The organism is Marinagarivorans algicola (genome assembly GCF_001292705.1).
GTDB lineage: Bacteria > Pseudomonadota > Gammaproteobacteria > Pseudomonadales > Cellvibrionaceae > Marinagarivorans > Marinagarivorans algicola.
Genome location: NZ_LGAK01000031.1, coordinates 1 through 57,671 on the forward strand (window position 1 = coordinate 1; position 57,671 = coordinate 57,671).

52 protein-coding genes (1 of these 52 running past the window's edge) are annotated in these 57,671 nt (G+C 45.3%); 38 read left to right on the forward strand and 14 right to left on the reverse strand.

What is annotated here, in order from left to right:
• Positions 1 to 384: 384 nt before the first annotated feature.
• From AC438_RS11165 to AC438_RS11205, 9 genes are all read left to right on the forward strand, one after another.
• Positions 385 to 939: a hypothetical protein gene (locus tag AC438_RS11165; RefSeq protein WP_053981346.1), complete on the forward strand. Its 555-nt coding sequence runs from the start codon at positions 385 to 387 to the stop codon at positions 937 to 939.
• A gap of 1,029 nt (positions 940 to 1,968) precedes the next feature.
• Positions 1,969 to 2,253 carry an STAS domain-containing protein gene (locus AC438_RS11170; RefSeq protein ID WP_053981347.1) on the forward strand — a complete coding sequence of 95 codons (285 nt, stop codon included), beginning with the start codon at positions 1,969 to 1,971 and terminating at the stop codon, positions 2,251 to 2,253.
• A gap of 117 nt (positions 2,254 to 2,370) precedes the next feature.
• The gene (locus tag AC438_RS11175) at positions 2,371 to 2,733 is read left to right on the forward strand and encodes a response regulator (protein WP_053981348.1); all 363 of its coding nucleotides are present in this window, start codon (positions 2,371 to 2,373) and stop codon (positions 2,731 to 2,733) included.
• Positions 2,734 to 2,803: 70 nt separating this feature from the next.
• Complete coding sequence (locus tag AC438_RS11180) at positions 2,804 to 5,194, forward strand: chemotaxis protein CheA (RefSeq protein WP_053981349.1); 2,391 nt, start codon at positions 2,804 to 2,806, stop codon at positions 5,192 to 5,194.
• Between the two features lie 12 nt (positions 5,195 to 5,206).
• Positions 5,207 to 5,764, forward strand: a complete 558-nt coding sequence (locus AC438_RS11185) for a chemotaxis protein CheW (protein WP_053981350.1) — start codon at positions 5,207 to 5,209, stop codon at positions 5,762 to 5,764.
• An 81-nt stretch (positions 5,765 to 5,845) separates the two neighbouring features.
• Positions 5,846 to 8,578, forward strand: a complete 2,733-nt coding sequence (locus AC438_RS11190; RefSeq protein ID WP_053981351.1) for a methyl-accepting chemotaxis protein — start codon at positions 5,846 to 5,848, stop codon at positions 8,576 to 8,578.
• A gap of 93 nt (positions 8,579 to 8,671) precedes the next feature.
• Positions 8,672 to 9,526: a CheR family methyltransferase gene (locus AC438_RS11195; protein ID WP_238376372.1), complete on the forward strand. Its 855-nt coding sequence runs from the start codon at positions 8,672 to 8,674 to the stop codon at positions 9,524 to 9,526.
• An 11-nt stretch (positions 9,527 to 9,537) separates the two neighbouring features.
• Positions 9,538 to 10,119: a hypothetical protein gene (locus AC438_RS11200; protein WP_082354117.1), complete on the forward strand. Its 582-nt coding sequence runs from the start codon at positions 9,538 to 9,540 to the stop codon at positions 10,117 to 10,119.
• Positions 10,120 to 10,269: 150 nt separating this feature from the next.
• Positions 10,270 to 11,319, forward strand: coding sequence for a protein-glutamate methylesterase/protein-glutamine glutaminase (locus AC438_RS11205; protein WP_053981352.1), 1,050 nt, complete (start codon positions 10,270 to 10,272; stop codon positions 11,317 to 11,319).
• A gap of 42 nt (positions 11,320 to 11,361) precedes the next feature.
• Here the strand turns inward: AC438_RS11205 and ampE are convergent, their stop codons facing one another.
• The 5 genes from ampE to mobA form a co-directional block, all read right to left on the reverse strand.
• On the reverse strand, positions 11,362 to 12,231 hold the full coding sequence (ampE, locus tag AC438_RS11210; protein ID WP_053981353.1) for a regulatory signaling modulator protein AmpE: 870 nt from the start codon (positions 12,229 to 12,231) through the stop codon (positions 11,362 to 11,364).
• A gap of 176 nt (positions 12,232 to 12,407) precedes the next feature.
• Positions 12,408 to 13,010 carry a 1,6-anhydro-N-acetylmuramyl-L-alanine amidase AmpD gene (ampD, locus tag AC438_RS11215; RefSeq protein ID WP_082354118.1) on the reverse strand — a complete coding sequence of 201 codons (603 nt, stop codon included), beginning with the start codon at positions 13,008 to 13,010 and terminating at the stop codon, positions 12,408 to 12,410.
• Positions 13,011 to 13,114: 104 nt separating this feature from the next.
• The gene (gene acnB, locus AC438_RS11220; protein ID WP_053981354.1) at positions 13,115 to 15,739 is read right to left on the reverse strand and encodes a bifunctional aconitate hydratase 2/2-methylisocitrate dehydratase; all 2,625 of its coding nucleotides are present in this window, start codon (positions 15,737 to 15,739) and stop codon (positions 13,115 to 13,117) included.
• 683 nt (positions 15,740 to 16,422) lie between these two features.
• Positions 16,423 to 17,238, reverse strand: a complete 816-nt coding sequence (locus AC438_RS11230; RefSeq protein WP_053981356.1) for an RICIN domain-containing protein — start codon at positions 17,236 to 17,238, stop codon at positions 16,423 to 16,425.
• Positions 17,239 to 17,416: 178 nt separating this feature from the next.
• Complete coding sequence (gene mobA, locus AC438_RS11235) at positions 17,417 to 18,124, reverse strand: molybdenum cofactor guanylyltransferase (protein WP_053981357.1); 708 nt, start codon at positions 18,122 to 18,124, stop codon at positions 17,417 to 17,419.
• Positions 18,125 to 18,160: 36 nt separating this feature from the next.
• Here mobA and pdxH point away from each other — a divergent pair, with 36 nt between their 5' ends.
• The 5 genes from pdxH (at position 18,161) to AC438_RS11260 (ending at position 24,897) form a co-directional block, all read left to right on the forward strand.
• Complete coding sequence (gene pdxH / locus AC438_RS11240) at positions 18,161 to 18,796, forward strand: pyridoxamine 5'-phosphate oxidase (RefSeq protein ID WP_053981358.1); 636 nt, start codon at positions 18,161 to 18,163, stop codon at positions 18,794 to 18,796.
• A 216-nt stretch (positions 18,797 to 19,012) separates the two neighbouring features.
• Entirely contained in the window at positions 19,013 to 20,815 is a 1,803-nt protein-coding gene (locus AC438_RS11245; protein ID WP_202904752.1) for an ABCB family ABC transporter ATP-binding protein/permease, read from the forward strand.
• Between the two features lie 78 nt (positions 20,816 to 20,893).
• The gene (gene tsaA, locus AC438_RS11250; protein ID WP_053981359.1) at positions 20,894 to 21,616 is read left to right on the forward strand and encodes a tRNA (N6-threonylcarbamoyladenosine(37)-N6)-methyltransferase TrmO; all 723 of its coding nucleotides are present in this window, start codon (positions 20,894 to 20,896) and stop codon (positions 21,614 to 21,616) included.
• A 281-nt stretch (positions 21,617 to 21,897) separates the two neighbouring features.
• A complete protein-coding gene (locus AC438_RS11255; RefSeq protein WP_053981360.1) occupies positions 21,898 to 23,964 on the forward strand; it encodes a putative bifunctional diguanylate cyclase/phosphodiesterase in 2,067 nt (688 codons plus the stop codon).
• A 90-nt stretch (positions 23,965 to 24,054) separates the two neighbouring features.
• Positions 24,055 to 24,897: a 23S rRNA (adenine(2030)-N(6))-methyltransferase RlmJ gene (locus AC438_RS11260; RefSeq protein WP_053981361.1), complete on the forward strand. Its 843-nt coding sequence runs from the start codon at positions 24,055 to 24,057 to the stop codon at positions 24,895 to 24,897.
• A gap of 17 nt (positions 24,898 to 24,914) precedes the next feature.
• Here AC438_RS11260 and AC438_RS11265 read toward each other — a convergent pair whose 3' ends face one another.
• The 3 genes from AC438_RS11265 to flgA all read right to left on the reverse strand — a co-directional run bounded on the left by AC438_RS11265 (position 24,915) and on the right by flgA (position 27,151).
• A complete protein-coding gene (locus AC438_RS11265; RefSeq protein WP_053981362.1) occupies positions 24,915 to 25,409 on the reverse strand; it encodes a flagella synthesis protein FlgN in 495 nt (164 codons plus the stop codon).
• A gap of 307 nt (positions 25,410 to 25,716) precedes the next feature.
• Positions 25,717 to 26,025: a flagellar biosynthesis anti-sigma factor FlgM gene (gene flgM, locus AC438_RS11270; RefSeq protein WP_053981363.1), complete on the reverse strand. Its 309-nt coding sequence runs from the start codon at positions 26,023 to 26,025 to the stop codon at positions 25,717 to 25,719.
• 358 nt (positions 26,026 to 26,383) lie between these two features.
• Positions 26,384 to 27,151: a flagellar basal body P-ring formation chaperone FlgA gene (gene flgA / locus AC438_RS11275; RefSeq protein WP_053981364.1), complete on the reverse strand. Its 768-nt coding sequence runs from the start codon at positions 27,149 to 27,151 to the stop codon at positions 26,384 to 26,386.
• A 397-nt stretch (positions 27,152 to 27,548) separates the two neighbouring features.
• Between flgA and AC438_RS11280 the strand changes: the two genes are divergently transcribed.
• From AC438_RS11280 to AC438_RS11295, 4 genes are all read left to right on the forward strand, one after another.
• Entirely contained in the window at positions 27,549 to 28,496 is a 948-nt protein-coding gene (locus AC438_RS11280; protein WP_053981365.1) for a chemotaxis protein CheV, read from the forward strand.
• A 29-nt stretch (positions 28,497 to 28,525) separates the two neighbouring features.
• Entirely contained in the window at positions 28,526 to 29,392 is an 867-nt protein-coding gene (locus AC438_RS11285; protein WP_053981366.1) for a CheR family methyltransferase, read from the forward strand.
• A gap of 383 nt (positions 29,393 to 29,775) precedes the next feature.
• Positions 29,776 to 30,303: a universal stress protein gene (locus tag AC438_RS11290; RefSeq protein WP_053981367.1), complete on the forward strand. Its 528-nt coding sequence runs from the start codon at positions 29,776 to 29,778 to the stop codon at positions 30,301 to 30,303.
• Positions 30,304 to 30,441: 138 nt separating this feature from the next.
• Positions 30,442 to 33,081, forward strand: coding sequence for a helicase-related protein (locus tag AC438_RS11295; RefSeq protein ID WP_053981368.1), 2,640 nt, complete (start codon positions 30,442 to 30,444; stop codon positions 33,079 to 33,081).
• Between the two features lie 98 nt (positions 33,082 to 33,179).
• Here AC438_RS11295 and AC438_RS11300 read toward each other — a convergent pair whose 3' ends face one another.
• Positions 33,180 to 33,365, reverse strand: coding sequence for a hypothetical protein (locus AC438_RS11300; protein WP_053981369.1), 186 nt, complete (start codon positions 33,363 to 33,365; stop codon positions 33,180 to 33,182).
• A gap of 50 nt (positions 33,366 to 33,415) precedes the next feature.
• A complete protein-coding gene (locus AC438_RS11305; RefSeq protein WP_053981370.1) occupies positions 33,416 to 34,945 on the reverse strand; it encodes a fumarate hydratase in 1,530 nt (509 codons plus the stop codon).
• A gap of 253 nt (positions 34,946 to 35,198) precedes the next feature.
• Between AC438_RS11305 and ruvC the strand changes: the two genes are divergently transcribed.
• The 19 genes from ruvC (at position 35,199) to AC438_RS11400 (ending at position 53,942) form a co-directional block, all read left to right on the forward strand.
• On the forward strand, positions 35,199 to 35,744 hold the full coding sequence (gene ruvC / locus AC438_RS11310) for a crossover junction endodeoxyribonuclease RuvC (RefSeq protein WP_053981371.1): 546 nt from the start codon (positions 35,199 to 35,201) through the stop codon (positions 35,742 to 35,744).
• A 73-nt stretch (positions 35,745 to 35,817) separates the two neighbouring features.
• Positions 35,818 to 36,438 carry a Holliday junction branch migration protein RuvA gene (gene ruvA, locus AC438_RS11315; protein ID WP_053981372.1) on the forward strand — a complete coding sequence of 207 codons (621 nt, stop codon included), beginning with the start codon at positions 35,818 to 35,820 and terminating at the stop codon, positions 36,436 to 36,438.
• 145 nt (positions 36,439 to 36,583) lie between these two features.
• Entirely contained in the window at positions 36,584 to 37,648 is a 1,065-nt protein-coding gene (gene ruvB / locus AC438_RS11320; protein ID WP_053981373.1) for a Holliday junction branch migration DNA helicase RuvB, read from the forward strand.
• 134 nt (positions 37,649 to 37,782) lie between these two features.
• A complete protein-coding gene (gene tolQ, locus AC438_RS11325; protein WP_053981374.1) occupies positions 37,783 to 38,454 on the forward strand; it encodes a protein TolQ in 672 nt (223 codons plus the stop codon).
• 30 nt (positions 38,455 to 38,484) lie between these two features.
• Positions 38,485 to 38,913, forward strand: a complete 429-nt coding sequence (gene tolR / locus AC438_RS11330) for a protein TolR (RefSeq protein WP_053981375.1) — start codon at positions 38,485 to 38,487, stop codon at positions 38,911 to 38,913.
• Between the two features lie 8 nt (positions 38,914 to 38,921).
• Positions 38,922 to 39,689 (forward strand): cell envelope integrity protein TolA, encoded by a 768-nt coding sequence (gene tolA / locus AC438_RS11335; RefSeq protein WP_162230729.1) that lies wholly within the window; start codon positions 38,922 to 38,924, stop codon positions 39,687 to 39,689.
• Positions 39,686 to 40,975: a Tol-Pal system beta propeller repeat protein TolB gene (gene tolB / locus AC438_RS11340; RefSeq protein ID WP_053981377.1), complete on the forward strand. Its 1,290-nt coding sequence runs from the start codon at positions 39,686 to 39,688 to the stop codon at positions 40,973 to 40,975. Before tolA ends, tolB begins: the two co-directional genes overlap by 4 nt.
• A gap of 105 nt (positions 40,976 to 41,080) precedes the next feature.
• Positions 41,081 to 41,548 carry a peptidoglycan-associated lipoprotein Pal gene (gene pal / locus AC438_RS11345; RefSeq protein WP_053981398.1) on the forward strand — a complete coding sequence of 156 codons (468 nt, stop codon included), beginning with the start codon at positions 41,081 to 41,083 and terminating at the stop codon, positions 41,546 to 41,548.
• A gap of 86 nt (positions 41,549 to 41,634) precedes the next feature.
• On the forward strand, positions 41,635 to 42,495 hold the full coding sequence (locus tag AC438_RS11350) for a YbgF trimerization domain-containing protein (RefSeq protein ID WP_082354120.1): 861 nt from the start codon (positions 41,635 to 41,637) through the stop codon (positions 42,493 to 42,495).
• A gap of 27 nt (positions 42,496 to 42,522) precedes the next feature.
• Positions 42,523 to 42,837 carry a DUF4389 domain-containing protein gene (locus AC438_RS11355; RefSeq protein ID WP_053981379.1) on the forward strand — a complete coding sequence of 105 codons (315 nt, stop codon included), beginning with the start codon at positions 42,523 to 42,525 and terminating at the stop codon, positions 42,835 to 42,837.
• Positions 42,834 to 43,349 carry a phosphohistidine phosphatase SixA gene (gene sixA, locus AC438_RS11360; protein WP_053981380.1) on the forward strand — a complete coding sequence of 172 codons (516 nt, stop codon included), beginning with the start codon at positions 42,834 to 42,836 and terminating at the stop codon, positions 43,347 to 43,349. The genes AC438_RS11355 and sixA overlap by 4 nt, the downstream gene beginning before the upstream one ends.
• A 119-nt stretch (positions 43,350 to 43,468) precedes the next feature.
• Positions 43,469 to 44,362 (forward strand): alpha/beta hydrolase, encoded by an 894-nt coding sequence (locus tag AC438_RS11365; RefSeq protein ID WP_156317067.1) that lies wholly within the window; start codon positions 43,469 to 43,471, stop codon positions 44,360 to 44,362.
• A 17-nt stretch (positions 44,363 to 44,379) separates the two neighbouring features.
• Entirely contained in the window at positions 44,380 to 45,249 is an 870-nt protein-coding gene (locus tag AC438_RS11370; protein ID WP_162230730.1) for a DUF4892 domain-containing protein, read from the forward strand.
• 660 nt (positions 45,250 to 45,909) lie between these two features.
• A complete protein-coding gene (locus tag AC438_RS11375; RefSeq protein WP_053981383.1) occupies positions 45,910 to 47,697 on the forward strand; it encodes a hypothetical protein in 1,788 nt (595 codons plus the stop codon).
• 17 nt (positions 47,698 to 47,714) lie between these two features.
• Positions 47,715 to 48,275, forward strand: coding sequence for a hypothetical protein (locus AC438_RS11380; RefSeq protein ID WP_053981384.1), 561 nt, complete (start codon positions 47,715 to 47,717; stop codon positions 48,273 to 48,275).
• A gap of 113 nt (positions 48,276 to 48,388) precedes the next feature.
• A complete protein-coding gene (uvrD, locus tag AC438_RS11385; protein ID WP_053981385.1) occupies positions 48,389 to 50,563 on the forward strand; it encodes a DNA helicase II in 2,175 nt (724 codons plus the stop codon).
• A 402-nt stretch (positions 50,564 to 50,965) separates the two neighbouring features.
• The gene (locus tag AC438_RS11390) at positions 50,966 to 51,700 is read left to right on the forward strand and encodes a DUF4197 domain-containing protein (protein WP_238376373.1); all 735 of its coding nucleotides are present in this window, start codon (positions 50,966 to 50,968) and stop codon (positions 51,698 to 51,700) included.
• A gap of 83 nt (positions 51,701 to 51,783) precedes the next feature.
• A complete protein-coding gene (locus AC438_RS11395; RefSeq protein ID WP_053981386.1) occupies positions 51,784 to 52,857 on the forward strand; it encodes a glycosyltransferase in 1,074 nt (357 codons plus the stop codon).
• A gap of 56 nt (positions 52,858 to 52,913) precedes the next feature.
• The gene (locus tag AC438_RS11400; RefSeq protein ID WP_156312506.1) at positions 52,914 to 53,942 is read left to right on the forward strand and encodes a hypothetical protein; all 1,029 of its coding nucleotides are present in this window, start codon (positions 52,914 to 52,916) and stop codon (positions 53,940 to 53,942) included.
• Positions 53,943 to 54,010: 68 nt separating this feature from the next.
• Here the strand turns inward: AC438_RS11400 and AC438_RS11405 are convergent, their stop codons facing one another.
• Together AC438_RS11405 and AC438_RS11410 are read right to left on the reverse strand one after the other, a co-directional pair.
• Entirely contained in the window at positions 54,011 to 54,505 is a 495-nt protein-coding gene (locus AC438_RS11405; RefSeq protein ID WP_053981388.1) for a YchJ family protein, read from the reverse strand.
• A 36-nt stretch (positions 54,506 to 54,541) separates the two neighbouring features.
• A complete protein-coding gene (locus AC438_RS11410; protein ID WP_053981389.1) occupies positions 54,542 to 55,870 on the reverse strand; it encodes a DNA recombination protein RmuC in 1,329 nt (442 codons plus the stop codon).
• 154 nt (positions 55,871 to 56,024) lie between these two features.
• Here AC438_RS11410 and AC438_RS11415 point away from each other — a divergent pair, with 154 nt between their 5' ends.
• The gene (locus tag AC438_RS11415; RefSeq protein WP_053981390.1) at positions 56,025 to 56,738 is read left to right on the forward strand and encodes a YceH family protein; all 714 of its coding nucleotides are present in this window, start codon (positions 56,025 to 56,027) and stop codon (positions 56,736 to 56,738) included.
• Between the two features lie 50 nt (positions 56,739 to 56,788).
• Here AC438_RS11415 and AC438_RS11420 read toward each other — a convergent pair whose 3' ends face one another.
• Both AC438_RS11420 and AC438_RS11425 read right to left on the reverse strand, forming a co-directional pair.
• Positions 56,789 to 57,511: a 3-deoxy-D-manno-octulosonic acid kinase gene (locus AC438_RS11420; protein ID WP_053981391.1), complete on the reverse strand. Its 723-nt coding sequence runs from the start codon at positions 57,509 to 57,511 to the stop codon at positions 56,789 to 56,791.
• 8 nt (positions 57,512 to 57,519) lie between these two features.
• Positions 57,520 to 57,671 carry the end of a MarC family protein gene (locus AC438_RS11425; protein ID WP_053981392.1) on the reverse strand. 460 nt of this gene lie beyond the right edge of the window, so 152 of the gene's 612 nt are visible here — the last part of the coding sequence; the start codon falls outside the window, past its right edge — the gene reads right to left on this strand; its stop codon occupies positions 57,520 to 57,522.

Consider the following 57,671-nt stretch of genomic DNA (forward strand, 5'->3'; position numbering starts at 1 on the left):
ACATAAAGAAAAGTTAAGAGTACTGCTCAGCGGTGGATTTCAGGGTTTCTGTTAAACCTAAATTCCAAACGCTTTTACTATAGATTACTTAAAATGGAATCAGGAGCTGTAGTGAAGATTTTTGGGGTCATTTTTTAAGTGTTCCAGTTTTCGATAAATAGCCGATACAACAAGAGGGCGTGTAGAGGTTCTTTGGGCGTACGATGATTTTTACATGTTAAATTAAAAAGGCCAATCAAAAATCAGAGAGATACTTGGTGAACTTAGCAGTAAACAAAAAACAGCGCAATTCTACCTTCACTGTGTTGATTGTTTTATGCTTTTCCGCTACGCTCGCTCAAAACAATCAACTCCGCTCCGGCGGCTTGGCGGGTGTTAACTGGTATGAAAAATTTAGTCATATATTTAAACATCATTGCCTTGCTCTTTGCTTTACCATTATGGGCTGATCAGCCTCGCAGTAGCGACTTGCATATCTGGGCAGAGAATGACAATGTCTATGTATTGCATTCACACAAAGCTATAGCCTGGACAGTTGAAACTTCCGAAATAAAAATTGTAACCAAGGCTACAGGTGAAGAGGTTTTTTCTGCTGATACAACGCCTTTCACAAAATTGGTTTCAGTTGAAAACGGTAGGTACTTTGCGGGGCTGTCAGATCTTCAGGCAGGCTCTCTTTCTCACGGATACAACTTTGCGCTTTTTACTCCTGATGGTGAGTTTTTGTCTAAAGTATTTGTTTCAAGAGATGCGGGTTACTGTGAAAAGGTGCGGCAGTCTGTATCGCAATATCTTGGTTGGTTCGCAAGAGAACCTCGTATCAAACTTGTTAGGTCTGAAGGGAAGGTATCTAAAATAATCGTCCAGCCATATTATCACGATTCAAAACCCTGCGAGTTACCGATTGGTGTGCATATTATACATCTAGAAAAGGAGTGAAAAACAGTTTGCAATATGGTCAAGCTGATGTCTATTTCGTCAATTGTTTAATATGGCGCCTTTGTGCTCTAGCGTTGGGAGGTGTGGTGTTTACGCCTTTAGAATTAGGCTGGTCAGAGTGAGTCTAGTATGATCGATATTCTAGCTAATAAGCTGTTAGAATATCGAATGAGCTATGAATAAATACACGGTTGACTGTGTTGATTTTTAAACAGAATTGGATTTTTGAAATGGCTATTTAGCTATTGTTGAACCTGATGTGGTTGAGTTTTTTGGTAAAAATTTAGACGCTTTCTGGAAATCTACTTAGACAGGCATGCCAAAAAGAAAATGACACTAAGTTTTATCGACTATTGTATCGCCACGCCAAAATAATCGCTAACAACGCATTAATGCAATAAAAAGCATAAAGAACCCAGGCTAATAACGTAGGGTTATGTGCTTGGGTAGGAGTGGCGGTGGGTGATGCGGTAAAAACTTATGGTGGTTGGGTATTGGGCGGCGCGCTTGGGTCTTTTGCCTGTGTTTGGCGAATAAGGCTGACGTGAAGGGATTCACTAATGCAGTGGGAGCAGGATGCTCAAGAGCTGCCCGTCCAATCGACTAAGTCAATATAATCTTCTAGACCAAAAATAATGCCTGATTGCTCAGTATTTTTAAGGCTGCCTTGACGTGCATGGATGCACTAATACTGAAATATTAGGAGAGCAATGCCAGTGCAGCCTAGGCTTTTTAACCGTTTTTTATAGATACCCCTCACGCGCAAGCCATCACGGCTTTTCGCTCAGCTTTAGAGCGCTTCTTGTCGCTTGTGCCTTGTGCAATCTCGCGTCTTTAAATAAGCAATACCAGCGCTTATTGGGTGCTATGGCGTCATTGCAGGTACGACAAAAACGATAATCAGTAAGCTCCTATTGTTTGTCTCATAAAAAGACAGGGGAGTTTGGTAGCGCAAATGGCATCGGCAGCTACAATTAATAGACGTAATGACTGAGTCCCCCGTTATTTAAAATTGACAATGAGGTTGATATGTCTCGAAAAGTGGAGTTTGAGCTACCAGAGCTGCTAACTATTACTCATATTCAAGCGCTGCATGAACAACTTGAGGCGTTACTCGGCGATCAAGATAATGAGGTTATCGTTGCTCAAGGGGCAAAAGTAGGGCGTGTGGATACTGCGGGCTTACAGTTGTTGCTGGTTGCAAAGACGGCAGCAAAAGAACGGCAAATTGATTGGGTTTGGGAGGCGCCTTCTGATGTGCTCAAAGGCGGGGCTAAGCTGTTGGGGATGACTCAGCGATTGGATATTCATTAAATTCCCATGTTGCACCTTCATTGTTTAGCCGCTAAGTCTATTAAGCAGGCTGCTTTGAGTATGCTGTCGTTGGTGCGCTAGCATAAGGTAAGGTGTACTTTAAAAGGCGAAAGATATATGGCGCGAATAATAGCCGTTGATGATTCGGCCTCGATGAGGCAGATGGTCTCTTTTACATTGCAAGGTGCTGGACACGATGTGTTTGAAGCTTCAGATGGCGTAGAGGCCTTGAAAGTAGCCAACGCAACCGATGGCGTTGATCTTGTTATTTCTGATATCAATATGCCAAATATGGATGGTATCTCATTGATTAGAGAGCTCAGGCGCTTACAGGCCTATAAATTTACTCCCATCTTAATGTTAACGACAGAGTCCAGTACCGATAAAAAAATGGAAGGCAAAGCGGCAGGGGCTACGGGTTGGATTGTTAAGCCTTTTAACCCTGACCAACTGTTAACCACAATAGGGAAGGTGCTCTAGCTTGTGAATATCAACAAAAATCGCCGTATGTGTTGATGTCTTGAGTATCCGTTTTTAAAAAGGTAGGCGCATGGCTATTGATCTCAAGCAGTTCCATCAAATTTTTATCGAGGAGTGCGCCGAAGGTTTAGATGTTATGGAGGCGTCGTTAATGGCACTGAATGCCCATAGCCTCGATAGTGATACCATTAACGCTATTTTTCGCAGTGCACACTCGATAAAAGGCGGAGCAGGAACCTTTGGTTTTACTGCTTTGGCTGACTTTACCCATGTTTTAGAGACATTACTTGATGAGGTGCGTTCTGCTGTTAGATCATTCAATCATGAACTGATTGATTTATTGTTAAAGTCAGTGGACTGTATGCGTAATATGCTTGAATTAATTCAGCAGGGGCGCAACGAATACACCGCTGCAGCGACAGACCTAAAGCGCATACTCGAGCAATTTTTAGCGCCCGTGTCGGTTGTCACTCCTGATAATGGCACGGGTTCTGGTGAGCAGACTCGCTCACACGATATTCATCATGATCAATGGTTAATTACCTTTTCCCCGCATAAACATTTTATGCAAACCGGAAACGACCCGTTACGCATCGTGCGTGAGTTGGCTGAGCTCACGGTTGATGGCAGCATCCATGTGACCCTGATTGACTGCTCAACCTCATTTATCTGTTATACCCCTGATGAATGCTATTGCACTTGGGAGATAATATTATCAGGTGCGAATATTGATGCTCTTATTATTAAAAAAGTCTTTGAGTGGGTTGTTAATGATTGTGATTTGTCTATTAAACCACATGCGCGGTTGTTACCTCAAAGTGATGCTCAGCCATCTATTTGGTGTGTAACATTCTTGCCGGATCCGCGCTTATTTCAAACAGGCAATGATCCTCTGCGAATTTTTAGTGAGCTTGATCGAGAATGCGAGTTAATATCATGCTGTATAAGTACGCAAAAATTACCATCTTTACACCTGATGGACAGTGAAAAATGCTATTTAAGTTGGCGTTTATGTCTTGCTGGTAATGTAGAAAAAAGTGTTATTGAAGAGGCTTTTGAGTGGGTGACAGATGAGGCTGATATTACCATAGAAAGGCATTTGCAAACTTCTGAGATGATATCGTCATGCAATAATCATCTATCTGAGCTAGGCACTATTGATGGTGAATCACGTCAGGAGTCCATGGTGAGTGCAGCGCCGCAGGTAGGTCGTGAGCCCTCGAAGTTATCCTCAAAAAAATCAAGGCTACCAGAAGCGTCCTCTATACGGGTAGGTACTGATAAAGTTGATAGTTTAATTGATATGGTGGGTGAGTTAGTCATTACTCAGTCGATGTTAGGGCAATTGGGTGAAAATTTTGACATGCAGCATTTGCCTAAGCTTATCGAAGGGTTAAATCAATTAGAGCAAAATACGCGAGAATTACAAGAAAGCGTCATGCGTATTCGCATGCTACCAATGAGTTTCACATTTAGTCGTTTTCCTCGTATGGTTCGCGATTTAAGTCAAGAACTCAATAAAAAAATCGATCTAGTATTATGTGGAGAAAGTACTGAGCTTGATAAAACAGTAATGGAGAAAATTGGCGATCCATTAGTTCACCTTGTCAGAAATTCTATTGATCATGGTATTGAATCTCCTGCAGAACGGCTATGTTCCGGAAAGAAAGAAGAAGGCACAGTGACACTGAATGCTTACCATCAAGGCGGCCATGTTGTTATTGAGGTCACCGATGATGGAAGAGGGCTTGATAGGGATAATATTGCTAAAAAAGGTATTGAGCGAGGCCTTTTAAGTGAGCAAGAAGCTTTAGAATGCACCGATGATAAAATATTTGATTTGATTTTTCAGCCTGGTTTCTCTACGGCTAAAGCCGTAAGTGCGCTGTCGGGGCGTGGCGTAGGTATGGATGTTGTTAAGCGTAATATTCAAGTTCTTAACGGCACGATCGAAATAAGTTCTGTGAAAAATGAAGGAACAAAAATAAAAATAAGCTTACCTTTAACGCTGGCTATTTTAGATGGTCAGCTGGTTCGAGTTGGTTCTGAAATTTATGTTTTTCCGTTAGTCTCTATTGTTGAATCTATACGTTATTGTAGTGATTTAGTAAGTGGTATTGCGGGAGGATTTCGTGTGCTTAAGTTAAGAGATGAGTACGTACCTATTGTTGAGCTAGCTGAAATCTTGGGGGGTAAAAAAATAGAAGATTATAGTGCCGCGTTAATGGTTGTGGTAGATTGTGATAGCTTTAAAGTCGCTATGGTTGTTGATGAGCTTATGGCGCAGCAGCAGGTTGTTATTAAAAGTTTAGAAAAAAACTACAAGCCTATAGAAGGTATATCCGGCGCAACTATTTTAGGTGATGGAACGGTGGCATTAATTATTGATACTGTTGGCGTTGTTAAGTTGGCAGGCGCAGAAAAACTGCATCATAAATATTCATTATGCAAAACCGGATAGGAAGAAATACTTATGCAAACAGGCAGTATCAATGCAATGACCGAAGAGAGTAGTGAGCCTTTATCACAGCAATACCTAACATTTATTATGAATGGTGAGGAGTATGGCGTTGATATTTTATGTGTGCAAGAGATACGGGGTTGGGAACCTGTGACACCACTGCCCAATGCGCCCAGTCATATTAAAGGGGTAATCAACCTAAGAGGTACAATTGTACCTATTGTGGATTTGCGTCAGTGCTTTGGCTTGAGTGCAATTACCTACAGTGCGATTACTGTGGTTATTGTTTTGAAGGTCAGTCATGAGGAGGGTTGTCGTATTATGGGTGTTGTTGTTGATGCTGTATCTGACGTATATACGCTATCAAAAAAAGAGATGAAAGCACCGCCAAATTTAGGTAGTACTATCGAAACAGAGTTTATCGAAGGGTTTGTGTCAGTCGGCCAAAAAATGATTGTTCTGCTTGATATTGATAAATTATTGATTGTCGATGAAATGCCTGAATTGGCAGGTATGAATGATCTTGCGATTGAGAAATATAATTACGACAAGGATAAAAACTTGTTATAAATTATATTCACCTTCTTTTATTAATGCTTATTCTTTAAGTGCCGCTATATTATCTTAAAAAATCGGTTTTTGGACGTTAACATGAATGCAATTAAAAAATTTTTGAACGGCAATAAGGCGTCTTCTAATATTACCTTTGCTTTACATCAATCTCAAGGTGTTATCGAACTCGATATGTCATCTGGCCGGATTAAAACTGTGAATTCTTTTTTTTGTAATCTGTTAGGTGTACCTGCAAGTCAGTTAATGGGTGTGATGCTGGATGAGTTGTGTGCTAATACCGAATTATCGGCTTATATTGCCTTGCAAAGCCGAGTTGAAACAGCATCTAATAATGCAAAAATAATGGCTTGCTTGTCCTGTGGTGAGTATAACCCCGTTTGGATTTGGTTGCATTTTGTCCTCGTTAAAAATGATTTTGGTGATGTTGAGGGTATTGTTGTTTTTGCTCATAATGCTGATTCAGATAAAAAAAATATTGATGAAAATAATAAGTACTCAACTTATGCAAGTGCTTTAAATGCATGTCAAGTTGGAATTATATTGGCAGATCATTCTTTTGATGTTGTTTATGTTAATAATTCTCTCAAGGCAATGTTTGTAGGTCATGAATATAATATAAATTCGGTTATTCCAAATTTTAATGTTGAGGAAATAATAGGTAGCAATGTCAATATTTTCTACGGGAATATTGATTTAAAGTGTACCTTATTAAAGGACTTAAAAGAGCCTAGGGTGGTTGATTTTAAACTAGGTAACCTTATTTTTAGTGTAACGGCAAGCCCGTGGATCGAAAATGATGTGTGTTTGGGTACTGTGTTTGAATTGTATAATAAAACACAACAAGTTGATGCTGAAAATAAGTTGGCTGCTATTGCTCAAGAAAATTTCCGAATTCGTCAAGCGCTAGATGTGTGCGATACAAGTGTTATGTTGGCCGATCAAGATTTAAAAATTATCTATCTCAATAAAGCCGTTAGCCAAATGTTACATGCTAGACAGCAGCAAATACAAGCAGTAATTCCCTGTTTTAATTCAAATGATTTACTGGGTGTATGCGTAGATGAGTTTCATCAATCGCCCGATCATCAGCGGCAATTTTTAGCGACGTTAACAGTACCCTATAAAACAGATCTATCGCTTGGTGAGCTAGTTTTTGGTTTGGCTGTAACCCCTCTATTTGATAGCGATGGATTACGAATAGGTACAGTCGTTGAGTGGAAAGATAAAACACAAGAAATTGCTGATAGAAAAAAAGAGCAAAATACCGCACAAGAAAACACTCGTGTCAAACAAGCCTTAGATACTGTATCGGCAAGTGTTATGATTGCCGATGGCGATGCTAATATTATTTATATGAATGATTCATCTGTGGCAATGATGAAAAACGCTGAAGCCGATTTAGCTCGAGTTTTAAAGGGGTTTAATGCAAGCGAGCTGCTGGGTAAAAATATTGATATGTTTCATCAAAGACCTGAGCATCAGCGTCACTTAATTGCAAACATAACATCTACCTACAAAGGTAAAGCGGAGGTGGCAGGGCGTTCTTTTTCGGTTATTGCTAATCCAATTTTAGTCAATGGTGAGCGTTTAGGGACTGTGGTTGAGTGGGAAGATAAAACAGCAGAAAAGAATATTGAAAAAGAAATTGATACTATGCTAGAAGCTGCTTTAGAGGGAGATTTCACTAAGCAATTAACACTAGCAGACAAAGAAGGTTTTTTAGCTGATGTAAGTAAAGGGTTGAATACACTGGTCTCAACTATCGAAATTTCACTGAATGATGTATTAAGAATGTTAGGGGCAATGGCAAAAGGTGATTTGTCCGAGCGCGTCACGCGAAATTATCAAGGCGCTTTTGGGCAGTTGAAGGATAATGCCAATACAACAGCCGATAAATTGAGTGAAATTATTGGGGATATAAGAATGTCTTCCAGTGAGATCACGCGTGCAGCGAATGAAATATCAGTCGGTAATGCTGATTTAAGTCAGCGCACCGAAGAGCAAGCCTCTTCATTAGAAGAGACCGCATCGAGTATGGAAGAGATGACATCAACGCTTCGCCAGAGCTCGATACATACTCAGGCGGTTAGTCGCTTTTCTGGAGAGGTCAAAGAAAAGGCCGCCGCAGGGGGTGCTGTTGTCTCTAAGGCAGTAAAAGCGATGGAGGCTATTAATACGTCCAGCAAAAAAATTAGTGATATTATCAGTGTTATTGATGAGATTGCTTTTCAAACCAATTTATTGGCATTAAATGCAGCTGTAGAGGCGGCGAGAGCCGGTGAGCAAGGACGTGGATTTGCGGTGGTTGCCGGGGAGGTTCGAAACTTAGCGCAGCGTTCAGCTGGAGCGGCAAAAGAAATAAAAGCTCTGATTCGTGACAGTGTTGTCAAAGTAGAAGATGGTCGAGCGTTGGTTCATGCATCTGGTGATACGCTTTCGGAAATTGTCGAGTCTGTAGAAAAAGTGAGTCATATGATGGGTGAAATGGCCGATGCTGCCGTTGAACAGGCAAGCGGTATTGAGCAGGTCAACACCGCCATATCACAAATGGATGAGATGACGCAGCAAAATGCTGCCTTGGTCGAAGAGGCATCAGCTGCTGCTCAAGCAATGGCTGATCAGGCGCGTGCAATGAATACCGTGGTTGATTTTTTTAGTGAGGATGGGGGTTCTGGTTTGCGGCCAGATGATACGATCCCTTTAATGGGGCAATCTGTATATCAGCATAATTCGGCGGCCACTCTAGGACGCGATGCTGCTGGGCTTAACACTTTTACATCAATCAATGATGATGATTGGGAAGAATTTTAGGTGTTGGAGCTATTAAAATTGATTAATGGTGTCATTCATAGAGGGTGGACTCAAAGCGGTTGTCATATCATTTCGCATTGTAGGTGCTAGTACATGAATAGCGATCTTCAGAAATATAATCAAATGAAGTGCTACGCTAGTCGTGAATTTGAAATGACGTATAGTAGCTTTACAATAATGCGTGATATTGCCTATCAATTAACGGGTATAGTATTGTCTGATCATAAACAGAATATGATCTATGCACGCTTGTCTCGTCGGCTTCGGGTATTGGGCGTGAATACATTTGATGAATATTGCCGCTTGTTAACGGTGGGGTCGACAGAGCTCAATGAATTTGTTAACGCGATCACAACAAATTTGACAGCTTTTTTTAGAGAAGAGCATCATTTTAAATATCTTAAAGCACATATCTTGCCTGTGTTACATAAAAAAAATAAACACTCATCTCGATTGCGTATTTGGTCGGCTGGGTGCTCAACCGGGGAAGAGCCTTATAGTATAGCGATGGTGTTATCATCTCAAACCATGTTTGAAAGTTGGGATGCGAAAATTTTAGCGACCGACCTAGATTCGAGTGTTGTCGCTAAAGGGCGTGAGGGAGTCTATAGTGAAGAGCGTTGTGCCAGTATCCCCTTGCAATACACGCAATATTTACAGCCACATCTTGCGCCGGGTCAGAGGAGTGTGTGTGATGACATCCGGAGAAAAATCGTTTTTAAAGAATTAAATTTATTAGAGGCTTGGCCGATGAAGGGGCCGTTCGATATTATTTTTTGCCGTAATGTAGTGATTTACTTTGATAAAGAAACGCAGAAAAAATTATTTTCTCGTTATGCTAGCTTATTAAGTGATGGGGGGTACTTGTTTATTGGCCACTCTGAGAACATTCATCAGGTATCACAAGATTTTAAACCACTAGGGCAAACGATTTATCAAAAGATATAGGCTTTTTATTCATGGCTGATTTAAAGCCTATCACTGTGCCTGCTGCGGCCGAAGGGTTTGAGTATATTCGGCGCTTTTGGGATGAAAGCGCTCAAGTCGTTACCGCTAAAATACTCCCTGGGCAGTGCTATGTTACTCAGCAGCAAGAAGTCATGACGACGGTTTTGGGCTCTTGTGTTACAGCATGCATTCGGGACCCAGAGGCCCAAGTCGGGGGGATGAATCATTTCATGCTGCCGTTACAATATGGGTCGGTAGGGATTTCGCGTGCCGATACAATAGGTTCCGCATTGTGTTATGGCAATTGGGCTATGGAGTACCTTTTAAAGTCAATACTTAAGCTCGGTGGTCGAAAAGAGCGTTTAGAAATAAAGCTGTTTGGCGGTGGGCGAGTATTGACCGGTATAACGTACATTGATATTGGGCAGCAAAATATCCAATTTGTTTTAGAATATTTAATGGAGGAGGGCTTAAAGGTAGTTGCGCAAGATATGGGCGGTATTTACCCTCGAAAGATATTGTATTGCCCATTATCAGGACATGTCAAAATGAAAAAGCTGAAAGTTGTTGGTGCGAGGGAGCTCGTGAAATAAGAGCAGGTATATACAAAGCGTGTTACCTTTCGTCGCGACGCATCGAAGTAGGGTTGTATTGCAGTGCTTCAACAGACGGTGACTAATAAAACGGGTTGAGTTGTTAGTGACTCGCCGCGCGCGCTATCAATGAGCCTTGTGGACGTGAGTATGGAGCAAAAAAAAGTTAAAGTCCTTATTGTCGATGACTCTGCATTGATTCGATCTTTGTTGAGTGCAGTGATTAATGAAGACCCCCGCCTAGAAGTGGTTGCAACAGCTAATGACCCTTTTGACGCACGCGAGAAGATAAAGCATTGGATGCCTGATGTGATTACGCTCGATATTGAAATGCCAAAAATGAATGGCATTGCTTTTTTGAAAAACTTAATGCGTTTACGGCCAATGCCTGTTGTGATGATTTCTACGTTAACACAAGCCGGCGCGCCAGCAACGCTTGAGGCCTTAGCGCTTGGTGCAGTTGATTACGTTGCAAAACCCCATAGCGATGACCCGCAAGCCTTAGCTCATTACGGTCAATCGGTGTGTGAAAAAATATATTGGGCCTCTCAAGCAAATATCGCAAACTTGGTATCTACTGATTTTACCGCGCTAAAGATGCCACCAAAAGCTGCACGGGGCACGCTGAAGGCGGGGTTTTTGTGTGCTATTGGTGCCTCAACAGGGGGAACCGAGGCGATAAAAGCTATTGTCTCGCAATTGCCTGATGATGCACCTCCTATTGTGATTGCTCAGCATATCCCAGCGGCTTTTAGTCAATCTTTTGCAAGGCGGATGAATGCCTGCTCAGCGATGACGGTTCATGAGGCTGAGCATCAACAGCCTATTGAGCGAGGCCATGCTTACCTTGCGCCAGGTAGTGCGCATTTACTGGTGAAGCGTATAGGGGCAGGATATTGGTGTCATCTCGATACTGGGCCTGAAGTCAATCGCCACAAACCTTCGGTCGAACCCTTATTTGATTCTGCTAGCGAAGCGGCGGGTAAACGTCTTATGGCCTTGATACTCACAGGTATGGGAGCCGATGGCGCCGCAGCGATGCGGCGAGTTAAGGAGCGTGGCGCCTATACTGTCGTGCAAGACGAGCAATCCTCTGTGGTCTGGGGAATGCCGGGAGCCGCATTTAAATTAGGTGCAGCCTGCGAAGTCTTGGCGTTAGAGAAAATGAGCTTGGCTATTATGCGGCAAAGTCGACGATAGTTCATTTTTATGTCAAGAGACTAACCTCAATATAGCGCCTCATTACAGAATAAACACAATAGCTATACAGCCAACCCAAAACCAGAGTGTACGCGTTTGTAGTTGCTGTAGGGCTTCGAGTTCTCGGCGTGTAATTTCTTGTGTTTGAGGTATGTCATGATCAACGGCTAGGGCGCCTTCAAGGCTTTGGAGTAGGACATCTTGATTGCTGATATTTTTAGTGTTGGATTGCTTCCAGGCATGCATACAGCTTGTAAAGTTACCAGTTACCGCATATGTAAGCCCTAAGACTCGCACCGCAGGCCACTCAATAATAGCGATCAAGCGGGTAAACTCACGATGTGTTTTGGTGTTTGTATGAGCTGAGCGAGGAACCACTTGCTGTAGCCAAAGGTGACACAGGCGATAACAGATAGCGCCTACAGGCCCAAATAAGGCAAACCAAAAGACCACAGCAAAAAAACGCTCAAAACCTTGATAGTTGGCTTGCGATAAAAAACTTTTGTTGAGCTTAGCCCAGTGATTGGACTCTATGCTGCTAACAGGGGTCTGAATCGCTTGTGCGGCCAAACAGGCTTGGTGCCAATCGCCTTTGGCTTCTGCGACAATAAAATCGGTAATGTGACGTGTTAACTCCCCTCGGCCAAAGCTGTACAGTAAAACCGCACATGAAAAAACAATATATAAAAAATGATTGTATTGATGCAATGTGCTCGATACCGCAAAAGTAGCAATAGAGACCAAGCTGATGACAATAGAGAAGTTAATGGTTGTATCGTTAATATCTATTTTGTGTAGCCAATGGCTAAGTTGAGTGTCGAGGGTGATAAGCCATGCATCATATTGCAGCGGGTTACTGGATTTCCAAAGCTGCTTTAATGTAATGGCAATGAGTAAGCTGAATAGAAGCAAGGTCTTATCCTTAGGTTAAAGTCAAAGGGGTTAAAGTCAAAGGGGTTAAAGTCAAAGGGGTTAAAGTCAAAGGGGTTAAATCAAAAAAAGAGTAAAAGCCAAAGGTTAATCTTATCACCTTTGCTGTTATAGCATTACATAGGCACGTTTTTTTACCGAGTGCAGACCGTGTATGTTTATGCCAAGGCCGATTTATAGCGTTGCCAGTCGAAGCTTGGACCTGGGTCTGTTTTTCGGTTAGGGGCAATATCTTGATGGCCAGTAATTCGATGAGGTGTGATAAGAGGGTAGAGCTGTTGCAATACTTTAGTGAGGCGGATGAGCGAGTGGTATTGGGCATCGGTATAAGGGATATCATCGGTGCCTTCTAACTCTATGCCAATACTGTAATCATTGCAGTTATCCTGGCCCTCAAAAAGCGACTGCCCAGCATGCCATGCACGCGCTTCAAAGCTGACAAACTGTATGACTTTGCCTGTCCGCTCGATGAGGCAATGCGCAGAGACTTGCAGTTCACCAATGGTTTTGAAGTAAGGGTGTTTGTCGATGTTGAGGGTATTGCAAAAAAATGCCGGTATGTCATTAGTGCCAAACTGTCCCGGCGGTAAGCTGATGTTATGAATCACTAGCAAACTCACAGGGCATCCTGATGGCCGTTGGTTAAAGTTAGGGCTGGGGCAGTGTTGTGTGTCGCAGAGCCAACCGGTTTGGCCGCTGTTGAGTAACGAGGGGGGGAGATGTGATGAGCGGTGTTGTGAGTGCTGTGTTTTTTTCTTCATGACAGATCTGTCGAGTGAAGGTTGAAGGTGCCAAAGCCTTACACCGGAGTTTCTGTGTGTAGAGGCTTTGGCACTTTTAAAAAAAGAATGAAGAGGTGAAAGCGTTAAACTTTAACCTCGACAATCTCGGTGGCTGCAATGCGCTTGCCTTCTTCGGCGCCTTTTTGGAAGCTTTCGATTTGATCAAAGTTCATATACTTAAAGATTTCATCGCTCATGCTATCGAGCTGAGAGGCGTATTCCATATACTCAGCTGGGGTAGGTAGTTTACCTAAAATGCCACCAACAGCCGCTAGCTCGGCGGAAGTTAGATAGACATTAGCGCCATTACCTAAGCGGTTGGGAAAGTTACGTGTCGATGTTGAAAGCACTGTTGCGCCATCAGCAACGCGCGCTTGGTTACCCATACACAACGAGCAGCCGGGCATCTCCATGCGAGCGCCTTTTGCCCCAAATATGTTGTAATAACCCTCTTCCATTAAGGTGTGCGCATCCATTTTGGTGGGCGGTGAGATCCAGAAACGTGATTTAAGTGGGCCTTTAGTGGTCTCAAAGAGCTTACCTGCTGCGCGGAAATGGCCAATATTGGTCATACACGAGCCAATAAAGACTTCATCAACCGTATCGCCCGCTACTTCAGACAGTAAGCGTGCATCATCGGGGTCGTTAGGGCAGCATACAACCGGTTCGGTAACTTCGGCTAAATCGATCTCAATAACGGCGGCATATTCAGCGTCAGCATCGCCAGCCATTAAGGTTGGGTTGGCAATCCACTCTTCCATTTTGCTGGCGCGGCGCTCAAGTGTACGCGGGTCACCGTAACCTTCGGCCACCATCCAGCGCAGTAAGGTAATGTTGGAGCGTAAATATTCGGTGATGCTGGCTTCAGATTGCTTAATGGTGCAACCGGCAGCTGAGCGCTCAGCAGAGGCATCGGATAATTCAAAGGCTTGCTCAACAGTGAGATCTTCTAAGCCTTCAATTTCAAGGATACGGCCCGAGAAGATATTCTTTTTGCCTTTTTTCTCGACGGTTAATAAGCCTTGCTTGATAGCGTAAAGGGGGATGGCATGTACGAGGTCACGCAAGGTGATGCCCGGTTGCATTTTGCCTTTAAAGCGCACTAGGACTGACTCGGGCATATCTAAAGGCATAACACCTGTGGCGGCAGCAAAGGCAACTAAGCCGGAGCCGGCAGGGAACGAGATGCCCATAGGGAAGCGGGTATGCGAATCGCCGCCTGTACCCACGGTATCGGGTAATAACATGCGGTTGAGCCAGCTATGAATAATGCCGTCGCCGGGGCGTAATGACACGCCGCCACGGGTCATGATAAAGTCGGGTAAGGTGTGCTGGGTGCTAATATCAACCGGCTTGGGGTAGGCTGCTGTATGGCAAAATGATTGCATAGTCAGGTCAGCAGAGAAGCCTAGGCAAGCGAGGTCTTTGAGTTCATCGCGGGTCATTGGGCCGGTTGTGTCTTGCGAGCCTACGGTGGTCATTTTGGGTTCGCAGTAGGTGCCTGGGCGCACACCTTGGCCTTCAGGTAAACCGCATGCGCGACCAACCATTTTTTGAGCTAATGTGAAACCTTTGGTACTTTCGGCTGGCGAGGAGGGTACGCGGAACAAGGTCGACGCAGGCAAGCCAAGAGACTCACGTGCTTTGGCGGTTAAGCCACGGCCAATAATTAAATTAATACGACCACCAGCGCGCACTTCATCCAATAATACATCAGACTTCAAGGCAAACTCGCTCAAAACTTCACCCGACTCAGACAGTATCTTACCGTCATAGGGGCGTACTTCGATGATGTCACCCATGCCGATTTTTTCGACAGGTGCTTCAAAAACTAAAGCGCCTGCATCTTCCATGGTGTTGTAAAAAATAGGGGCTACTTTGCCACCAATACAAATGCCACCGCCATGCTTATTAGGAACACCGGGAATTTCATTGCCAAAAAACCATAAAACTGAATTGGTGGCTGATTTGCGTGATGAGCCTGTACCCACGACATCGCCAACAAAGGCAACGGGAAGGCCTTGGTCTTGTACTGCTTTTACTTGTGCGATAGGGCCTGTAACGCCTGGTTCGTCAGGGGTTAAGCCGTCGCGTTCCATTTTGTACATGGCCAGTGCGTGAAGCGGAATATCAGGGCGGCTCCAAGCATCCGGTGCCGGTGATAAATCATCCGTATTGGTTTCACCTGTGACTTTAAATACCGCCACTTTAATGCTTTCGGCAACTGCATCACGGTTGGTAAACCATTCGGCATCGGCCCAACTTTGAATGACTTCTTTGGCAACGGCGTTACCCGCTTTGGCTTTTTCTTCAACATCGTGGAAGGCGTCAAACATGAGTAGCGTGTGCTTAAGCTCTGTTGCGGCAGCCTGAGCTAATTCTTCTGAATCGAGTAGCGCGACCAATGTTTCAATGTTATAACCGCCATGCATATTGCCTAGCAATTTCACTGCATCTATTTTGGTTATGATGGGCGATGCCGTATCGCCTTTAGCGACAGCTGACAAAAAGCCTGCCTTAACGTATGCGGCCTCGTCAACACCCGGCGGTACGCGTGTGCTTAGCAGCTCGATAAGGGTATCCTCTTCACCGGCCGGTGGGCTTTTTAATAGCTCAACGAGGTCTGCCACTTGTTCTGGCGAAAGTGGCTTGGGTGGTATGCCTTGCGCTGCGCGCTCGGCAACATGTTCACGGTAAGCTTCTAACACGAAGTAATCCTCTTTTGTAATGAAACGCTGGCCCTTTGCGGGCACAAGCAGTAATAACAGTGTTGTGCTGTTATCAGTATGGACTGGGTGGCCAGTTTATTATGCAACGACATCCTGCTTAGTTAAACTCGCATGGTATGGCGTGGAAAGGCATAGTGTCAGCGATGTTAGTGCCAGCGATATTAGTGTAGGCGAATATCCGTGCAAAAAACATGAACCTTTTAAGCACCTCTAAAGACCTGTCATCGATAGCACCCACCTCTTATTTGGAGTGCAGATACTACCGCAAAAGACTGAAAGTGTCTAAATCGACGGGAAACAACAGCCTATATTGTACTAAATTGGCGTCTTTTGTACGTTTTGTTGGCGGCTGTTAAGGGTTTTTTGACCAAGCCCAGTCAAGCAGCTACACGCTAAGCGAACCGAAGGGAGTATTGGGCCGTGCAAGTGATACATTGAGGGAGCGTTTATTACTGAGCGCGTTAGGTTTATGGTTGCACATTAAGAGGAAACAAGGAGGTGAGCGTTTCAGTTATAGTAACAGCGCGCTTGATGAGGTGTGCCCATTCGTGTCTAAAAAGGTATTCTAGAAGTCCCTATGTATCCTAAGGTTTATGCACTATAAACTTATGTACTCTAGAGTACATAAGTTTATAGAAGGTCTAGATCGCAGTGCCGAGCGATCAAAAATTTACTGCTTGACTAGATGATGATTGTGTGACGGTGTTGACAGGCACGAGCTGCCATTGCTGATTATTTCCACCCCAATAGGTCCACAGCCGCACTTGCGCGCTGTTATGGGTATTTAAACCAAATAGGTCGAGTGATTTGCCGTTAAAACGTGATGCGATAGAAACATAATTAGGTTCAGAATCACTAATAAGCCAGTGTTGATTCCAGCTGTCAGCGACCGTACCTGCGGTTACTTGCGCGCCATCGCTAGTTTGCCAGTCTTTAATTTCGAGTGCGCTGTTGTGATGGCTTGTGATAGAAAAATAACCGTCTTTGCGCTTAGTAATCGTAAAATGTTGCTCGGCGCTGCCAGTATAAGGCGCTTGCTGTAACATGCCTTGGGCATTGAGAAATAAGGCCTTGGCGCTGTGACGAGATATAATAGCGTAGGTGCCATCACTCAGCTCGGCAGCTGATTGAATAAACGTATGTGCTTTCTGGGTCTTTTTGACTGCGACAGAACATGTTGCGTTTTCTGTATCGCTCGCGACACGGTTAAACGCTCGCTCACTGCACGTAAATGCGCCGTTGAGAATTTTGTAGGCATATTGCCCTTGGCTACCGAAGGCGACCAAACTTGATTTAGCAACAGCACAGGTCTGACCATAAGAGCAAATAGCCACATAGCCCTCAGGGGCTGTGCCGTTATTGGCTGCGTGCGCTTGACCACTCAGGCTTGCGACGACAGCGCCCAAGGTACTGCATGTGAGCCATATATGAGTGCGTAAGGTTTTTTTTATCACATCACTATATCTGCGTGTTTTCAAAATCAGTCTTCTCCGCTTCCTATGCGGGCGCTTTCGCCCTGCATAATTCCATTAATCATATACAACAATCGTAGAGCGCTAAAAGCATCTTGCTCTCAGATTGGGAAATTGAGCACCTTTTTATAACTAAGTGCGTCAGTTTGTGTGTTAATCGTGCTTTTTTGGCCGTTATGTCGAGTCAGACCTTATTTTTATAGCATGCCTTTAAAGTATCAAGAGTATTGATGTTGGTAAAGCTATCTTTCGGGTAATGATCGGTTAAGTCTATAGCTTGCGTATTAAGCTTTTGTAACACCTGTTTTAAAGCCCGTTGCCTACTCTGCAGTGCTTGTTGTACGGTATGCAGGCTATTTTTGTGCCATAAGCTGTGTGCATAATGATGGCGATTGTGATGAACAACATACAATGCCTGCGTGGCGTAGGAGCTAGCATTGGGCCTGTCGGGATTTACACTGATTCTACCTGCATTTAAGAGTTGGCCAGCCCAATCGCTTGGGACCCAAGGCGTATCACAAGGTATGACTGCGAGCCACTCTAAGTGGAGCTGTTCGGCTAACCAGAGTAACCCTTGATGTATTCCTGCTAAGGGTCCTTGTGTGCCGTTGTCTGGTAGGTGGACGTACGAGGCTAAAAAGGGGTGTTTATAGATGTGCGGACCAGTGCTGATTAGTGTCGTGCTGGCGCAGGCCAAGCCTTTTTGGAGGCTGTACTGGAGCAGTGGCTGTCCATCATATTCAACCAAGGCTTTATTTTGTAAGCCCATACGTGTACTTTGCCCACCGGCAAGCACCAGACCAGCAAAAGGCACCGCTGCGGGTTGCTGGCGGTTAATGGATGCCTGTTGAGTGGTCGTGTGACTTTCAGTGTGTGGGGTATTTCGGCTCATCAATCGCTTTATTCTTATTGTTAATGTGAGGTGGATATGGACTTAGAGTCTATACGGCGTGAATATTTAAAAGGTGGGTTACGTCGTGAAAGTTTACACGATGACCCTAGGATTCAGTTTGAGCGCTGGATGGATAATGCTATTCATTCCGAAGTGCCAGACCCTACCGCTATGACACTCGCTACGGTGAGCGCAAGTGGAGAGCCTACGCAGCGCATTGTGCTGCTTAAGCATACCGATGACAAAGGCTTTGTTTTTTATACGAATTATTCTAGTCGTAAAGCCTTGGATATTGCAGCGAATAATCAAGTGAGCTTGCATTTTCCTTGGCATTTTATGGAGCGTCAGGTCAAAATTAATGGTTTTGCCCATAAAGTGCCTGTGGCGGAGTCACTCGCGTATTTTTTGTCACGTCCGCATGATAGTCAAGTTGCGGCATGGTCGAGTGAGCAAAGCCATGCCGTGAGTTCAAGGCAGTTACTTGAAACCCAGTTTGCACGAATGAAAGCTAAATTTAAGCAAGGCCAGGTGCCCTTACCTGACTTTTGGGGTGGTTTTAGAATAGAGCCTTATCGGTATGAATTTTGGCAAGGTGGGGCAATGCGTTTGCACGATCGTTTTGAGTATGTCAAAGAAAAAACGAGTTGGCGCATCCAACGCTTGGCTCCTTGACGACCTGTGTTAGGGCTTTGCCCGCTATCCCACAATGATAGCGGTTAACCCATTGTATTGGTGTAATTCATTGTATTGGTGGGTGTTGAGTACACTCATGTGTATTAGGATTGATAGAATCTACTGCGGTGTCACCTGTTGCGTGATTTTATTGTAACGTTCTATTGTTATGCCATCGCTCGATGGTGATTTTTATTTTATTAGGTAAAACCCTGTATGCGTCATATGCGCACTATGCCAGAGGATGATAATGTGCAGCCAAAGTGGCGTATTATGTCACGGATTATTCCTTATTTGGCAGAGTATCAATATCGAGTATTGGCCGCGGTCATATTTTTAATCGCCGCTAAAATAGTTAATGTTGCTGTGCCTGTTGCATTAAAGCATGTCGTAGATGCGCTTGATGCCGCTCAAGAAATACTGTTGTTAACCGTGCCCTTATGGTTGTTGCTTGGCTACGGCGCGTTGCGCTTTTTAACCACTTTTTTAGGTGAGTTACGAGATGCTATTTTCGCACGAGTTGCTGAGCGTGCTATGCGGCGGGCGTCACTCGAGGTGTTTGAGCATTTACACACGCTGGATTTAAATTTTCACTTGTCGCGCAGAACTGGTGCATTGGCACGGGATATTGAGCGCGGTACGACAGGTATGAGTTTTTTACTGCGCTTTTTAGTGTTTAATATTGTGCCTACACTATTTGAAATTACCTTAGTCGCGGCGGTTTTGTGGCAACAATTCAGTGTGCACTATGTGCTGGCAGTCATTGTCGCTATTACAGTTTATGTCGTTTTTTCGGTGTGGATGACTGAGTGGCGCACGCGCTTTGTGCGTGAGGCGAATGAGCAGGATAACCTCTCAAACAGTCGTGCCATGGATAGCCTGTTGAACTTCGAAACGGTTAAGTATTTTACTGCTGAGCGTAAAGAAGCAGCAGAATATGACTCGCACTTAGCGGCATGGGAGCGCTCACGACTTAAAAATCGCTTATCTCTGGCGGGCTTAAATAGCGGTCAAGCGCTGATTATTGCGGTAGCGGTAACAAGCGTCATGATTATGGCGGCTAAGGAGGTTGTTGCTGGCACTATGACATTGGGCGACTTCGTCATGGTGAATGCTTTTATGGTTCAGCTGTTTATACCGTTGAATTTTTTGGGTTTTGTGTACCGAGAAATACGCCAAGCTTTGATCAATATTGAAAAAATGTTGGATTTATTAAGTCAAAAAAAAGGTATTGAGGATGCCCCAGATGCGACGCCACTCAAAGTAGATAAAGGATGTATTCGCTTTGATAATGTGCACTTCCACTATCACCCTAAAAGGCCTCTCTTAAAGGGTGCGAGCTTTGCGGTGAACGCAGGTCAAAAAATAGCGGTTGTGGGGAGTAGTGGTGCGGGTAAGTCCACACTGGCAAAGTTGCTATTTCGTTTTTATGATGTTAAAGCGGGTCTCATTAGTATCGATGGGCAGGATATTCGCATGGTCACGCAAAACAGTTTGCGCCAAGCCATAGGTGTAGTACCGCAAGATACGGTGTTGTTTAATGAAACACTACATTACAATATTGCCTATGGTAACGCAGACGCTACCCAAGCCGATATTGACGAGGCTATTGAACTGGCGAATTTAACACATTTTATTGCTCGTTTGCCCGAAGGATTGAATACCCAAGTGGGTGAGCGTGGCCTTAAAGTGAGCGGCGGTGAAAAGCAGCGCATTGCTATTGCCCGAGTGCTACTGAAAAAACCGCATGTTCTCATTTTTGATGAAGCCACGAGTGCACTCGATTCTCACAGTGAAAACGCCATTATGGAGGCGATTAATCGGGTTGCACAAGAGCGGACGACACTCATTATTGCCCATCGCTTATCAACTATTCGTGATGCTGATTGCATTGTAGTATTGGATGATGGTCAAGTTGTGGAGCAAGGTGATCATAATTCGTTAATATCCAAAAATAAATATTATGCCGCCCTGTGGCGTGCTCAACAGTCTGCGAGCCCGCGCGACACTTTTACCTAAAGTATTCTTATTTGGGTGTGCTCGCCTGAAAAGTGTACGGTACCGGTATGAAATGTATACAAAAAAGGAAGTAGTTTAATGCGTGAGACATTTACAGTAAGCCCAGTAGCCGTTGTGCATTCTTGCTTCAAAGAAAAATTTGGCATTCCACGTCAGCCGGGTTTAGCGCCAGAGGCAAAAGCGATCATTGAATTACTCCCCCCTTTTAATGTGCCTGACGCAGTCGATGGCTTAGCATTGTGCAGTCACATCTGGGTGCATTTTTTATTCCACGGCAATCATCGTCAAAACTGGAAGCCTAAGGTCAAGCCTCCGCGTTTAGGTGGCAACAAGTCGATGGGGGTGTTTGCCACACGTTCACCGGTGCGTCCGAATCCAATAGGTTTATCGGTCGTAGCGCTAGAAAGAGTGCTGCTTGAATACCGTGGTCGTGATGGTGTGTTTTTAGCGATAGCGGCGCATGACTTATTGGATGGGACGCCGGTGATTGACATTAAGCCCTACCTACCTTATGCCGATGCTTTAGCGGATGCGCGTAATGATTTTGCACTAGCATCGCCTGAGTTACTCAATGTTAGTTTTGTGGATGAGGTTGAGCAGATACTGACCTCTTGGCCAGAGTTCAAGCGGCTTATCGGTCAGGTACTGAGTCAAGATCCGCGGCCTGCCTATCAAAAAGGCCGCAGCGAAGAGCGGGTGTATGGTATGCAACTTAGCCATTGGGATGTGAGATGGCGCTATTTACCTCATCGTAATGGTTTGCAGCGCATTTTAGTCACTGAGCTGATTGAGCGGGCTTGAGTGCTTTGTGTCGAAAGTGATGGTGGCTGTGCCATTATTTTGCGTGTTTAGCTTGCGCTCATAACGCGGACTAAATAAGATGCTGTAGTGATTATTCAATGGACGCATATGCGGTTTAAGTCGCTTATTTTTTCTTGTCTTCTTTGTGTGATACACTCGGTGATGCCGAGTTTTATTGTTAACGAGTTATTCGTGTGGATATTTAAATAACAGTTACAAATATCGTCACTATTTTATATGTTGCGGGCCGATGACGGCTTGGCCATCAACTTTGGTTATTCATGTTAAAAATTGAGACAAACACAAAAATTGTGTTGGTGTTATTGTGCGTATCAGCATTGAGCATTGTATTGCATCGTGCGGGCGCTTTTAAAACATATTTTGATTTGTTAGATGCCCGCCATGGTTTTAATCCTGTGCCTAATAGTTTGACGCAAATAGATGCATTACCAAATGCTCGTGTTGATTACTCTGACGGCTTATTGCACATGGAGTGTACAGTAGTTGACTTGGAATTTTACCGTTACTGCGGCGTTTCAATAAAACTAAACGAAGATCCAACGCAGGGTTTCGATTTTAGTCAGTATCGTAATATTTTATTGGATGTCGAGTATAGACATCCTGATTCAGGCAAGCCGTCATTATATCGCCCAATCCAAATGCTATTTCGCAATTATAATGTACGCTATGCGACGGTTGATAATAATGCATCGCTAAAATACAACTCCATACAACTAGTACCTACACCTCAATTGTTGCAAAAACCTATTCCTATTGAATCCTTTCAAGTATCTACATGGTGGATCAATGAATATGAAATTCCTTACGTTGATGCGCAGCCTGATTTAACAAATGTCTCGTTAGTTGAAATTGAGACTTCGGGTGTTACCAAGGTGGGACGCTATCAAATCACTGTTAAAAAAATGGTCTTACAAGGCAATTTGTTTTCTGAATATAACCTTATTAAAGCATTGCTTTTGATGTGGTTGCTGGCAACGTTGTTTATGGTTAATCGTCAGCATCAAATTTTAAAAATCATGTCCAATCGCGATCCATTAACGAAGGTAATGAATCGACGTGGGTTATCTCAGTGGCTAGGCAGGCATTTTGAAGGCGGCCCTAGGTTGTGTAATATTGTGATGTATTACATTGATATTGATGACTTTAAAAAAATTAATGATAGCTATGGTCACGTAGTGGGTGATCGCTTGCTGTGTGAATTTTGCTCGGTTATCGAAACTGAGCTGCATAAGTTGAATATCAATGAAGTAGCTGGTGACTATTTACTGGCGAGGTTATCGGGCGATGAATTCTCATTGGTGTTTGAGGGTTTAGGTGATGAGTATATCGAGCTGATTGCTAATAAATTATTAGAGCGTTTTACCGATGTCATACTTGTTGGTGGGCTTGAAATTAAAATTAATGCCAGCGTGGGAATTGCTAAGGCGTCGGATGAAACAAATAGCTCTGCGGTATTAATGGGGAATGCCGATGCCGCCATGTACCATTCTAAAAAAAGCGGTAAAAATCAATACAAAGTCTTTGATAAAGATGTTTTTGAGGATATTGTATTTAGAAAGAATATCGCCAGTGCATTGCGTGAATCTATTAGTCGCGACCTATTTTCTATCGTTTTGATGCCGATATACAGTAGCGAGGGTTTGACTATACGCGGTGGAGAGGTTCTTATTCGTTGTCAAGAGCCTTCGCTCAAGCGTGTAGGGCCGGATGTTTTTATTCCTATTGCCGAAGAGTATGGCTTGATTCGCGATATTGATGCTTGGGTGATTGAGGCAACCTTTCAAAAAATTGATACTCATCGTGAATTATACGGCACGCGACAGTTACTTTTTTGCATTAATATCTCTGCTTTGGAGTTGGTGAATAGGGGTTTCCCGCAGCACTTGAAGCGCTTGTTGTACAAATATAAAATTAACCCGCACTGGATTGAGCTTGAATTAACAGAAACTAGTTTGATTGATGTTGATGAGCAAAGTATTCAATTACTGCATGAAATTAGAGAGTTAGGTGTGCGCTTATCACTCGATGATTTCGGTACTGGCTATACAGCGTTTAATCAATTATTAAATTACCCTGTCAGTTGTCTGAAAATCGACCGATCTTTTGTGGCGAGCTTATCGGATTTACCCTGCTCGGATTCGACAATGGTTGATGTTATATTGGGCATTGCTGAATCCTATGAGCTAAATGTGATTGCCGAGGGCGTGGAAAGTCAAGCGCAACTTGAATATTTGCAAAGTAGACAGTGCGAATATGTGCAAGGGTACTTTTTATCTAAGCCCATTGACTGGGAGAGCTTTGATGCTCTTTTGCTGGGCAACCAGTAGAGACTCATGAGTGCTAGTAGAAACTAACACTGATTCGTGCGCCCATTGCGGTGTCTTGAAAGTAGTATTTGAATAACATTGAGTAGATTTATGTTGAGTTACCGGCACGCTTACCATGCAGGCAATAGTGCAGATGTGCTAAAACATTTTGTTATAGAGCGCATCTTGGATTATTTGGTAAAAAAGCCTAAGCCTTGTTTATATATCGATACACATGCTGGGGCTGGGCGGTATGCGCTGGGTGCTGCCATTGCGAATAAAACAGCGGAATACCAAAGCGGCATTGCCCAGCTATTAAGAGCAGATAGCCCTCCTGAAGTCATGCAGCAATATCTACAGGTCGTCAAAGCCTGCACTGCGCAAACCGGTGAGTGGGTATACCCCGGATCGCCGTGGGTGGCGGCCCATTGCCTGCGTGCCAATGATCGCCTAGCCTTGTGTGAGCTGCATCCGCAAGATGCCCCCCTATTGATTGAAAATTTTAAGCGTGATCGCCGAGTTAAGGTGTATTGCGAAGATGGCTTTACGAAAAGTTTGGCTTTGCTGCCACCGGCACAGCGGCGCGGTTTAACGGTGATTGACCCATCTTACGAGATAAAGGCCGATTATGATAATGTTGTGGAGCACATTAAAGCACTGCATAGGCGTTTTGCCACGGGCGTGTATGCGTTGTGGTATCCCGTGGTCGAAGCGGCGCGGATCACTCGGTTAGAGTCGCGCTTTAAACAAGCAGGGTTTCAAAATACGCAGCTCTTTGAGTTGCAAACTTATGCAGGCGATAAGCCAGGCATGTACGCCTCAGGCATGATTGTGGTTAATGCACCTTGGACCTTGAAAGCTGATGTCACGTTAGCACTGCCGTGGTTGACTCAAGTGCTGGGACAAGATAGTCATGCAACTTACCGCGCTGTGACCTTATGTGGCGAGTCTTGAAGGCGCGAGCATGTACGCTAAGCCTGCCCGAGCGTATTACCCTGTGTTCGATGGCCCTTAGTACCTTTGCCGTCGTAAAGGTGAGAGGTATTGTGTTGCCCCCTGAGGATATTGAGCAATCGCTCATTCGTAACTTGGCTGCGAGCCATTGTTTTACCGTTAATATCATTAGCCGCTTTACACTGCTGAAACAGCGATTGTAGATGTTCCCACTGTACTTGCAGGCCCGCTTCGCTTGCAAGCTCGCTAAAGGAGTTGATCATCGCTTCTTGTGAGTCTTGCGCACTATTTTTGTAGTGATTGATCCATTGAGTACGAATGATCGCACTTTGGTTAAGTTGGCTCAAAAGTGCCGACTTTTCATTGATGATGCGCTCGAGCGAGTCTGTATCCCTTGCGAGCAGCGCAGTATGCTCATGCTCCAGCAGTGAAATGAGTTGATTGCAAGCGTTAATATCGCGGTTAATACTTTTGAGTAAGCGCTCAGCATTTAAAGGGTTTGAAGCGTTCATGGCTTGTCTCGTCAATGGTGTGTCCCGTCAATTTATAGTGATTAAGGGCTGCAACATACGAATAACAAGCAAAAAAAATGCCGCTATTTTGTGTCTTTGAATACCTATAAGTTAACGGTGGCGGTTAGCTGCGTGAAAACCGGTTGTATACGATGCAGTGATAGCCTGCTTAATGACGCCGAATACACATGTAGGGTTATACCATGTGCAGCTGTATGTTGTGTCTGGGGTATGCGATGGATGCTAGTGACGTGATAATAGCATGTGTTTTTCTTTGAGGTAACACAGCCTGAGCGTCGCAAGGCCGCTAAAAGTCGCTCAACATTTTATCGGCAATATGATGAGGGTTGGGCTGGTAGTCGCCACTGTTAATAGCGTGCTTGATGGCATCAACCTTTGAACGGTCAATGTCGGGGGCCTGCGCAATATTATTTTCTAATTGGCTCATGGCTTTTGCTGCACCACTGAGCGATACACTGTCACTGGGGGTTATATTACGGCCTGGTGCAGTGCTATTGTGTGCGTCTTGTGACGGTGAGATGCCTTTGCCGCTAGCGTGTGTTGATACGTTCAAGCGGTTTTTGCCGACGCCACCGGCGTTGGTATCAATAACCATGATATTCCTGCCTCTAATGCGTGATACTGTGAGTTGTTAGTCTGCTTAAACCGTTTAACGCCCGGTGCGCTAAAAACTTTAGCTTTTTTATTCGTCACTATTCAGAGATACCGAAATTGAGCACTGGTGACGCATTGTCTGGGCCGTTCAAGCCATCCATGGGCGCTATATAAGCGCTTCCGGCACTTAAATGCGCAGAACATAATCCATCAGAATCTTATTAGCTGACCAATATTTCTGGGTTAGGTACTCATGGAGTGTTTTTTGGGTACTTAAGCGTGTATTTCTTGCCCTCACTCTATGGGCTTCCGTTAGGCGATGTGTTTCAGTATGAATCACCGAGGTTACTCTTGCTATTTTATAAGCGGGAGGTTACTCGACCAGGTGCAATAACAAAAGCGTCAATAATACGTTTTGATTGGGTATTTTTGACGCGTATTTGCTCGCCTTCTTTGCCCTTCGATAGGGCGATCACCGTTGCCGCCACCGCCAAGCCTTGTGTACCGGACTCTAGTGTGAGCTTATCACCACGCTTAATTACAATGGGCTTGCTGATATGTGAAAGCCGGATGACACTACCAGCGGCAATATTGCGTGTTACGGTGTTGCCGATTAAGGGGGCTGCTGTTTTTGCGAGTCCAAATCCGAAGTTGCCGGTATTACGCTCTTGCGTGGCGATATCGTTAACGCTGAGTATCTCGCCTTTATAAATATCACGGGTTGTTGTTGCGACTGTTTGATAAATATCAATTTTGGCAGGGACAAAAATACTCCAAGGCGATTGGCCGTTGCAGCTGATTCTTACAGTCATGTTACGCGTTCGCTTTTTGCTGCCATTAATTTTCATGGTCGATGGGATGTCGCATTTTGCTAGTTTTAGGCGCGGGTCTAATTTTGCAACGGACACTTCAATGCGCGCCTGTTTGATGGTGTCGTGCAAGTGTTGTTTCAGCATGTGTGCGACTTTATTTCTGATTTGCTCGATATTCTCGAGTGATGACTCTGTGCTGTCGGCATAAGCGGCTGGCATCAGCAAGAAGAAGTGGGTGAATAATATGCCCGCAATATAGCGCACGAGCGTTTTTTGCAGTGAATCAATGGTAAGAGTCAATATCAAGTGTGGCATAGCGTCACTCCGTTAAGTAATGGCTGTCAATAGTCTGACGATATAGCGGGGTTGTGGGTAGTTATCAGCTTTATTGCAATAGTTAAGCCTATGCTGTGGCGTATGAGTGCGATGTATTTTTAGGTTTTCTTTTTAATAGTGTAGTCATTGCTATTCACGTCGTTATTAATGAAAAATACTAACGTTTTTTTATGACACTCGATCTTTGCAAGGTATTATTTTTTAATAAATGGTCGTGACTTTGACGTCGTTCATGTTTTTGGTCGTGCAGTAGTGCGTAATAAGAAATTTAAGGCTTTTTGCGGCATGTTTTTTAACCAAAAGTATTCAGTAGTGACTAAAGTTAATAAAGGTATGAGCGCTTTAGATCGCTGTTGAGGCAAAGTAGGAGAAGTGTGTGGCAGGTGTATTAGATAGTGTCAATCAGCGAACGCAGCTGGTGGGCCAAAACCGTCTAGAGTTATTATTATTTAGTCTTGGTGGGGCACAGCAATACGGCATTAATGTCTTTAAGGTCAAGGAGGTTTTGCAGTGCCCAGCATTAAATGAAATTCCTAAACGCAATCCTGTAGTGCGCGGAGTGGCGCACATACGAGGCGGTACCATTCCTATTATGGATATGCGTCAAGCGATAGGCAGTATGCCGCTGGATAATATTTCAGAGTGTTTTGTGATTATTACAGAATATAACGGTTCAACTCAGGGCTTTTTAGTGAAGTCGGTTGAGCGCATTGTTAATATGAACTGGGGTGCGATTCATCCACCGCCCAAAGGTGCAGGGCGAGATAATTATTTAACGGCAGTGACGGAGGTGGATAATAAGCTAGTAGAAATTATTGATGTCGAAAAAATTCTAGCCGAGGTGTCGCCGCTAGCTGAAGATGTTAGTCCAGAAATTCTCAATAGTTCGGGGGGAGCTAATCATGTTAATAAACATGTTTTGATTGTTGATGACTCGACTATTGCGCGTAAACAAGTCCAAAAAGTTGTTCAATCTTTGGGTATGTCCACAACGGTCAAAAAAGATGGTAGAGAGGCCTTAGAATATTTAGAATCACTATTAGCTGAAGGTAAAGATCCTGAGCATGAGCTATTAATGATTATCTCCGACATTGAAATGCCTGAAATGGATGGCTATACCTTTACGGCAGAGGTGAGGGCTAATCCTCAGCTATGCAACATGCATATTATTTTGCACACCTCGTTAAGCGGTGTTTTTAATGAGGCGATGGTAAAAAAAGTAGGTGCGGATGACTTTTTGGCTAAATTTCACCCTGATGAGCTGGCTAAGCGCGTTAATCAGAGAGTCGATCAAGTGTGTGATGGCGGTGAAGAGGTTATATAAAATGAGAGCGTTTAGACTAGGGGCAGTGCGTGACTGAGCGTTCAAGACCGTTATTAAATGCGGGGGTAAGTTTTACCGATGCTGAGTATCAAGCGTTTAGGTTGTTCTTACAGCAATCGTGCGGAATTGATTTAGGTGTAGGTAAAGAATACCTAGTGGCGACACGCGTACGTCGCATTTTAGCTCAAGAGCATATTAGTTCTTTGACAGGGTTGTTGGCATTATTGCGTTCACCCGCTCAAAGAGCGCTGCGCCAAGAAGTGGTGGATGCGATGACCACGAATGAGACTTTATGGTTTAGGGATGCCTATCCTTTTGAGTATTTGAAACAGCACATATTGCCTGCGTGGGGGGGGCAGAATAAGGCTGCACGTGGGTTCAATGTTTGGTCAGCTGCCTGCTCTTCAGGGCAAGAGCCTTATTCAATCAATATTATTATTGATGAGTACAATCGGCAATGCTTAGCGCGCAACCGTATTGATGTGCGTATTAGCGCGACTGATATATCGAGCGAAATATTGGCCACAGCCAAGCAGGGTATTTATGATCGTTTATCGATTGCAAGAGGGTTGAGTCAAGAGCGTTTACAAACCTATTTTAAGCCTACCCCCGATGCCCATTGGCAGGTTAAGCCCTCATTGCAGTCGGCCATCCATTTTAAACCTCTGAACTTACAAAGCGATCATTTTGGCTATGAACTCTTTGATTTAATTTGTTGCCGCAACGTACTTATCTATTTTAATGCTGAGCTTAAAAAGCGTATTTTGCATAAAATTCATGCGGTTTTAGCGCCTGGCGCGTTACTCTTTTTGGGCGCCTCCGAAAGTGTCAGTGGCGCTGAAGAACTGTTTGATGTCGTTAATTGCCGCCCAGGTATCGCTTATCGCAAACGTTAAGATTGGCCTGTGGCTAAGGCGAGCCTTTTCTCTCTCAATATTTTCCCCGTTAACCTCGAACCATAGTGTCTAGTCAAGGCGTTAAGGCTTACGCCCCATGCTTTAATCAATCTACATGACTACCCGTTATAATGTTATCACGCTATGCGCGTACACACATGCTAGTGATTTCGCGCGATGAGGTATTTGGAATAACAACAAAGCTTACTTATGGCAAATGCTGCTCGTCGGCAAGGGGTAATAAAGTCTTCGGTGCCAAGCTATGCCTGCTAGGCTTTATTTAGAGCTGAGCCAGTAGCTCGGATATTTGTCAATCGCAATACTTGCATATGTGCTGTGCGGGGTATTGGCAAATTTTGCATGGCTATTAGGGTGTAAGGTGTATGATTCAATCGATATTATTTGCTAGCGATTTGGGTGTGCTTAGCGCCTATTCGTTGGCGTATGTTGAACAGTTGGCCAAGCCGTTCAATTCAAAAATCACCTTATTGCATGTCGTGCCCCCTGTCGATGCCTTGGCGGCGGCTGTGGTACAAAGCCGGTGTTCAGACCAAGCAAAAGTAGAGGTATTGCAAGCTAGTCACATTGTAGGGCTGTTAGACAATATTCGTGAGCAAACGTTTGAGCGTTTGGCCGCTGACGATTTTGGCCTTGAGTTTACACAATTACTCGATGATATTGTGATTGTAGCGGGTCCGCCGGCTAAAACGATTATTGAACAGGCGGCTGAGCGTGAAGCCGACGTCATTGTGATGGGTAATTGTTCTGACGCTGACCCGGCAACAACGGCATTGGGCTCGGTGACAAATAAAGTCTTGCAGCTGGCTCGTATTCCTGTCTTTGTTGTACCGTTGCATTTTACATCACCTTGGTTGTCGTCAGGCGCCTTTGCCCCTGTCGATAACCCCTGACGGGTACATTTCTTTTACCAGTTTCTGGGTTCGTCGAGTTGTACCTTGTCGTCTTAAAACTTACAATTACAACCTTTGTGATGAGCCTGCTTTTATTGGGGCGCTCATTGACGTTTTTTTATCAAGTAAAGCGAAAATATGTCTGAATTTGTACAAGGGCAACGTTGGGTTGTCGATTCTGAGCCGGAACTGGGCTTGGGAATTGTCGTTTCGGTAGAAGTGCGGTCTGTTTCTATCTTTTTTCCACTCGCCAATTGCGAGCGTATGTACGCCTCGGGCCAAGCGCCTTTGACTCGTATTATTTTTGCTGTTGATGACACCATTAATGTGCAAGATGGTGAGAGCTATACGGTAGTTGATGTGAAAGATCATCAAGGTTTACTGTTATATGATGTGGGTAGTGAAGGTTTTATCCCCGAAACCCAGCTCAGCGCTGAAATCCAACTCAACCAGCCCTTTATGCGTTTAATGACTGGGCAGATCGATAAATCCAAATGGTTTTACTTTAGGCGCGAACTCGATGCAGCAATGGCGAAGGTTTGGGGTTCTCGCTTAAATGGTTTGCTTGGTGTGCGCGCGAGTCTTATTCCACATCAGCTCTATGTCGCCTATACCGCATGTGACCGCGATCGTGTGCGCGTACTATTGGCTGATGAAGTGGGTTTAGGAAAGACGCTTGAAGCGGGTATGATTCTGGGTCGTCTGCTCAAGCTCGAGCGCGCTAAGCGCGCCTTGATTGTTGTGCCAGATGCTTTGCAGGTACAGTGGTTGGTTGAGTTAATTCGCCGATTTGGCTTGAGCCCAGGGGTTTATGACGAAGCGGGATATGATTTTGAGCAAGGCCAAATTCATATCCTTAAGCATTCAGCCCTGGTCGAGGAAACTGCGTCTTTACTCACTTCTGAGTTTGATGTGGTGATTGTGGATGAGGCGCACCATATTCAACCTGATACCGACGGGTTTGATGTATTGCGCAGCTTGTCTGAATTGTGCGCACACATGGTGCTGGTGACCGCTACGCCAGAGCAACTGGGTTTTGAGAGCCATTTTGCCCGCTTGCAGTTGTTGGATCCCGATAAGTATACAAATACTGAAACGCTGATGCATGAAGAGACAGGCTACGCGGAGCTGAATGCGTTGATTCGCGATTTGCCGGCATCACGCAATCTCTTGATTGAGCGGTTTGATTTGGATCCCAAGTTAGAAGGCGATGAGCTGATTAGTCAAGTGTTGGATTGCCATGGTGTGGGTCGCGTGATGTTTCGCAATGTACGCGCATCGGTGAAGGGGTTTCCTGCACGCGAGCCGCGCGCCCATGACTTAACAACCGGTGACTGGCATGAGCGTTATGAGTGGTTGGCGCAATTTTTAAAGGCTCACCCGCATGAAAAAGTTCTCGTGATTTGCCATGAAAAAGAGCGAGTGGTCGATTGTGAAAACTATATTTGGCAAAAGCACGGCATAGATCCCGCCTTGTTCCACGAAGATATGGACCTGATCGAGCGCGATCGTGCAGCGGCTTATTTTGCTGATTTTGAAAAAGGTGCCCAAGTTTTACTGTGCTCTGAAATTGGTAGTGAAGGACGTAATTTTCAGTTTAGTCATCATTTACTCTGCTTAGACTTGCCTGATCACCCCGACATGCTCGAGCAGCGCATCGGGCGTTTAGATCGTATTGGTCAAACCAAAAATGTGAATGTGCATGCATTGATTGGCCCCAAAGCGACCGATGAAAATGCTCAGCGCTGGCACTGGTATCACAATGTCTTAGATTGCGTAGGGCGTCAAAATGCGGCGGCTGGTACGGTGCATGATCAGCTGTTCCCTGGCAGTTTTGCCGAGGTGAGCCCCGAGCTCGAAGTGCAGGCGAAGCAAGCGGTTGCCGAGCTTGAAGCTAAAATTCGACAAGGCCGAGACGCTTTACTCGAGATGAACAGTTGTCGGCAGCCGTTAGCGGGTGAGCTTGTCGAGCGTATTGACGATTTTGAATGGAATACGCCGATTGAATTGGTAGATATGGCGAGTCAGCTATTGAATTTCCATTTTGAAGATTTAGGCAAGGGCATTTATTCTTTAATGCCCGCTGATAATATGCTGATCGCGGCACTGCCAGGCATTCCACCTGAAGGTATCGAAATTAGCTTTGAGCGCGATGTGGCGTGTGCGCGTGAAGATGTTGTCTTCATGACGTGGGACTCTACGTTCATCACAGGGCTGTGGGAGCTTTTACATCACAGTGAAATTGGCTCGGCAGGGGTTGCGTTATTGCCTAGTAAGCAGCTACCGGCGGGGCAGTGTTTGTTGGAGGCTTGTTTTGGCGTTGTTGTGCAATCGCAATTTGCGAGTGAATGTTTACCGTTTTTAGAGAGCTACTCGGTGAGAACCTTAGCGCTTGATATTAGCGATAAAGATTTATCGGCCGTTTTGGGTGAGTCGCAATTACAGCAATCAATCACCCATGTCGATAAAAAGCTAGCGCGCAAAATTATTCAAAGTAAAAAGCTCGAAATGCCTGCCTGGTATGCCAAGGCAGAGGCGTTTTCGTTAGTGCATAAAGAGGCGCTATTGAATAAAGCTTGTGAAAAAGTCGTGGCCTTTTTTGGTCAAGAAAAAAACCGTTTAACGCAATTATCTAAAAAGAACCCAGCAATCAATGCAGCCGATATAGAGGCTCTAGCGCTTAAAGAGCAAAATTTACTGCATGCACTTAAGGCTCAAACGCACCTGCAGTTGTCGGCTGTACGGCTTATTGTAACTACCGAGGCAAAAAGCGTGTAGTTTTTAGTTTTAGCTTTTAGTATCAACTGTGAAAACTGGCGCTAGGCGCCAGTTTTTGCCTGTCGTAACAGCGGATAGAATATGCCGATCGGGCAGGGTTATAGTGCGCTATTTTTGATTTTGCCGCAGCGCGAACACTGAAAGACGGTGATAAGCTTGCCCTCTTTGACGTCAAATTTCTTATCGTTCAGAATTATCCATTGATGAAAGCCTGTTTTGCACAGGGTTTTGCCTTTGTGTTTTTCACTCGCTTTTGGGCGTTTGAAAGGGATGATATTGGTCATTGTCAGGCCCGTATCAGTTAGGGCTTGGGTCGCCAAGCCCTTTTTTAAGACTAATCTTTAAGTGTCAGTACTTGCTCGGTTTCGGCGATTTTGGCCTGCCATACCTGCGGGCCTGTTTTGTGGGCGCTATCGCCTGTGCTATCGACTGCGACGGTGACGGGCATATCTTTTACCTCAAATTCGTAGATGGCTTCCATGCCTAAGTCTGCAAAGCCTACCACTTTGGCGGCAGTAATCGCTTTAGAGACTAAATAAGCAGCGCCGCCCACAGCCATTAAGTACACCGCTTTATTATCTTTGATCGCTTCTATGGCAGCATCACCACGCTCGGCTTTACCCACCATGCCCAATAGCCCTGTTTTTTCAATCACAGTGCGCGTGAACTTATCCATACGGGTTGCTGTTGTAGGGCCGGCGGGGCCAACTACCTCAGTGCGAACAGGGTCTACTGGGCCAACGTAGTAGATAAAGCGGCCTTGTAAGTCAACCGGCAGAGGCTCGCCTTTGTTGATCATATCGACCATGCGTTTATGTGCAGCATCGCGGCCAGTTAATAATTTACCGCTTAAAAGCACGGTTTCACCGCTTTTCCATGTTTGGACGTCTTCGGGTTTTACCGTATCTAAATTCACTCGGCGTACACTCTCGCCGACTTCCCAGCTAATATCTGGCCAGTCTTCTAAATTGGGCGGAGTCTGTAGTGCGGGTCCGCTACCCTTTAAGGTGAAGTGGGCGTGGCGAGTAGCGGCGCAATTGGGAATGATCGCCACAGCTTTGTTGGCGGCATGTGTGGGGTAGTCGTGCACTTTGACATCGAGTACGGTGGTGAGACCACCTAAGCCTTGGGCGCCAATACCGAGTTTATTGACTTTATCAAAAAGCTCTAAACGCAATTCTTCGGCGCGATTACTGGCGCCTCGTTTGATAAGGTCGTGAATATCCACAGGCTCTAAGAGTGATTCTTTAGCGATGAGCATGGCTTTTTCGGCAGTCCCGCCGATGCCAATGCCTAACATGCCAGGTGGGCACCAGCCTGCGCCCATTTGCGGCACCATCTTGAGCACCCAATCAACCACCGAGTCGGAGGGGTTAAGCATAGCAAATTTCGACTTAGCTTCAGAGCCACCGCCTTTCGCTGCAACATGAACATCGATGGTATCGCCGGGTACTATTTTATAGTGAATAATAGCCGGTGTGTTATCGCCGGTATTTTTGCGAGCGCCATCGGGGTCGCTGAGAATACTGGCGCGCAGCACATTATCGGGGTGTTTATAAGCTTGGCGCACACCTTCATTAAGCATGTCCTCTAAAGGGAGGTCGCCTTCAATTTTTACATTCATACCAACGTGAATAAAAATCGTCACAATGCCGGTATCTTGACAAATGGGGCGGTGACCTTGGGCGCACATGCGAGAGTTAATTAAAATTTGTGCGATGGCATCTTTTGCCGCTTGGCTGCGCTCTTTGAGGTACGCCTGATGCATTGCATCAATAAAATCTTTAGGGTGATAGTAAGAAATATACTGCAACGCATCAGCTACGCTCGCAATGATGTCGTCTTGTTGAATAATGGTAGTCATAGAGATCCTTTGGCAGTTTGTCTTGTAAAGTTCGGTGCGGTGAGCCATTGATGGCTCGACTGTATTTGGGTGTGATTCTACACTTTGTGACTGCGTGACAAAAGAAGCAGTCGAGTGTTAAGGCTGCAGGGTGATATGCGCTTAGCCCGCTGTACCGAGTAATGGCAGTCGCATTAAAATCAAGTATACTGTGCTTTTATACAGGGCAGGCCTTGGCTGGTCTGCATGCTATAGGCATAATAAAGTATCTATCATGGCGCTTATTTTAGGGGTGGACCCAGGCTCTCGTAAAACGGGTTACGGGATTATTGATGATGTGAAGGGCAAGCCTTGTTACGTGAGTAGCGGCGTGATTCGTATGGGGGCAGAGCTGGCATTGCCCGAGCGCTTAAAGGTTATCTTTGATAGTCTTTGTGAGATTATTAGTCATTATCAGCCTCAGCAGTTTGCCATAGAGCAGGTCTTTATGGCTAAAAATGCGGGCTCTGCCTTAAAGTTGGGGCAAGCCCGCGGTGCTGCGATTGTTGCAGCATGCCATTTTAATATTCCTGTTTTTGAGTATGAAGCTCGCAAGGTTAAGCAGGCTGTGGTGGGTACCGGTGCGGCCGATAAAGCGCAAGTGCAGCACATGGTGAAATCGCTGTTGAGTTTATCGGGCACGCCGCAAGAGGATGCCGCCGATGCGCTGGCTATTGCTGTGTGTCACAGTAATACGCAGCAATACATGGTGCGTACCGCGAGGTCGTTGCCGGGCACTTCATCCAACCATAAGCGCTTTAGACGAGGTCGCTTGATGTAAAGAATTCGAATAGCACAAGCGGCTCTAAGCGATAAACGGTTGCGACTAACATATTACAAATAAGGCGAAGATTATGATAGGACGCTTAAAAGGGCAGGTGCTGGAAAAGCAACCTCCAATGTTATTAATTGATGTGGGTGGCGTGGGTTATGAGGTGCTTGCACCGATGAGTACGTTTTATGCCTTGCCCGAGTCGGGTACGGTAATATTGCATACGCACTTTTCAGTGAGTGAGAATGCACAGCAATTATTTGGCTTTGCCGACCTCCAAGAGCGTGTTTTATTTAGACATCTGATTAAAGTGAGTGGTGTTGGCCCTAAAATGGCTTTGGCTGTTCTGTCGGGTATGGAGCCCGATACCGTGGTGGCGGCTATTCGAGAGGATAATATTAGCGCATTGACACGCGTGCCTGGCGTGGGTAAAAAAACCGCTGAGCGGCTTGTTATTGAAATGCGTGATAGAGTGAAAGACTGGCAGTTACCGGCGGTCATGGCTGGTGATGGAGCGCAAGCGATACCCGCTGGGGCTCAATTACAAAGCACTGTGATTGCCGAAGCCGAGAGTGCAATGGTGGCGCTGGGCTATAAACCCACAGAAGCAAGTAAAGCGATTGCCAGTATTATCAAGGTGCATGACGTAACGCGTAGTGAAGAGCTTATTCGTTTGGCGTTACGCAGTATGTTGCCCGGGTAGTACGGGAGAGGCTGTGAGTAATATAGAGCGCATTTGAACAACAACGTTTTGAACAACAACGTATAGGCGGGTTATTGTATTGCCAGCCTGTGCAGACCTTTAGCCTATGCTGAGGCACGACTAACCCGCAAGCGACAAAAATCTTATGATAGAGCCAGACCAGTTAAGCGTTGGTACAACCCCAGAGCGGGTAATCCAAGCGCAGCCACAGGGTAAAGAAGAACAGATTGATCGCGCTATTCGCCCCAAAATGCTGGCTGATTATGTGGGGCAGCCACGGGTTTGTGAGCAAATGGAGATCTTTATTGGAGCGGCTAAAGCGCGTGACGAAGCGCTGGATCACAGTCTGATTTTTGGTCCGCCAGGACTGGGCAAGACAACGCTGGCCAATATTATTGCCAATGAAATGGGGGTTGCCCTGAAAAGCACTTCGGGACCTGTTATTGAAAAGGCCGGTGATTTAGCCGCTATAATGACGAATCTTGATGCGGGTGATGTGCTGTTCATCGATGAAATACATCGCTTGAGCCCTATGGTTGAAGAGGTTTTATACCCCGCGATGGAGGATTACCAGCTTGATATTATGATAGGGGAGGGACCTGCTGCGCGTTCAATTAAAATCGATTTGCCCCCCTTTACATTGATTGGAGCCACTACGCGGGCAGGTTTGTTGACCTCTCCTCTGCGGGATCGCTTTGGAATAGTGCAGCGGCTTGAATTTTACAATCTTCAAGATCTGACCTACATTGTGACGCGCTCAGCAGGGTTGATGGGGGTAGGTATTGAGCCGTTAGGTGCCGAAGAAATAGCGCGGCGCGCGCGCGGCACACCGCGTATTGCTAACCGTCTATTGCGCCGCGTGAGAGATTACGCACAGGTTAAAGCCGACGGTTTGGTCACGCAGGCGGTTGCCGATGCGGCGCTAAATATGTTGAATGTTGACGCACAAGGCTTTGATCATATGGACCGCCGTTTGTTGTTAGCGCTGGTGGATAAGTTTGGTGGCGGGCCTGTCGGTGTTGATAGCTTGGCGGCAGCGATTAGCGAGGAGCGTGATACCATCGAAGACGTACTGGAGCCTTACCTTATACAGCAAGGTTATATGATGCGTACACCGAGAGGCCGAGTGGCCACTCAAAAGGTTTACGATCATTTTGCCTTGGCAGCACCGAGCCATATGCTGCAAAATAGCTTACTTGGCTTAACATGATTGTTAGGCGCAATATGATAAAAAGCGTAAAATTAGTTGAATAACTGAAATTATTCTGTAAAAGGTAGTCCTACAGCGCACGATATAAACAGTTGTTTAAATAAACTGCCCCTATATAAAGAAATTAGACCGTTATGAATCCAACAGAAACACTTTCTATTTTTGATTTAATTGCCGATGCTGGTCCCGTGGTAATGCTAGTGATGCTAGCGCTACTGAGCGCTTCAGTGGTGTCTTGGTTCATGATTGTGCAGCGCTTTATCTTTCATAGCCGTGCTGCGCGAAATTTTAACCGCTTTGAGCGGGCATTTTGGTCAGGTGGCGATTTGGCGCAACTGTACCGTCAGGGCAATAGCCACAATGCTGAGGGTATTGAGGCGGTATTTCGCGCCGGCTTTAAAGAGTTTTCACGGCTCAGCCAGCAAAAAAACAATGCTGCTGTTATGGAAGGCGCTCAGCGCGCGATGCGCGTCGCGTTAATGCGTGAACAAGAAAAGCTTGAAGCACACCTTCCGTTTTTGGCGAGTGTTGCATCGGTGAGCCCATATGTTGGCCTCTTCGGTACCGTTTGGGGTATTCTTAACTCGTTCAGAGGATTGGCCAACCAGCATCAAGCAACATTAGCGACAGTGGCACCGGGTATCTCTGAGGCTTTAGTGGCAACCGCTATGGGCTTATTTGCAGCGATTCCTGCGGTATTGGCCTATAACCGCTTCGTGGCTAAAGCTGAAACATTGACTGCAAAATATCAAACATTCACCGAAGAATTCTCGTCGATACTGCATCGACAAATCCATGCTGAATAATCCGATTCATTCTTAATTAGCGTTAATATCATGCTGCCTGTTAAAAAGCGTAAGCCTCTCGCAGAGATCAATGTTGTACCTTACATTGATGTTATGCTTGTGTTGTTAATTATTTTTATGGTGACGGCTCCATTGCTGATGCAAGGGGTTAAGGTTGATTTGCCTCAAGCACCCTCAAGCCCTTTAGATCATACGGATGAAGAGCCTTTAGTGGTATCAATAAAAGCCGATGGTAGTTATTACATTAACTTAGGGCAAAAGGGCGATGAGCAAAAGTCGTTAGAGAGTATTATTGATCAAGTAGGCAAAATTTTACGACAAAAGCCACAAACACCGGTACTGGTATGGGGCGATAAAACTATTCAATACGGCCTCGTTGTTAACCTAATGAGTTTGTTACAAGGTGCTGGAGCGCCTAGTGTGGGTTTAGTCACTGAGCCTGGTACTGGTAAACAATGATTGACCGCGTGAGTTTGTTTAGTTTACCCCTATTGGTTACGTTGTTATTACATGGTGTATTGATTTGGGCGGTTGTACACGTCTGGCAAGTACCGGAGCCGCCGCCAAATTTTAAAAAACCTGAGTTTGTAAAAGCTACATTAGTTGAGCTAAAGACCAAGGCTCCCGAGAAAAAATCAGCAGGCTCAAAGATTAAAAAGATTGATTTAACAGCCAACAAAAAAGATAACACCGCCGAACTTAAACGGCGTCAACAGAAAGAAGCTGCGGCTCAAAAAGCGCGCCAAATTAAAGCGCAGAAGGCGAAAGACGCTAAGGAGAAGGCTGCGCAGCAAAAAGCAGCTAAAGAAAAGGCCCAGCGTGAAAAAGCAGCCGCTCAAAAGCGAGCCTTAGAAGAGGCAAGAAAGCGACAGCAGGAAGCTTTAGATAAAGCATTGCTTCAAGAAGAGATGATGCTGGCCGAGCAGGCCGAAACTGAGGTGGTTAACTCTTATAAAGCGATTATTACTGAGCGCATTATTAGTAAATGGAGCCGCCCACCTTCTGCGCGACGAGGAATGATTTGTGAATTGGTGATACAGTTAGTGCCAACAGGTAAAATTATTACGGTAAATATCACAAAAAGTAGTGGGAATCAGGCCTTTGACCGCTCGGCTGAGCAGGCTGTGCGAGCGGTAGATCAAATTCCTGAATTGCAGAATATGGATATCAATACTTTTGAGCGTAATTTCCGCACCATTCATTTACAGTTTAACCCCGAGGATCGTCGATTGTGATTTCCCGTTTTTTTAAAATTCAGCTGGCAATACTGTTAGTGGCTGTTTCCGCCGTTAATGTGCAGGCCAATTTGTTTATTGAAATTAACCGAGGTAACGATAACCCGTCCCCCGTTGCTATTGTGCCCTTTGCCGGTGCTCAGGGCTTGCCCGAAGATATTCAAGCGATTATCACTGCTGACTTAGAGCGCAGCGGTTTTTTTAGGCCTATCCCTAAGACAGATATGCTGTCTATGCCTACCGATAAGTCTGAAGTGGTCTTTAGAGACTGGCGAGTTCTTGGGGCTAATTTTTTAGTTATTGGTCAAATGACCCCCGAAGCGGATCAATACATTGTGCGTTATGAGCTGTACGACGTACTCGCGCAAAAAAACATTCTCACCGCGCAAGTAAAGGGCGGGCGTGATGGCTTGCGCGATATTGCCCATGCGGTCAGTGATGCTGTCTACGAGAAAGTCACCGGTATTCGTGGAATATTCTCAACGAAAATGCTGTACGTTCAAGATTTACGCAAGCCCAGTGCTGGTCGTTATCGTCTGATGTATGCAGACGTTGACGGTGCTCGTGCGCAAGTATTACTGGCGAGTTCTGAACCAATTTTGTCGCCAACGTGGTCGGCTGATGGTAAGCGTATTGCTTATGTGTCTTTTGAGACGTCTCGACCTGCTATCTATATTATGGATATGGCGACAGGCCGTAAAACACAAATGACTCATTTTAGAGGATTAAACGGCGCGCCTTCGTTCTCACCGGATGGCACGCAGTTAGCTATGGTTTTGTCAAAAGATGGCATGCCTGACATCTATGTGATGACAATTGCCAATAAGCGCCTGCGTCGAATTACAAATGATCACTATATTGATACCGAGCCAAATTGGAATGCGGATGGTTCTGGCGTTATTTTTACCTCTAATCGGGGAGGTAGCCCACAAATTTATCAAATAAATTTAAGTAATGGCCGGCCAGAGCGTTTAACATTCGAGGGCGATTACAATGCCCGACCACGTGTAAGCCCTGATGGTAAAAGCCTTGTAATGGTGCACAGGCAAAGTGGGGTGTACCATATTGCAACACAAGACATTGCAACGGGGAATATGCGGATATTAACCGAAACTTGGTTGGATGAATCGCCAAGTATTGCACCCAACGGCGCAATGTTGTTGTATGCTACGCAACACAATAAAAAAGGAGTCCTTGGCGCAGTTTCTATGGATGCTGGTGTCAAATTCCGTTTGCCCGCTAAAGAAGGTGATGTCCGTGAACCTGCATGGGCGCCTTATTTATAGGGATACAATTTTAAGCTTCGTATCAGAGTTTAAAAGCTGGGCGTAATGCTTGTGTTTTGTGCGTTATGCTTGATAAACAATTACAAATTATTTGGGAGTAAATCCATGAAAAAATTATACTCAGCTGTTGCTTTTGCTGCTGCCTTTGGCCTTATGACAGGTTGTTCTTCTAACAAGCCTGTTGAGACGGTTGAAGAAGTTGTAGAGCCTGTTGTTGTTGAAACTGTTGAAGATACTGTTGAAGAAGCTGTCGTGATTGACACCACTTTCTACTTCGAGTTTGACTCAGCTGACTTAACAATGGCTGCACGCGCAGCATTAATGCTTCACGCTGAGCAATTAGCGGCTAGCCCACGCGCGGTCCGTTTAGAAGGTCATGGTGATGAGCGCGGTAGCCGCGAGTACAATATGGCACTGGGTGAGCGTCGCGCTAATGCCGTACGTGACTTCTTGGTTATCCAAGGTGTTAATGCTGGTTCTCTTGAGACCGTTAGTTACGGTGAAGAGCGTCCTGCAGAAATGGGTTCTGGTGAAATGGTTTGGTCTAAAAACCGTCGCGTAGAACTTAAGTAAATCTTGTTGTTATTGTGCAAATACTCAGAATAGAGTATTTGCATAGACATAATTTTCAGTTTAATTTTAAGTAAGTCTTTAGATTTATGATGAAATATAAAACATTCACTGCCGCTACTTTAGCGGCAGTTTTTTTTCCGTTATCACTATCATTGACCTCGCCAGCGGTATTGGCTCAGGTAGAGGTGGTTGCCTTAGATATTCCTTCAACGCGTTCACCGGCAACAAGTGATCGCGAAGGGCTCGACGAGCGGCAAGACGCGGGCCATAGCCCACGTGAGCCGAAACCTTCGCCGGCCAGCATGACTGAGTTTTACTTTCAAATACAAACATTGCAGCAAGAAGTGCAAGTATTGCGAGGGTTGGTTGAAGAGCAGGGTTTTCAGCTCAAAAAACTCAAACAGCAGCGTTTAGATGACTACTTAGATCTAGATCGTCGCCTGAGTGGGTTGGCTCAAAGTGGCGCCAGCACAGCGCGTCGTATACCTTCAAGCGATACAGCACAGGTAGCACGTCCCACTGTGAGTCGAGCAACTGATACGCCTGATGCGCCTGATACGGCACTTGATGATCCTCAGGCTGAGTTGGCGCTTTATCGCTCGGGCATTGATGCAGTCCTCAAAATGCGTGACTACGATACTGGATTACAGCAATTTGAAGCGTATTTACAAGCCTATCCTGCAGGTATTTACGCCGCAAATGCAAAGTATTGGCTAGGTCAGGTATATTTGCAGCGCGAGGACTTGAGCAATTCAGCTCTTTGGTTTAATGACTTAATTAAAAATCACCCCAATCACCAAAAAACACCAGAAGCGCAATTTAAATTAGGTAAAGTGCTGCACTTACAAGGCGATGTACTCAATGCTGAAAAGCAACTGAAAAAAGTAGTGGTTTCTGGTTCGTCAGCGGCAAAGCTGGCTCAAGATTACTTAACAAAACACTTTTAATTTTAGCCTGCGCTAAAGGAGAGCACAATGAACCCTGAGCTTAAAAATAATTTATCCAATAGTCATTATTGGTTTAGAGCTTTGTATGTCTTTATTTTTGTATTTACTTCTGAAGTTGCGGCAATGCTTTTGCTATTTGTCGCTATTGGGCAGATTGTTTTCACATTAATTAGTGGAGAACCTAATAGGCGTTTAACCGCTTTTGGTAGTTCGTTGGCGGCCTACTTGTTTGCCATATTTAATTTTGTGTGTTGCAAGACAGAGTCTAAGCCGTTTCCTTTTGCTGACTGGCCAGAAGCGGATACAAACGATAATGTGACTGTAATAAAAGACGCGCAATGAAACGCTTATTTTTGTTGCGTCACGGACAGGCACAAGCGTATGCCAGTACGGATGCACAAAGAAACCTTACCGACCATGGTCGCTTAGAGGTTAATTCAACAATAGAGCAAGTACTCGAGACTTTGCCGTTGCTTGATGAGGTCTGGGTAAGCCCCTACTGCCGTGCTCAACAAACTTGGGAGCAAGCTAGCAGCGTGATGACAGGCCAGTCGTTAAAGGCACCCTCAGTGGTGGTTAGTCAGCCTGCGATCACACCGGCAGGCGACATAGGTGCCATCATGGCTTTGTTAGAGATATCCTTTAATCAAGTGGGCCTGAATAATATTTTATTGGTCACTCATCAGCCTTTTGTGGGTGAGTTATTAGAGCATGTATGCGGCTTAGAGGCAGGCCGTTATTTTTTGGGTACAGCGCATCTGGCGGCTATTGATATTCCTGTTACAGAGCAACATGTGGCGATGGTCGCTGCTGGCATGGGCTCGTTGCGATGGCTTAAACAACCTTTAATATAATGTTGTCACTTTTACCGACCTCATTGATGAAAACTTTGAGCGACACAATTGATCCACGCTGTGTTCTGTGTCATTAGGTTGTCGGTACGTCAATAGTGACGTTATTTTGAGTATTTTCTTTGATTCAGTCTGATAACTTAAAGACAATGCCTCGGCATTGTACCGAATGCACGTTTAAGGTAGCCAACTTAACCTTTGCGGCCAAGCGTTGGCAGCCGCAGCAGGCTACTGCTACTGATAGTGCGCCTAAAATATTAGCCTTGCATGGTTGGCTCGATAATTGTGCCAGTTTTGACTTTATTGCACCTCAACTAAATGCTGATGTGGTGTGTGTTGATTTAGCGGGGCATGGTCGCTCATCGCCGCGTAACCATTTAGGTGCGTATAATATTTGGCTAGATGTTCCTGAACTGCTGGAAATTGCCGATCAATTAGGCTGGGGTGAGTTTTCTATTTTAGGGCATTCACGCGGTGCAGCGGTTGGTTTTATCTTGGCTGGTACGGTCCCCCAGCGCGTTCAGCAGATTGTCTGTCTTGATGGCATATTTCCTCTTATTAATACTGGTCAGAGTGCGCCAGAGCAGCTGCTGTCTTCGATTAATGCGGTAAAAAAACAACGTGCACGAGCGCCAAGTATTTACGCTCATTTTGAACAAGCGGTTAAAGCTCGCCAGCAGAGCGCTTTCCCTGTGACTTATGAGGCGGCTGTCGCATTTGCACAATGGGGTGTTGAGCCTAATGAAGGAGGCTTTAGTTGGCGCTACGACCCTAAGTTACATGCTCCCTCAGAACTCAAGCTTACGCGTGGTCAGGTTGAGGCCTTTGCGAGTAATATTACTGCCCCTATGCATGTGCTCTTGGCTAATGATGGATTGATTACCGCGCATGAAGAGTCAATGGCACTATTGAGCCAATTTAATACTTGGACCGTAAAATATTTTGCAGGTGGCCATCATTTCCACATGGCGCAGGCGAGTGAATCGATAGTTAATTATATTAATGAATTATACTGAGTAATACGATGTTGGGTGTGACGTTAAAGTGGGTTTTATGGTTGTTCTTATTTGGGGTTGCACATGCTAGCGTAGCGGCTACCGATAGCACCTCTTTTCATTCGGGCATCTTAGAGTTGCTGCCGAATCATCGAAGTGTGTTTAATGACATTCAAACTGCCCAAACTCATACCTTTGTGCAGTCCCCTTTGCAAAAAGTGAATGGCCAGTGGCGTTACTCCGAAGGTAACCCCTTAAAAGGGCGTGTGCAAAGCACAACCTATACCTTTGATACTGTAGATATTCATCTATTGGCATCGCGTATTCAACAGGTGGCGAGTCAGTACGGTCTAATTGATCAATTTAGCTGCGAGACTCTCGCCTGTGGCCGCAGCTATGCATGGGCGACTGAAATTTATCGTAATAAACTATTGCACGGCAAAGATACGCACCAGTTTTATTGGTTGTGGCAAAAAGAAGGGCGCTGGTTTTCGGTTTACGTCACCGAGCGGAGTAACCATCGCCTTTACTTGCACTTTGTTGAACTCACCGAGGTACACTCTCGTGATATAGCCGGTCTGAGTCATTCTGCTACTCTATGGAACCAACAAGGGTATGCCGTAATTAAAATACCTCGATTACAAGAGGATAACGTCTTAAATGAATTAAGCCACTGGTTGTCTTCAAAAGGTGTTAAAGCCGTTGCTGTCGTAGGTCACAACCATTCAGAGCAATTAACCGCAGATCAAAAGCGTCGTCAGTCCTTAATTGATGCTGAGCAGGTTGTTGCTAAGCTCCCCGCGTCTGTGACGGGGAAGGCTTATGGTCTGGGTGCATTAGTAATAAGAAAGGAGCTGATAGACAAAGGTTGGCGCAGTTGGGTTGAGGTTGTTACTGAGCCGTTGTAAGTTTTTGATAGTATTGTCGCAAACGTCTATTGTTACCCCCTCTCTATCAAAAGGCGCTTTTTAAAGTCTTCACGTCGATTTGTTCGGGGTAAGGTACTCGAGCTCAATGTTTTACCCTGTACTTTGGTCGCCTTAGTCGGCCTTAGAGAGTATTTTTTAAGTGCTATTATGTCTAAGCACTTCTCTATTAAGCGTTTTAGTTTTTATATATACGTTTTTATATTTGATCATTAAACGCTTATTCCTTCCCCTAGCGCAGAGCCGCCATTAGCCCAGATAAAAAACTATATATTTCAATATTGTATTAGCTTTTTATTGTTATTTTTATTGTTTGATATTTATTTGGCGTTTTTTAGCGCGATTGATGCAGTGCGACGCACATTATTTTGCTTAACAATGTAACTTTTTCAGCTGGGCTAAAATAGTTGTTAGCAAGCACGGTGTTAGTAAGTACAAGGTGTTTGCTAAGCATGGGCTTGTGGTGTTGAGGTGTTGCGACTTTAGTCTGTAATACAACTCGTTTTTGGGGGTGTTTTTAAGGGCTCAGTGCCAAAAAATGACACCCAGACAATGTGCCTGATCACAACAACATTAATAAATAAAATTGATAGGGCCTACAAGTTGTATATCGCAGCGCTGATGTAGGTTAGGTTGAAATGCATGGCAATCCTTGTTTGGATAAATCGAGAGTCTTTTTTCGCAAGTTTGCGACTGGTAGGGTTGGGGCTAGTGGTTGCCTTATGTTTAATAGCATGTGGCGGCGGTGGTGGAGCCATTGATCAGCAAGAAACTTCGTTTGAGTCACTATCGAGTGCCAGTCTATCTGCATCACCTGATGTAGGTAATGACAGTGCTGAGGCTTCTAGTGAGTCAGTAGAGGATACGACGAGTAGCCCATCCAGTGAAGGTGGTCTTGACCTGGTGGTGCTGAAAGGCACATTAACCTATGGTTGGGTAGCGCCAGTGGCAGCGCAAGCGACGCAAAATCACGGCACAGTATTTTTAGATTACGATAATGTTCAAGCGCGACCCATGCGTAGAGTTACGGTGCAGTTACTCGATAGCCTGAATCAGGTAGTGGCTGAGACACGCTCTGATGAGCAAGGTGGATATCGCTTTACGATCGATGCTGATCGGGCCATGAAGGTGCGAGTTAAAGCCGAGTTAGAGAGTGATGATTATTTGGTGAGCGTAAAAGATAATACCCAAGGTAATGCGCAGTACGTCTTAGACGGATCGCTTGCAAGCACGGGTAATAATGCCGTGCAAACCAGAGATATTCATGCGCCATTAGGCTGGGATGCTGGAGCTCAGCAATACACAAGCGATAGGGTGTCGGCACCTTTCACGTTACTTGATACACTACTCGAGAGCATTGATATGGTACTTGATGCTGGGCCAGAGCTTGTACTGCCTCCGTTAACAGTGTATTGGAGCGTCAAAAATATTGCTACTGGGGGGGATTTTGAACAAGGCCATATTGGCAGCTCTCTATACAGTACAGGTCGTACGGCGATGTATATTTTAGGGCATGCAGATAACGACACCGATGAGTTTGATCGTGCGGTGATTCAACATGAGTTTGGTCATTACATTGAAGATAAGTTGTCACGCAGTGAAAGTATTGGCGGGGCACATTTTTTAGGTGTACCTATTGATATGAGAGTGGCTTTTGGCGAAGGCTTTGGCAATGCATTTGCGGCCATGAGTAGCGGTGACCCACTCTACCTCGATACCTCGACAACTGCGCAGCAAAATGGCTTTGGGTTTTCGGTAGAAACTAATCGCTTTGGGGGTGGCTATTACAGCGAATCAGCCGTGCAGGCGGTATTGTTTGATATTTTTGATGATACGACTGAAGCGGGCGACAACCTACACTTAGGTTTTGCCCCAATATTAGAAGCCCTTAGACATCCTGATTACATTAGCTTTGATGGCTTTACCTCCATTTACGCTTTTGCGACGGTATTAAAGAGCCTGACACCCACTCATACTGAGGAAATAGCTAGCTTATTAAGTGGCCAAGATATTGTTGGTGTAGGCTTTTACGGTGAGGGCGAAAGGTACGATGGTGGCTCGCCGATCAGTCTGCCGGTCTACCAAACGGTATCAGTTAATGAAACAGTTGAAGTGTGCAGTGATAACCAGGTTCAGGAATACAACGGGCATGACGTTAATCGCTATGTATTGGTCAGCATTCCCAGTGCGGGCATGTATACATTAACTGCGCAGCGAAGTCGCGGAATACCAGCCAGTGACCCCGATTTCCAATTGTACCGCAATGGTATTTGGGCGGGGCGCAGTGAGAGTAGTGATCTCGATAGAGAAACATGGAGCAAACTATTTCAGGCGGGGGTCTATGCATTGGTTGTGCAAGAAGCGGGAAATACTGACGAGTCTGACGCAACGGGTGGGCTTGTTTGTTTTGATGTGTCTTTAACTCAATAAAATGTTCGGTATTGTCTATGAAAAATTTTACACCTCTATGTTTGCGCTGTTTAAGATTAGGTTTTATCTATGGTATAGCATCCTCGTTGACTGGACTATCGACACCGGCACTCAGTGCTGATAGTCAATATTCAGGCATGCACAATGGGCATATGCATGTCTCGCAAACTTCACCGGCACGGCCGTACCTTAAGCCAGGTGCGCCGGTCCATATGCAAAGTCCAAGTGAATATATACTCGCTGCTGGCGATCGTGTACCGCTAGAGCTCGCTTTAGGTGTGCTTGCAGATGGCGAGGTTAATGTCACGTTAAAAGCCGATGAGAACCTAATACTACAGGGCGATCACAGCATGACAGTTACCGGTCAAAAACAAGTGGTTTTACCGCTTATTGTGGTCGCTGAGCAAGCGGCATTAAGCTATGTCCATGTGTTTGTGACTTTTGAGGGGGCATTTGGGCAGGTGAGTCGCCGTAGTTTTGCTGTTGCCTTCGATAGTCGAACGGACCAGCTCTTACTCTCAAAAGCGACACAGCCAAAGCAGTTTGTTGAGTTGCACGCGCGCGAAGCCATATATTGAGGCTTTTTATAGGTACTGATTATAGGTGCTGGCCGTAATTTTTTACTGTTGTAGTATTTTAGGGTGCGGGTTAAGTTGGTAGGCGCATAGAAAAGCCTATAGAATGCCGCACTATGAATACTTCCACTCTTATACATAATCTTAATCTTCCTCAACGTGAAGCCGTTACGGCTGAGCCTTGTCACCAACTTATTCTTGCCGGCGCTGGCAGTGGCAAAACACGGGTGCTAGTGCATCGCATTGCTTACCTTATCAAAGAGCTCGGTAGTGCACCGCATCAAATTATGGCGGTGACGTTTACCAATAAAGCCGCCCGTGAAATGCGCGAGCGATTACAATCTTTATTGGGTGAAGGCGCCGGCAGCCGTTTTGGTGGTTTATGGGTCGGTACCTTTCATGGTATTGCACATAAATTATTAAAAATGCATTGGCGTGAAGCCAAGCTCCCCGAAAACTTTCAAATTCTCGATAGTGACGACCAATTGCGTGTCATTAAGCGAATTTACCAAGCGTTACAAATTGATGAAAAACGCTGGCCACAACGACAAGCGCAATACTTTATTAATGGTTGCAAAGACGAAGGGCAGCGAGCCAATCATTTACCTGACAGTCACGATCCTTATAGCGCGACCATGAAAATGGTGTATAGCGCCTATGAAGAGACTTGTCAGCAAGGCGGTTTGGTCGATTTTGCTGAGTTACTGTTGCGCTCGCATGAGCTGTGGCTCAATAGCCCAGAGTTGCTCAAGCACTATCAAGAGCGTTTCGTGCATTTATTGGTCGATGAATTTCAAGATACCAATACGGTGCAATATGCATGGCTTCGCGTGTTGGCGGGTAATGCATGCTGGGTGACGGGGGTTGGTGATGATGATCAGTCTATTTATGGCTGGCGCGGTGCCAAAATCGAAAACATTCAACAATTCGAAAAAGATTTTAGCGATACCGTTGTGACTCGGCTAGAGCAAAATTACCGATCGACCAACACCATTTTAAGTGCCGCCAATGCCGTTATCGCCAATAATACGAGCCGTTTGGGCAAAAAACTATGGACCGATGGTGAAGATGGCGTTCCTATTGATTTATACAGTGCCTTTAATGAGCAGGATGAGGCGCGATACATTGTTGAAACTATTAGTCAGTGGCAAAAGCAAGGCAACGATCTAGCGAGCGCGGCCATATTGTACCGCTCTAATGCACAGTCTCGTGTTTTAGAAGAGGCCTTTTTACGCGAAGGCATGCCTTATCGCATTTATGGCGGCCAGCGTTTTTATGAACGCATGGAAATCAAAAACGCTTTGGCGTACGCCCGGCTCTTATTAAATCGCAATGATGATCCTGCTTTTGAGCGTGTCATCAATACACCCACACGTGGCATTGGCGAAAAATCGATCAATACATTAAGGCTTACCGCGCGAGAACAAGGCTGCAGTTTATTTGATGCCGCTAAATGGCTCGTTAATAATAATGCATTGCCCGCACGTGCCATGGCGTGTGTTAAAGGCTTTATCCAGTTATTGGTTGAGCTTGAAGGCGGTATCGATAGCTTAGGTCTTGCCGAGCAAATTGAGCATATTATTAACGCGAGTGGTCTGTTTGAATTTCACGAGAAAGAAAAAGGCGAAAGAGGCCAAGCACGCATCGAAAACTTACAAGAACTTGTCGCAGCATGTAAGGCGTTCAAACGAGAAGAAAGTGACCGTACGGCATTAGCTGAATTTATTGACAGTGCTGCGCTTGATGCCGGCGACCAGCAAGCCGAAGAGTACCAAGATGCTGTGCAAATGATGACTTTGCATAGCGCAAAAGGTTTGGAGTTTCCGCTGGTTTTTATTGCTGGCACCGAAGAGGGTTTATTTCCCCATAAAATGTCAGCCGATAGTCCCGAAGGCTTGGAAGAAGAGCGACGGTTGTGCTATGTCGGTATTACCCGAGCGATGAAAAAGCTTGTACTGACACATGCCGAAAGCCGTCGTTTATACGGCTCAGAAACCTATAACCCCTTGTCGCGATTTATACGTGAGATTCCTAGTGACTTTATTCAAGAGGTCAGATTAAAGTCTGTAGTTAAAAGGCCAGCCAATGTCAGCACGCATACTTCGAATGCAAAAAAAGCCGCATTAAGTGACGCGGGTGATGGTCAGTTTAAGTTGGGTCAGCGTGTGAAGCATAATAAGTTTGGTGAAGGTGTTATTTTACAATTTGAGGGCGCGCGGGTGCATATTGTTTTTGAAACCGCAGGCGTTAAAGTCTTATCACTGGCTGTGGCAAAGTTAGCGCCTCTATGAGCAAGCAAAACGGCCGCTACTTATCCAGTGTTATCACCGTGTTACCTTTATTAGTGGTATTACTGGCTGGCTTGTTGATGCGTGAGAATCATTTTGCGCTTTATTAGAGGTTCAGGGGCGCTCATCAAGGGCGCTCTGACGAGGTCATAGGCCATGTGTATGCGCTCAATCGTGACGCGGTTATGATGTTCTTAAACGCTTTGCGGGTATGAGTGCGCAGCTTTATGCGCGGTACAGCGAGCGTGACCCTGTCAAAAAAAATATACACTCACTATAATGCGTATTTAGAGGCGCGTAGCCAAGTGGCGACGGAGCTTGATGATGTACGATTGGGTCACTCTAAATAACACGGCTTCAATCACTGAATAATTTTTAGCAGTACTCCAATAAACCGAGGGTTTTATGTACAAAGTGATGTCACCTTATAAATTATTATATCTCACAGCCGCCTTGTCGATGCCTGTGGGCTTAACTGCGTGTGGTAATTTAGCGCAAATAGCCGATACCGGTGCACAAGTCTCACAAGCGATGGGTTATAACCCATCGCAGCTAGCCGGCGGTGTTAAAGAAGTACTATCGCTGAGCTCGACGCGTGCCGCTGATGCTTTGGGTATGGCTGGCGGTTATAGCAATAGCGAGCAATACCGCATAAAACTGCCACCAGCGGTGCAAGACATTGCCGATTCATTAAGGCGCTTTGGTCTGGGTGGGTATATTGACTCTGTCGAACAGCTGATGAATGACGGCGCCGAAAAAGCCGCCGGCGAAGCCAAAAACTTGTTGATTGCTGCGGTAAAAGACATGAGTGTCGATGACGCTATCGGTATTGTGCGCGGCGGCGATAATGCCGCAACACGTTATTTTAGAAGTCAAACCGAAGCGCAATTAAGAGCTAAATACCAACCTATTATGCAATCGCAATTAAAGCAGTTAGGCTTTTATGGCGATTATCAGCAGTTGTTAAATGCCTACAAGCTCGTTTCGCTGCCTAATAAACCTAGCCTAGATCTAGAAGAGCATGCTATTCAATTGGGGATGGATGCTTTATTTGAGCAAGTTGCACGAGAAGAGCAAAAAATTCGCGCTAACCCTATGGAGCAAGGCAGTGCGTTAATCAGTAGTGTATTAAGCCGCTAGTGCTGCAATACTGCTAATAGAGCGTATCAATCAGCGCATTGCGATGTAATGCGCTCTCTTTTATTTTTTAGGTTAGTATTAACGTGTTAATAGTGCATGTTGTAGTTGTGATAGATAGCTTAGCGGGCGGTGGTGCCGAAAAAGTCATGTTAACGCTCTTGCAAACGCTGCAGCAGCAAGGACAAGTATGCACACTGATATTATTGGATAATGCACGTGACTACACGATACCCGATAACTTGGATGTACGGTGCTTTAACGCCAAAAAATATTGGACACTGAAACAAAAAGCAAAAGCCTTTAAGCCCTTTGTTGAAGCGATAAGCCAAGAAAAAGGCGAAATAGGTTTGCTGTTATCAAACTTAGATAAATCCAATCGGCTTGTTTCAACCATTAATCACCCTAAAAGTTATTATGTTGTTCATAACTCGGTGACAGATGCCCTTAAAACACGACGTAAGCACCCAGTGGCATGGCTAAGAATGCGCCGCGCTATTCAGTCATTAACCGCTAAACGTATTATTGCAGTATCTCATGGTGTTAAAGAGGGTTTAGCGGCCTCGACACTGGCTTACCCAGCGTCTGTGACGACTATTTACAATCCGGTCAATATTGATGAAGTCAAGGCCTTAGCCAATGCTAAGCAGGGATCTTTGCCCAGCAAGCCGTATTTGATTCATGTTGGGCGAGTGGCCAAACAAAAAAGGCATGATGTTTTATTTGAGGCATTAAGTAAAACCCAAACCGATATCGATCTTGTGTGCTTGTGCCGCAATGTGAAAAAAGCACGACGCATAGCACAGCGTTATGGTGTAGAAGATCGCGTTATTTTCCCTTCATTTCAGCAAAACCCTTACCCCTGGATTAAACAGGCAAAAGCGTTAGTGCTGAGCTCCGACTTTGAAGGCTTTGCGATGGTGTTGGTCGAGTCACTAGTCTGTGAAACCCCGGTCATCAGTACCGACTGCAATTACGGCCCACGCGAAATATTAACAGGCCCTTTAGCGCAAAAATTAGTGCCTGTGGGTGATGTGAATCAGCTCGCAGCTCAAATGGATATTGCCGCATCTGACGCACAGGCTTTTGTTGATAGTCCTATTTTGTCGTGTATTGAGGCGCAGAATGTTGCGCGTCAATATTTGGCATTAGCCCAATAAATAACGCGCTATACACAGTGCAAAAGCGCTTGGCGTACCGTAAAGGCTTTATAAGCATGATCAATATTATTTTTGTGCCAGTCTCAGGCCCTAAAGGCGTGGGTGAATATATGCGCTCACTCATCTTGGCTGATGCCGTTAATGAGCATTACCCTAATGCTAGCATTACTTTTATCTTGAGTCGCCAAGCGGGCTATATTAACGAATGTCCTTACCCTGTTCGCTTAGTCGACGACTCGCCTACAAAATGTACAAAGGCAGTTAATGACATTGTACGTGCTATTGGGCCGGATGTGGTGGTTTTTGATGCCTCAGGCCGGGCGGCGCAATATAAAGCGGCAAAAGCAATCGGTGCAAAAGTAGTTTTTATTAGTCAGCATAAAAAAAAGCGCGCGCGCGCTTTTGCGCTCAATAGGCTCCCATTTATTGATGCGCACTGTATAACGCAAATGGATTTTGTCGATGGCGATTTTAGTTATTGGCAAAAAGCTAAATTAGCCCTTTTTCGCAAGCCGGCGCCTTATTTTATTGGCCCTGTTTTTGCGACGCCTGACGATAGTATTTTGAGTACGTTAGCGTTGCCCGAGCGCTATGTGTTTTTTTCTGCCGGTGGTGGTGGGCATACCGCTATCAATCACAGTGGCCAGTTAATGTTAGCGGCCGATGAATTATTAGCGGCGGCACGCTTATGGCAGCGCTCGACAGGCGAGCATTGTGTGCTCGTGTTAGGACCAAACTATCCTAATACCGCACCGCTTTCGACTGCGGGCGTCACAGTGCTAACATCACTCCCTAACGCCCAGCTAATCGCTGTCCTTAAAAAAGCGCGCTGCGCAATACTTGGCGGCGGTGCGATGCTTGCTCAAGCTGTGGCTTTGCATGTGCCTAGCATCGCTATATCGCTGGCTAAAGATCAACCCCGTAGAATAAAAGCCATGCACAATAAAAATTTAGTGGCAGTATCGGCACTTGCGGCTAATGACATTGTTAAGGCTTTACGTGGCGGTGCACCGGTGGTTCAGTTTGATTGTGCCAATGGGCGCGAATCATTTTTGAATATTATTGATCGTGTGCGCGCACCCTAATGATTGAGCCTCGCTAAGACCCTACTCAATAGCGATCCAGTCATCGCAACAAGATCTTGCATGTCTTACTAATGTGAACAGCATTTTTTAAGCTTTTTACCCGAACCACAATAACAGTTGCTGTTTCTGCCGAGCTTGATTGGGGCTTTGATGTCACCATCAATATATAGCCAGCGGTCATACTCGTAAATAAAACGCGATTGTTCGTGAAGCTGATGGGGCACGGCGCGCGGTAGGGGTTCGCCTTGGTGGGTGTCATGAAAGAAGGCTACAAATTCAACCGTGTTGTCTGTCGCCGCTAATATTTGAAGCCCTAGCCATTGAGTGTGTTGCATGGTTTCTTTGAGTGTCTTGACGGCTTTTATATGATTGTTTTGATAGTTTTCGGCGTGTAAATAATCACTGTGAGATGAGTGTAATAAATATTTCACGTTACCGGTACAAAAGGCGCTGTACCGTGAGCGCATTAGGGCTTCGGGTGTAGTGGCTTTTTGCGTATTGTTCAGTAAAGGGGAGCAGCATTGCTCAAAGGGTAAGCTAGAGCAGCAGTAGCACTGTGTCATAGTTCTAATCTTCTTAATTTTTGATGATGGCGTAAGTTAATCGTCGAGTAGAGGCTCTAAGCGATGAAGGTCAATATCTTGATGAATAGGCGGTGTCGGTGTGAGTTTGGCGCCTTTGGCCAATTCACTAAAGCATTGCACTTTACCGTGTAGCCCCCGTTTGCCGGTTAAGGCGGTGACCGTGTCATTGTAATGACTCCCCGCGGTTTGCAGTGTTCGACCTAATTTGTGAAAACGCTCAGCTAGGGTGCATAATTGCTGGTAAATATCGCCTGCTTTTTCGGCTAGCGCATAAGCTTGCCTTTGGCCGCGTTCACGCAACCATAAATTGGCAACGGTTTTGATAATAGGGATTAAGGTGGTTTGGCTAACCAGCAATATATTTTTATTGGCCGCATACTCGTAGAGTTGATGATTGTGTTTGAGTGCTTCGGTGAGTGCCGGTTCAGCCGCCACATACATTAAGACAAAGTCAGGGCTGTGCAAGCCAACTAATGCGCTATAGTCTTTTTGTTGAAGGTCGTTGATGTGTTTTTTTAGGGCTTTAACATGCTGATCGAGAGCACTGTTTTGTTGGCTAATGTCTTTTGCGCTGACGGCCGCTTCGTAAGCCACAAGGCTCATTTTACTATCAATAACAATGTGTTTTTCATCGGGTAAATAAAGAATAAAATCAGGTCTGCGATTTTGACCGTCTTGGGTATGATAATTGGCTTCTCGTCGATAGTGTACGGTGTTTTCGAGCCCGGCTGCTTGTAAACTACGCTCGAGTTGCAGCTCGCCCCAGGTACCCGTTAGCTTTTTATCGCCCTTGAGTGCTCGGGTAAGGTTTTTGGCTTCTTGGGTAATGGCTTGGTTGAGTGTTTTAATATGCTGCAGTTCATTATTTAAGCTGGCATGGCTAGAGACCTGCGAATGTTGAAATTGTTGTACCTGCTGCCCAAAGTGTGTGATTTGGTTTTGGAAAGGGGTCAGTAATAATTTAACCGATTGCTCTTGCTGCTGGGAAAGCTGCGCGCTGTTTGCATTTAATGCTTTTTGGGCGATATGCTCAAACTCTTGTGTCATGTGTTGCTTTTGTTGTTCAAAGCTGAGTTGTTGCTGCTGGTGTGAGCGTTCTCGCTCTTGTAGTTGCGTGTGCAGCTGCATAAAGCTCAACTCTTTTTGTTGTAACTGGTGCTGCGTTTTTTCATGCTGTTGCGCTAGCGCAGCATGTACGAGCCGTGCATCGCTGAGTTGGGTTTGCGCGTGTTTTAGGCGTTGCATCAATACGAGTGTCATCGCCGTAAAAATGATCAGTCCCAACCCTAAGCCTGTCGCAAATAACCCTATAGCAAAAATAGGGTACTGATTGATGAGTGTCATGGTGTACAACATAATGAGAGTTGTTCTACGCTATTGATTGACTGGTTATTATGCGCTTTTTATAGCGCTTGCCAAAGTAGTTTGTTTTCTGGCTTAATCAGAGTGTTTTATTCGAATGTGCTATTTTGTTCAATTACCATTGTTAGGGTATTTTATGCAAAAGTTAAGTCTTATTGAGTTACGTGTGATGGGCTGTCTTATTGAAAAGGCCGCGACAACACCTGATCAGTATCCGCTGTCGCTCAATAGCCTATTGACTGGGTGTAACCAAAAAAGTAATCGCGAGCCGGTATTAACGTTGAATGAGGGGCAAGTACAAAATGCACTCGATAGTTTAATGGCGGCTAATTTGGTGTCGCAGGTGCGCACCGGTTCACGGGTGTCTAAATATCAACACCGCTTTGGCACCAGTGAATTTGCCGAGGTGCGTTATAACGCGAGACAGTTAGCGTTATTGTGTTTGTTATTTTTGAGAGGGCCACAAACCGCCGGCGAGCTGCGTACCCGAGCGACACGTTTAGCATCATTTAGCGATGTGGCCGATGTAGAACTCGTTTTAAAAAAACTGGCCAGTAGCGACGCAGGGGGTTGTGTTGAGCAGCTTGCACGTGAGCCGGGCAAGCGGGAGTGCCGTTGGATGCATTTGTTTGGCGAGCTATCAGATGAGGCGCGCCCTTTAGCGGAGCATTCAGGTATCTCGACCGATTCAACAGCTACTTCGGCGCAGATCGCCAGCCAAGTGACAGCCATACAAATTGAGCCGACACAGGGTATGACGGTACGTATTGACGCCTTAGAGATGCAGGTGAGCGAGCTTAAAGCAGAGCTACTGGCGCTTAAAGCGCAATTTGATGATTTAATGGCTTAAGTCGAGTAGTTGTTTACGCTGTATGGCAATTATGCAGCAATAAAGACACACTATTTTGTATCATAACCGGCCAAAAAGGCTTCCCACTGGGTATCATCAAAATAAAAAGGCGGGCTGCGTTCAAGCTCTTTTGTGAGTGAGCGATAGAGGCGTCCAATGTTCTCGGCGGCCCAGCCTGTACCTGTTGGCTTGAGACTGGCGCGATCAAAATCAATCAGCCAAATTTTACCGGTGTTATCGCGCATAATGTTATGGCAATTGAGATCGGCATGATAAACCCCGTGCTGATGAAATTGCGCCACAGTGCGGCCAATCGACTGCCAAGTGCTGGCACTGAGGCGGCTGCTTTTTAACTCTTGAAACAAATCGCGTGCATTAGGGATTTGCTCCATTAAAAGATCGGCGCGATAAAATAGCCCGCGGCGCTGCACTAACCCAGCAACGGCCTTGGGGGCAGCAAGGCCCCATTGTTGTACTTTTTCAAGCATTTCAAGCTCAGCGTAGGCGCGCGTATTTTTGAGCCCCGTGTATAAATAGCGATCTTTTAAAAAGTGCCTGACCATGCCGCCGCGATAATAATGCCTAAGCACTAAGCCTTTGAACGTCGCATGCTTAATAAAATAGGTTGTTGCACGGCCTGTCGTATGACCGGTGATACTGTTACTGGACTGCCAGTAATCAGGTTCAAACCATTGTGACGTGATGTGACCCTCTTCTTGATTGTGGCTCTGGAGTAGTACAGTGTTACGCGTGAGCGGCGTTATGTGAGGCACGGATAATCCTAGGCTAATTGAAAGTACTGGCTAATACCGGCAAGTATTTGAGCGACCGCCAGTGCAGATAAAATCATACCCATGACGCGGCTAGTAATGCTAGCCCCTACATCACCAATAAAGCGATAAATGACACTAGCGCCGAGTAGTAAGGCCAGTG

Excerpts from the sequence above, each read along its gene's own strand:
- AC438_RS11165 (WP_053981346.1), top strand. The coding sequence starts at position 385 with ATGAAAAATTTAGTCATATATTTAAACATCATTGCCTTGCTCTTTGCT.
- AC438_RS11170 (WP_053981347.1), top strand. The coding sequence starts at position 1,969 with ATGTCTCGAAAAGTGGAGTTTGAGCTACCAGAGCTGCTAACTATTACT.
- AC438_RS11175 (WP_053981348.1), top strand. The coding sequence starts at position 2,371 with ATGGCGCGAATAATAGCCGTTGATGATTCGGCCTCGATGAGGCAGATG.
- AC438_RS11180 (WP_053981349.1), top strand. The coding sequence starts at position 2,804 with ATGGCTATTGATCTCAAGCAGTTCCATCAAATTTTTATCGAGGAGTGC.
- AC438_RS11185 (WP_053981350.1), top strand. The coding sequence starts at position 5,207 with ATGCAAACAGGCAGTATCAATGCAATGACCGAAGAGAGTAGTGAGCCT.
- AC438_RS11190 (WP_053981351.1), top strand. The coding sequence starts at position 5,846 with ATGAATGCAATTAAAAAATTTTTGAACGGCAATAAGGCGTCTTCTAAT.
- AC438_RS11195 (WP_238376372.1), top strand. The coding sequence starts at position 8,672 with ATGAATAGCGATCTTCAGAAATATAATCAAATGAAGTGCTACGCTAGT.
- AC438_RS11200 (WP_082354117.1), top strand. The coding sequence starts at position 9,538 with ATGGCTGATTTAAAGCCTATCACTGTGCCTGCTGCGGCCGAAGGGTTT.
- AC438_RS11205 (WP_053981352.1), top strand. The coding sequence starts at position 10,270 with ATGGAGCAAAAAAAAGTTAAAGTCCTTATTGTCGATGACTCTGCATTG.
- ampD (WP_082354118.1), bottom strand. The coding sequence starts at position 13,010 with ATGAAGAAAAAAACACAGCACTCACAACACCGCTCATCACATCTCCCC.
- mobA (WP_053981357.1), bottom strand. The coding sequence starts at position 18,124 with ATGAGCCGAAATACCCCACACACTGAAAGTCACACGACCACTCAACAG.
- pdxH (WP_053981358.1), top strand. The coding sequence starts at position 18,161 with ATGGACTTAGAGTCTATACGGCGTGAATATTTAAAAGGTGGGTTACGT.
- AC438_RS11245 (WP_202904752.1), top strand. The coding sequence starts at position 19,013 with ATGCGTCATATGCGCACTATGCCAGAGGATGATAATGTGCAGCCAAAG.
- tsaA (WP_053981359.1), top strand. The coding sequence starts at position 20,894 with ATGCGTGAGACATTTACAGTAAGCCCAGTAGCCGTTGTGCATTCTTGC.
- AC438_RS11255 (WP_053981360.1), top strand. The coding sequence starts at position 21,898 with ATGTTAAAAATTGAGACAAACACAAAAATTGTGTTGGTGTTATTGTGC.
- AC438_RS11260 (WP_053981361.1), top strand. The coding sequence starts at position 24,055 with ATGTTGAGTTACCGGCACGCTTACCATGCAGGCAATAGTGCAGATGTG.
- AC438_RS11265 (WP_053981362.1), bottom strand. The coding sequence starts at position 25,409 with ATGAACGCTTCAAACCCTTTAAATGCTGAGCGCTTACTCAAAAGTATT.
- flgM (WP_053981363.1), bottom strand. The coding sequence starts at position 26,025 with ATGGTTATTGATACCAACGCCGGTGGCGTCGGCAAAAACCGCTTGAAC.
- flgA (WP_053981364.1), bottom strand. The coding sequence starts at position 27,151 with ATGCCACACTTGATATTGACTCTTACCATTGATTCACTGCAAAAAACG.
- AC438_RS11290 (WP_053981367.1), top strand. The coding sequence starts at position 29,776 with ATGATTCAATCGATATTATTTGCTAGCGATTTGGGTGTGCTTAGCGCC.
- AC438_RS11295 (WP_053981368.1), top strand. The coding sequence starts at position 30,442 with ATGTCTGAATTTGTACAAGGGCAACGTTGGGTTGTCGATTCTGAGCCG.
- AC438_RS11300 (WP_053981369.1), bottom strand. The coding sequence starts at position 33,365 with ATGACCAATATCATCCCTTTCAAACGCCCAAAAGCGAGTGAAAAACAC.
- AC438_RS11305 (WP_053981370.1), bottom strand. The coding sequence starts at position 34,945 with ATGACTACCATTATTCAACAAGACGACATCATTGCGAGCGTAGCTGAT.
- ruvC (WP_053981371.1), top strand. The coding sequence starts at position 35,199 with ATGGCGCTTATTTTAGGGGTGGACCCAGGCTCTCGTAAAACGGGTTAC.
- ruvA (WP_053981372.1), top strand. The coding sequence starts at position 35,818 with ATGATAGGACGCTTAAAAGGGCAGGTGCTGGAAAAGCAACCTCCAATG.
- ruvB (WP_053981373.1), top strand. The coding sequence starts at position 36,584 with ATGATAGAGCCAGACCAGTTAAGCGTTGGTACAACCCCAGAGCGGGTA.
- tolQ (WP_053981374.1), top strand. The coding sequence starts at position 37,783 with ATGAATCCAACAGAAACACTTTCTATTTTTGATTTAATTGCCGATGCT.
- tolR (WP_053981375.1), top strand. The coding sequence starts at position 38,485 with ATGCTGCCTGTTAAAAAGCGTAAGCCTCTCGCAGAGATCAATGTTGTA.
- pal (WP_053981398.1), top strand. The coding sequence starts at position 41,081 with ATGAAAAAATTATACTCAGCTGTTGCTTTTGCTGCTGCCTTTGGCCTT.
- AC438_RS11350 (WP_082354120.1), top strand. The coding sequence starts at position 41,635 with ATGATGAAATATAAAACATTCACTGCCGCTACTTTAGCGGCAGTTTTT.
- AC438_RS11355 (WP_053981379.1), top strand. The coding sequence starts at position 42,523 with ATGAACCCTGAGCTTAAAAATAATTTATCCAATAGTCATTATTGGTTT.
- sixA (WP_053981380.1), top strand. The coding sequence starts at position 42,834 with ATGAAACGCTTATTTTTGTTGCGTCACGGACAGGCACAAGCGTATGCC.
- AC438_RS11375 (WP_053981383.1), top strand. The coding sequence starts at position 45,910 with ATGGCAATCCTTGTTTGGATAAATCGAGAGTCTTTTTTCGCAAGTTTG.
- AC438_RS11380 (WP_053981384.1), top strand. The coding sequence starts at position 47,715 with ATGAAAAATTTTACACCTCTATGTTTGCGCTGTTTAAGATTAGGTTTT.
- uvrD (WP_053981385.1), top strand. The coding sequence starts at position 48,389 with ATGAATACTTCCACTCTTATACATAATCTTAATCTTCCTCAACGTGAA.
- AC438_RS11390 (WP_238376373.1), top strand. The coding sequence starts at position 50,966 with ATGTACAAAGTGATGTCACCTTATAAATTATTATATCTCACAGCCGCC.
- AC438_RS11400 (WP_156312506.1), top strand. The coding sequence starts at position 52,914 with ATGATCAATATTATTTTTGTGCCAGTCTCAGGCCCTAAAGGCGTGGGT.
- AC438_RS11405 (WP_053981388.1), bottom strand. The coding sequence starts at position 54,505 with ATGACACAGTGCTACTGCTGCTCTAGCTTACCCTTTGAGCAATGCTGC.
- AC438_RS11410 (WP_053981389.1), bottom strand. The coding sequence starts at position 55,870 with ATGACACTCATCAATCAGTACCCTATTTTTGCTATAGGGTTATTTGCG.
- AC438_RS11415 (WP_053981390.1), top strand. The coding sequence starts at position 56,025 with ATGCAAAAGTTAAGTCTTATTGAGTTACGTGTGATGGGCTGTCTTATT.